This is a genomic window from Streptomyces clavuligerus, from assembly GCF_005519465.1.
Classification (GTDB): Bacteria; Actinomycetota; Actinomycetes; order Streptomycetales; family Streptomycetaceae; genus Streptomyces; species Streptomyces clavuligerus.
This window is the reverse complement of record NZ_CP027858.1, coordinates 5,505,001-5,562,671: the sequence shown is the minus strand read 5'-3', so window position 1 is coordinate 5,562,671 and position 57,671 is coordinate 5,505,001. Positions and strand designations below refer to the sequence as shown.

The 57,671-nt window shown below is 73.4% G+C and carries 45 protein-coding genes, 2 rRNA genes and 1 pseudogene (1 of these 48 running past the window's edge); 10 read left to right on the top strand and 38 right to left on the bottom strand.

The window, feature by feature from the left end; all coding sequences use genetic code 11:
- Window positions 1–213 precede the first annotated feature (213 nt).
- The 5 genes from CRV15_RS23465 to CRV15_RS23450 all read right to left on the bottom strand — a co-directional run bounded on the left by CRV15_RS23465 (window position 214) and on the right by CRV15_RS23450 (window position 5,649).
- Window positions 214–1,083 (bottom strand): DUF1684 domain-containing protein, encoded by an 870-nt coding sequence (locus CRV15_RS23465; protein ID WP_003959924.1) that lies wholly within the window; start codon window positions 1,081–1,083, stop codon window positions 214–216.
- Window positions 1,084–1,087: 4 nt separating this feature from the next.
- Complete coding sequence (locus CRV15_RS23460) at window positions 1,088–2,374, bottom strand: LLM class flavin-dependent oxidoreductase (RefSeq protein WP_003959925.1); 1,287 nt, start codon at window positions 2,372–2,374, stop codon at window positions 1,088–1,090.
- A complete protein-coding gene (locus CRV15_RS23455; protein WP_003959926.1) occupies window positions 2,371–3,477 on the bottom strand; it encodes an LLM class flavin-dependent oxidoreductase in 1,107 nt (368 codons plus the stop codon). Before CRV15_RS23455 ends, CRV15_RS23460 begins: the two co-directional genes overlap by 4 nt.
- A 179-nt stretch (window positions 3,478–3,656) precedes the next feature.
- Entirely contained in the window at window positions 3,657–3,827 is a 171-nt protein-coding gene (locus CRV15_RS36030; protein WP_009995660.1) for a hypothetical protein, read from the bottom strand.
- 583 nt (window positions 3,828–4,410) lie between these two features.
- Complete coding sequence (locus CRV15_RS23450; RefSeq protein ID WP_003959927.1) at window positions 4,411–5,649, bottom strand: DUF5685 family protein; 1,239 nt, start codon at window positions 5,647–5,649, stop codon at window positions 4,411–4,413.
- 329 nt (window positions 5,650–5,978) lie between these two features.
- On the opposite strand from CRV15_RS23450, the gene CRV15_RS23445 reads away from it, so the two are divergent.
- Window positions 5,979–6,419, top strand: coding sequence for a cell division protein SepF (locus tag CRV15_RS23445; RefSeq protein ID WP_029182863.1), 441 nt, complete (start codon window positions 5,979–5,981; stop codon window positions 6,417–6,419).
- 90 nt (window positions 6,420–6,509) lie between these two features.
- On the opposite strand, the gene CRV15_RS23440 is transcribed toward CRV15_RS23445, so the two are convergent.
- Both CRV15_RS23440 and CRV15_RS23435 read right to left on the bottom strand, forming a co-directional pair.
- Complete coding sequence (locus CRV15_RS23440) at window positions 6,510–7,703, bottom strand: acyl-CoA dehydrogenase family protein (RefSeq protein WP_003959929.1); 1,194 nt, start codon at window positions 7,701–7,703, stop codon at window positions 6,510–6,512.
- A 65-nt stretch (window positions 7,704–7,768) separates the two neighbouring features.
- Window positions 7,769–9,475 (bottom strand): MFS transporter, encoded by a 1,707-nt coding sequence (locus tag CRV15_RS23435; protein ID WP_003959930.1) that lies wholly within the window; start codon window positions 9,473–9,475, stop codon window positions 7,769–7,771.
- Window positions 9,476–9,945: 470 nt separating this feature from the next.
- On the opposite strand from CRV15_RS23435, the gene CRV15_RS23430 reads away from it, so the two are divergent.
- Window positions 9,946–10,986 (top strand): phosphatase PAP2 family protein, encoded by a 1,041-nt coding sequence (locus CRV15_RS23430; RefSeq protein ID WP_009995663.1) that lies wholly within the window; start codon window positions 9,946–9,948, stop codon window positions 10,984–10,986.
- Window positions 10,987–11,158: 172 nt separating this feature from the next.
- Here CRV15_RS23430 and CRV15_RS23425 read toward each other — a convergent pair whose 3' ends face one another.
- A complete protein-coding gene (locus CRV15_RS23425) occupies window positions 11,159–11,374 on the bottom strand; it encodes an I78 family peptidase inhibitor (protein WP_003959933.1) in 216 nt (71 codons plus the stop codon).
- A 298-nt stretch (window positions 11,375–11,672) separates the two neighbouring features.
- Here CRV15_RS23425 and ctaD point away from each other — a divergent pair.
- A pseudogene (gene ctaD, locus CRV15_RS23420) lies at window positions 11,673–13,343 on the top strand (aa3-type cytochrome oxidase subunit I); the annotation flags it as partial.
- Here ctaD and CRV15_RS23415 read toward each other — a convergent pair.
- From CRV15_RS23415 to CRV15_RS23405, 3 genes are all read right to left on the bottom strand, one after another.
- On the bottom strand, window positions 13,255–14,298 hold the full coding sequence (locus CRV15_RS23415; protein WP_009995666.1) for a helix-turn-helix transcriptional regulator: 1,044 nt from the start codon (window positions 14,296–14,298) through the stop codon (window positions 13,255–13,257). The pseudogene ctaD and the gene CRV15_RS23415 sit on opposite strands and share 89 nt — an antisense overlap.
- A 730-nt stretch (window positions 14,299–15,028) precedes the next feature.
- Window positions 15,029–16,300, bottom strand: a complete 1,272-nt coding sequence (locus tag CRV15_RS23410) for a glycosyltransferase (RefSeq protein WP_003958403.1) — start codon at window positions 16,298–16,300, stop codon at window positions 15,029–15,031.
- Window positions 16,301–16,460: 160 nt separating this feature from the next.
- On the bottom strand, window positions 16,461–17,189 hold the full coding sequence (locus CRV15_RS23405) for a transglycosylase family protein (protein WP_003959936.1): 729 nt from the start codon (window positions 17,187–17,189) through the stop codon (window positions 16,461–16,463).
- Window positions 17,190–17,723: 534 nt separating this feature from the next.
- On the opposite strand from CRV15_RS23405, the gene CRV15_RS23400 reads away from it, so the two are divergent.
- Complete coding sequence (locus CRV15_RS23400) at window positions 17,724–18,569, top strand: hypothetical protein (RefSeq protein WP_029182864.1); 846 nt, start codon at window positions 17,724–17,726, stop codon at window positions 18,567–18,569.
- Between the two features lie 194 nt (window positions 18,570–18,763).
- On the top strand, window positions 18,764–19,144 hold the full coding sequence (locus CRV15_RS23395; protein ID WP_009995667.1) for a hypothetical protein: 381 nt from the start codon (window positions 18,764–18,766) through the stop codon (window positions 19,142–19,144).
- An 87-nt stretch (window positions 19,145–19,231) separates the two neighbouring features.
- On the opposite strand, the gene der is transcribed toward CRV15_RS23395, so the two are convergent.
- The 5 genes from der to aroH all read right to left on the bottom strand — a co-directional run bounded on the left by der (window position 19,232) and on the right by aroH (window position 24,360).
- On the bottom strand, window positions 19,232–20,680 hold the full coding sequence (gene der / locus CRV15_RS23390; protein WP_009995668.1) for a ribosome biogenesis GTPase Der: 1,449 nt from the start codon (window positions 20,678–20,680) through the stop codon (window positions 19,232–19,234).
- Between the two features lie 59 nt (window positions 20,681–20,739).
- On the bottom strand, window positions 20,740–21,333 hold the full coding sequence (locus CRV15_RS23385) for a lysophospholipid acyltransferase family protein (protein ID WP_230864209.1): 594 nt from the start codon (window positions 21,331–21,333) through the stop codon (window positions 20,740–20,742).
- Between the two features lie 104 nt (window positions 21,334–21,437).
- Window positions 21,438–22,124 carry a (d)CMP kinase gene (cmk, locus tag CRV15_RS23380; RefSeq protein WP_003958407.1) on the bottom strand — a complete coding sequence of 229 codons (687 nt, stop codon included), beginning with the start codon at window positions 22,122–22,124 and terminating at the stop codon, window positions 21,438–21,440.
- Between the two features lie 791 nt (window positions 22,125–22,915).
- Window positions 22,916–24,001, bottom strand: coding sequence for a prephenate dehydrogenase (locus tag CRV15_RS23375; RefSeq protein WP_003958408.1), 1,086 nt, complete (start codon window positions 23,999–24,001; stop codon window positions 22,916–22,918).
- The gene (gene aroH, locus CRV15_RS23370; protein ID WP_003958409.1) at window positions 23,998–24,360 is read right to left on the bottom strand and encodes a chorismate mutase; all 363 of its coding nucleotides are present in this window, start codon (window positions 24,358–24,360) and stop codon (window positions 23,998–24,000) included. The genes CRV15_RS23375 and aroH overlap by 4 nt, the downstream gene beginning before the upstream one ends.
- Window positions 24,361–24,552: 192 nt before the next feature.
- Here aroH and CRV15_RS23365 point away from each other — a divergent pair, with 192 nt between their 5' ends.
- A complete protein-coding gene (locus tag CRV15_RS23365) occupies window positions 24,553–25,245 on the top strand; it encodes a nucleotidyltransferase domain-containing protein (protein ID WP_003959940.1) in 693 nt (230 codons plus the stop codon).
- A gap of 44 nt (window positions 25,246–25,289) precedes the next feature.
- Here CRV15_RS23365 and CRV15_RS23360 read toward each other — a convergent pair whose 3' ends face one another.
- The 11 genes from CRV15_RS23360 to pyrG form a co-directional block, all read right to left on the bottom strand.
- Window positions 25,290–26,324 carry an ADP-ribosylglycohydrolase family protein gene (locus CRV15_RS23360; RefSeq protein ID WP_003959941.1) on the bottom strand — a complete coding sequence of 345 codons (1,035 nt, stop codon included), beginning with the start codon at window positions 26,322–26,324 and terminating at the stop codon, window positions 25,290–25,292.
- Window positions 26,321–27,136, bottom strand: a complete 816-nt coding sequence (locus tag CRV15_RS23355) for an NUDIX hydrolase (RefSeq protein WP_003958412.1) — start codon at window positions 27,134–27,136, stop codon at window positions 26,321–26,323. The genes CRV15_RS23360 and CRV15_RS23355 overlap by 4 nt, the downstream gene beginning before the upstream one ends.
- A gap of 205 nt (window positions 27,137–27,341) precedes the next feature.
- A complete protein-coding gene (locus tag CRV15_RS23350; protein WP_003958413.1) occupies window positions 27,342–28,472 on the bottom strand; it encodes a pseudouridine synthase in 1,131 nt (376 codons plus the stop codon).
- Between the two features lie 38 nt (window positions 28,473–28,510).
- A complete protein-coding gene (scpB, locus tag CRV15_RS23345) occupies window positions 28,511–29,131 on the bottom strand; it encodes an SMC-Scp complex subunit ScpB (RefSeq protein ID WP_230864210.1) in 621 nt (206 codons plus the stop codon).
- 32 nt (window positions 29,132–29,163) lie between these two features.
- Window positions 29,164–30,375 (bottom strand): segregation and condensation protein A, encoded by a 1,212-nt coding sequence (locus CRV15_RS23340; protein WP_003959943.1) that lies wholly within the window; start codon window positions 30,373–30,375, stop codon window positions 29,164–29,166.
- Window positions 30,376–30,477: 102 nt separating this feature from the next.
- Window positions 30,478–31,032 carry a hypothetical protein gene (locus CRV15_RS23335; RefSeq protein ID WP_003959944.1) on the bottom strand — a complete coding sequence of 185 codons (555 nt, stop codon included), beginning with the start codon at window positions 31,030–31,032 and terminating at the stop codon, window positions 30,478–30,480.
- Window positions 31,029–32,168 (bottom strand): ParA family protein, encoded by a 1,140-nt coding sequence (locus CRV15_RS23330; RefSeq protein ID WP_003959945.1) that lies wholly within the window; start codon window positions 32,166–32,168, stop codon window positions 31,029–31,031. Before CRV15_RS23330 ends, CRV15_RS23335 begins: the two co-directional genes overlap by 4 nt.
- A 401-nt stretch (window positions 32,169–32,569) precedes the next feature.
- Window positions 32,570–33,685 (bottom strand): alanine dehydrogenase, encoded by a 1,116-nt coding sequence (ald, locus tag CRV15_RS23325; protein ID WP_009995670.1) that lies wholly within the window; start codon window positions 33,683–33,685, stop codon window positions 32,570–32,572.
- A gap of 168 nt (window positions 33,686–33,853) precedes the next feature.
- Window positions 33,854–36,079, bottom strand: a complete 2,226-nt coding sequence (locus CRV15_RS23320; RefSeq protein ID WP_003959947.1) for a tetratricopeptide repeat protein — start codon at window positions 36,077–36,079, stop codon at window positions 33,854–33,856.
- A 396-nt stretch (window positions 36,080–36,475) separates the two neighbouring features.
- The gene (locus tag CRV15_RS23315) at window positions 36,476–37,114 is read right to left on the bottom strand and encodes an NUDIX domain-containing protein (protein WP_009995672.1); all 639 of its coding nucleotides are present in this window, start codon (window positions 37,112–37,114) and stop codon (window positions 36,476–36,478) included.
- 187 nt (window positions 37,115–37,301) lie between these two features.
- Window positions 37,302–38,957, bottom strand: coding sequence for a CTP synthase (pyrG, locus tag CRV15_RS23310; RefSeq protein ID WP_009995673.1), 1,656 nt, complete (start codon window positions 38,955–38,957; stop codon window positions 37,302–37,304).
- A 482-nt stretch (window positions 38,958–39,439) separates the two neighbouring features.
- Between pyrG and CRV15_RS23305 the strand changes: the two genes are divergently transcribed.
- Both CRV15_RS23305 and CRV15_RS23300 read left to right on the top strand, forming a co-directional pair.
- Complete coding sequence (locus tag CRV15_RS23305) at window positions 39,440–41,242, top strand: glycoside hydrolase family 15 protein (protein WP_009995674.1); 1,803 nt, start codon at window positions 39,440–39,442, stop codon at window positions 41,240–41,242.
- A 216-nt stretch (window positions 41,243–41,458) separates the two neighbouring features.
- Window positions 41,459–43,096: a PucR family transcriptional regulator gene (locus tag CRV15_RS23300; protein ID WP_003959951.1), complete on the top strand. Its 1,638-nt coding sequence runs from the start codon at window positions 41,459–41,461 to the stop codon at window positions 43,094–43,096.
- A gap of 25 nt (window positions 43,097–43,121) precedes the next feature.
- Here CRV15_RS23300 and CRV15_RS23295 read toward each other — a convergent pair whose 3' ends face one another.
- The 5 genes from CRV15_RS23295 to CRV15_RS23275 all read right to left on the bottom strand — a co-directional run bounded on the left by CRV15_RS23295 (window position 43,122) and on the right by CRV15_RS23275 (window position 49,471).
- Window positions 43,122–44,183 carry a glycosyltransferase family 4 protein gene (locus tag CRV15_RS23295; RefSeq protein ID WP_029182865.1) on the bottom strand — a complete coding sequence of 354 codons (1,062 nt, stop codon included), beginning with the start codon at window positions 44,181–44,183 and terminating at the stop codon, window positions 43,122–43,124.
- 1,233 nt (window positions 44,184–45,416) lie between these two features.
- Entirely contained in the window at window positions 45,417–47,159 is a 1,743-nt protein-coding gene (gene recN / locus CRV15_RS23290) for a DNA repair protein RecN (RefSeq protein WP_003959953.1), read from the bottom strand.
- 227 nt (window positions 47,160–47,386) lie between these two features.
- On the bottom strand, window positions 47,387–48,301 hold the full coding sequence (locus tag CRV15_RS23285) for an NAD kinase (RefSeq protein WP_003959955.1): 915 nt from the start codon (window positions 48,299–48,301) through the stop codon (window positions 47,387–47,389).
- Complete coding sequence (locus CRV15_RS23280; RefSeq protein WP_003959956.1) at window positions 48,298–49,113, bottom strand: TlyA family RNA methyltransferase; 816 nt, start codon at window positions 49,111–49,113, stop codon at window positions 48,298–48,300. Before CRV15_RS23280 ends, CRV15_RS23285 begins: the two co-directional genes overlap by 4 nt.
- Before the next feature lie 7 nt (window positions 49,114–49,120).
- Complete coding sequence (locus CRV15_RS23275) at window positions 49,121–49,471, bottom strand: hypothetical protein (RefSeq protein WP_003959957.1); 351 nt, start codon at window positions 49,469–49,471, stop codon at window positions 49,121–49,123.
- 42 nt (window positions 49,472–49,513) lie between these two features.
- Between CRV15_RS23275 and CRV15_RS23270 the strand changes: the two genes are divergently transcribed.
- Window positions 49,514–49,861, top strand: a complete 348-nt coding sequence (locus tag CRV15_RS23270) for an SCP2 sterol-binding domain-containing protein (RefSeq protein WP_003959958.1) — start codon at window positions 49,514–49,516, stop codon at window positions 49,859–49,861.
- Between the two features lie 37 nt (window positions 49,862–49,898).
- Here CRV15_RS23270 and CRV15_RS23265 read toward each other — a convergent pair whose 3' ends face one another.
- Window positions 49,899–50,738: an ABC transporter ATP-binding protein gene (locus CRV15_RS23265; protein WP_003957876.1), complete on the bottom strand. Its 840-nt coding sequence runs from the start codon at window positions 50,736–50,738 to the stop codon at window positions 49,899–49,901.
- 174 nt (window positions 50,739–50,912) lie between these two features.
- A complete protein-coding gene (locus tag CRV15_RS23260) occupies window positions 50,913–51,962 on the bottom strand; it encodes an HAD hydrolase-like protein (protein WP_003957877.1) in 1,050 nt (349 codons plus the stop codon).
- 78 nt (window positions 51,963–52,040) lie between these two features.
- Here CRV15_RS23260 and CRV15_RS23255 point away from each other — a divergent pair, with 78 nt between their 5' ends.
- A complete protein-coding gene (locus CRV15_RS23255) occupies window positions 52,041–53,321 on the top strand; it encodes a DUF1015 family protein (protein WP_003957878.1) in 1,281 nt (426 codons plus the stop codon).
- Between the two features lie 69 nt (window positions 53,322–53,390).
- Here CRV15_RS23255 and CRV15_RS23250 read toward each other — a convergent pair whose 3' ends face one another.
- The 4 genes from CRV15_RS23250 to CRV15_RS23235 form a co-directional block, all read right to left on the bottom strand.
- Complete coding sequence (locus tag CRV15_RS23250; protein WP_003957879.1) at window positions 53,391–54,233, bottom strand: tetratricopeptide repeat protein; 843 nt, start codon at window positions 54,231–54,233, stop codon at window positions 53,391–53,393.
- On the bottom strand, window positions 54,155–55,519 hold the full coding sequence (locus CRV15_RS36025) for a hypothetical protein (protein WP_009995680.1): 1,365 nt from the start codon (window positions 55,517–55,519) through the stop codon (window positions 54,155–54,157). Before CRV15_RS36025 ends, CRV15_RS23250 begins: the two co-directional genes overlap by 79 nt.
- Window positions 55,520–55,707: 188 nt before the next feature.
- Window positions 55,708–55,824, bottom strand: a 5S ribosomal RNA gene (gene rrf / locus CRV15_RS23240).
- Between the two features lie 104 nt (window positions 55,825–55,928).
- Window positions 55,929–57,671: ribosomal RNA gene (locus CRV15_RS23235) — 23S ribosomal RNA — on the bottom strand (it continues 1,383 nt past the right edge of the window).

Below are 57,671 nucleotides of genomic sequence, written 5' to 3'. Positions count from 1 at the left end.
CGTGGTCGACACCGTCCCGTTCCCGGCTGCCGCATGCCCTGACAGGCGCCGTTGGGAGTATTCGGCGGGCGGGTCCGGCCCCGCAAGGGGGCGTTCGGCCCGCCGCGCGCCCCCGCCCCGCCCCCCGCTCCCGAGGTCCGGGGCCCGGCACACCGGGTCCCGGACACCCGCCGGGTCCCCGGCACGCCGGGCGGGGGCGGGGCCGCCCGGGGGTCAGCGCGACCGGACGGCGCGCTCCCCCGTTGCCACCGCGAACGGAAGGGTGTTCCCCGGGGGCGGGAAGGGACAGATGAAGTGGTCCGCGAAGGCGCACGGGGGAAGCAGCGCGCGGTTGAGGTCGACGGGGACCGTGCCGTCGGGCGCCGGGGCCGGGGGACGGAGGAAGCGGAAACGGTAACTCCCGTTCCCGCTGCTCGCATCGGCGAACACGGCCCAGAGCGAGCCGTCCTCCTCGACCGCCACCTGAAGGGTGTGTTCCGTTCCGTCCGCGGTGAAGACGAGGTCACCGGCGAGGCCGAGCCCGCGCTCCCGTCCGTCGGCGTTCCCCACCCGGACGCTGCGGTGCTCCGGGTAGGCGCGGAAGCGCCCCGCCAGCACCCGCGCGGGGTCGTACGCGCCGACCTCGATCCCGGGGAACTCCGTGCGCGCCGGAGCGGCGGGGTCGAAGGCGCGAACGGCCCACAGCCCCTCGCGCCGCAGGATCACCAGCCGGCGTTCCCCGTGGGCGAGGGGCGCGTCGGGGACGGGCCCGTGGTACGCGGTGAGCCGGGCCTCCCCGGCGGCGGGGGTGCCGTCGAGGGTGATGCCGTCCCCGGGCCGGGCGGTGAGGACCACCGCGTCGCCGTCCGCGCGCCAGTGGCCGGGGATGCCGGGCAGCAGCCCGTCGGGGTGGTCGTCCAGCCAGTGGGTCCCGGTCAGCGAGAGCGGCCCGTACGGCGCGGAGATGGTCCGCGCCCGCCGCTCCTTCCAGGTCAGCCACTCCTGGGGCGGCTCTGCCGGGGCTGCCCCGCCGTCCGTCGCCCGCGGGTTCGCCCGTGGGCCCGTGCCGGTGTCCGTGTCCGTGTGCCGTGCGTCCGTGCTCATACCGTCAACCCTTCCACACCGGCGCGGCCAGGCCGAGGTGGGAGCGGAGCGTGGGGCCCTCGTAGGCCGTACGGAAGACCCCGCGCTCCTGGAGCAGCGGAACCACACGGTCCACGAAGTCGTCGAGTCCGCCCGCCGCGGGATGGGGGACGAGGACGAAACCGTCGGCCACGCCCTCCCGTACGAGGGTGTCCATCCGCCCGGCGACGTCCTGCGGGGTACCGGCGAGCGGCGGCGGGGCGGTGGCCCGGGCCACCGTCCGCCGGATGGAGAGTCCCCCGTCCGCCGCGAGGGCGCGCCAGCGGGCGGCCGTCCGCAGCCGTTCGTCGGCGGGGGCCCGCCCCGGTCCCGGCGGCCCGGGGTCCGGGTCGAGGCCGGGCAGCGGACCGTCGGGGTCGTACCCGGACAGGTCGCGGCCCCAGATCCGGCCCAGGGCCCGCAGCGCGTGCCCCGGCGGGACCCGGAGCCGGTCCAGTTCACCGGCCCGCTCCCGGGCCTCGGCCGCGGTGTCCCCGAGGACGACGGTGACCTCCGGCATGACCCTGAGGTCGCCGGGGGCCCGGCCGTGGGCGGCGAGCCGGGCCGTGATGTCCGCCGCGACCCCCCGGGCGGCCCGCGCCGAGTGCTGCCGGACGACGAGCACATCGGCGGTCCGCGCGGCCAGGTCGCGGCCCTCGGTACGGCCGTCCTCCTGGATGACCACGGGGTGCCCCTGCGGGGAGCGCGGAACGGTGAACTCCCCCTCGACGGTGAAGTGCCGCCCCCGGTGGACGACGGAACGCTGCTGCCCGCAGGGGCTCCAGGAGTCCCACAGCTCCCGAGCGGTCCGCAGGAACTCCGCGACCCGGACGCCGTGTCCGGCGTTGTCGGGCGCGGTCTCCAGATGGCAGGCGGCGCGACCGCCGCTGAGGTGGTCGAGGGAGGCCAGTCGGCGGGCCGGGGCGTAGGGCTCGTCGTGGAGGGGGTCGACCCCGGCGGCGAGGCCGAGCCGGTCGGTGACGGCGGCCAGCGCGCCGAGCACGGTCAGCGGCTCGGGGCGGCAGCCCGCGCCGGGGCCGGTGGCCGGGCCGTCCCGGTGCGCCCGGTCCCCGGTGAGGAGAAGGAAGTCGAAGAGTCCGCGTTCGGCGGTCCGGGCCAGCCGTTCGCAGGAGGAGAAGGAAGAGAAGGGGGAGAAGGAGGAGAAGGAGGGGACGGGGGGCGGCGGGGGTCCGGGGGCGGCGGCCCCGTCCTCGGCGGGGGCGCCGTCCGGACCGGGGACCCGGGCGGCGAGCCGGAGCCGGGGCGCGCTCATCGGGCCCTCCCGGCGGCGGCGGGGGCAGGGGCGGCGGCGGTACGGAATCCCGCGCTCCGGGTGAGCCCCAGATGTTCGCGGAGGGTGCCGCCCGGGTGGAAGGCGCGGAAGAGGCTGCGGTGCTGGAGCAGCGCGACCGTGCCGTTGACGATGCGTTCCAGGTCGCGGTGGGGCAGCAGGGGCGCGAGATGGAAGCCGTCCACCACGCCGTCCCGGTGCCAGCGGGCGATCAGCTCGGCGAGTTCGACCGGTCCGCCGCTGAAGTGCGCGGCCCGGACCCGGCGTTGCCGGGAGGGGGCGAGTCCGGGCTGCGGGCAGGGCTCGCCCTCGCCGAGGTCGACGGAGAGCGAGAGCAGTACCCGGAGGGCGGCGGGGTCGCGGCCCAGCGCCGCGGCCTCCGTCAGCAGGACACGGCGCCGCTGTTCGGCCTCCTCGGGCGTCCCGGCGCGGATCAGCACGACGTCGGCGTGGCGGGCGGCGACCCGGCGGCCCGGCTCCCCCGCACCGCCGAGGTCCACGACGACGGGCGGCCGTCGCTGGGGCGGCCGGAACACCGCCGGGCGGCCGGGCGGTCCCGGCTGCCCGTACGGCTCCGGGCGGCCGGAGTGCCGTCCGGTGCCCGCGCCGACCGGGCGTTCCGTGCCCGGGACGGCGTTAGCGGGTCCGGCGTCGGCGGCGGGACCGTCCCAGAGCCGGGTCACGGTGTCGATGATCTCGCCCGCCTCCCGCCACACGGTCCCGGCGGGCGCCGGGCCGCGGCCGAAGAGCCGGGCCTCGGCCCCGCTCGCCGAGGTCCCCACCGTCCAGCCCGCCCGGCCCTGGCTCACCCAGTCGAGGGTGGCGACGGCGGCGGAGACGGCGTACGGCTCGGCGTGGGTCACGGCGACGGTCGGCACCAGGCCGATCCGCCGGGTGAGCGGGGCGACATGGGCGAGGACGGAGAGCGCGTCGGGCCCGGGACGGGTGAGGGGGTCCCCGAGGGTGACGAAGTCGAGGGCGCCCCGTTCGGCCAGCGCGGCGAGGGCGGCGTAGTGCCCGGCGTCGAAGCGGGCCGGGCCGTCGAGCGCGACGGCCAGATGCAGCGGACGGATGGCGGAGGGCATGAGGGCTGCCTTTCCGGAGGGTCGGGTCCTGGGCGGGCGGTACGGCTGGGATCGGGTACGCGCGGCGCCGGCCGGGGCCGCGCGCCGCGGCGGCCCGCCGTCCCCGTGCGCCGGGGGACGTAAGGCGCCCGCGCGGCACGGGGCGGGCCAGGGGCGGTGACGCGCGCCGCCGCCGACCGTCACCACGGCTGCCGGGGCTTCGCGGTTGCGGCCCGGTGGCGCGGACAGTCGTACGAACGGGGGCGCGGACAGGCGCGGTCGCGGCTGCGGTCGGGAACGCCCGCGGGCGCGGAACCGGGGAGCACCAGGGGTGCGGAGAGGTCGGGGGAAGTGCCGGTGGGCACGGCCATACGAGGGCTCCGTGGAAACGGGATCGAGCACGGCCGCCCTCACCGGGGCACCGGTGCTGGTCGTACCGGTGCGTCGCGCGGGGGAACGCGCCCCTCAGCACGACTCCCCGCCCCGAGGCTAGGCGGTGGGCACGGACCGCTGTCAAGGGCGTCCACACTGTGGGCAGCCGTCCCAGAGCCGGTTGACGCGGCATCGGATGGCTGTTCCACTGGGGCCATGTCGTCACAGCAGTCGCTGGTCAAGCGCCCCCACATCGACTTCGGTCGGGTGTGGTCGGCTTCCTGTTGACCCGATGTGACCCGTTGTGACCCGACTGCCGCGGTCGCGGTGGACGGTTCGACGGGCCGACGGCCCGTCCCGGTGACGCTCCGGGTGTCCTGCTGACGCACCCCGGCCGGCACAGCGCACCGCACCGATGTCTCCCGCTGTGATCCCCCTTTTTTCGTTGTCCGTCCATCGCTGTCATGGCTCTGTCCTCACCTCTCGCGAGCACACGCCCCTTCCCCTCATGTCTCCCGCCCACCACCGGCGCCGCGGCGTGCCGTGCCGTGCCCGCGCGCGGCTGTCCGGTGTGACGGGGGGTCAGTTGCAGGGGCAGCAGACGCCTTCGCAGGAGTTCTCCACGCAGTCGTACTGACGGCAGCAGCCCTCGCGCTTCCTGCGGGACCAGGGGCCCTCGTACTCCTGGGCACAGCAGATCCGGCAGGTGCAGAAGAGCCGGGTGAACGCGGCACAGCCGGCGAGGAACCCCCTCGGCTCCGGCTGCCGGGGCGCGGACGCGGCACCACCGGAGCCCCCCGTACCGCCCGTACCGCCGGCGCTGGAGGACCCGCCGCCGGGGACACCGTCCCCGGGGGAGCCGCCCGAGAGGCCCCCGCCGTGGGGGCCGTCGTACGGGTGGCTCCCCTGACCGCTCCCCTGACCGCCGTCCGACATCCGGACGTCCGGTGGGTGGGCGCAGCCCGTCCCGCCGAACGCGCGGCGGACCGACACGGCCGGTTCATGGGCGAGGAGACGGTGGATCAGCCGGTCGTCGATGAAGCGGACGTCGCGCAGCGCGAGCCGGATGCCGTGCACGGCGTCGTCCGCGAGCCGCCGCGCCGCCGCGCGCGAGGTGCCGGTGGCGGTCAGCGGATTCCAGGCCCCGGACCGCGCGTCCGCCCCTTGGTCCTCGACGGCGTCCAGCAGATGGGCGAGCCGTCCGAAGAGCCGTCCCGCCTCGGCCAGCGGGGCCGCGTTCCCGGGACGTCCGGCGAGGACGGCGGTGTGCGCGAAGGCCGCGGCGGTGGCGGTCTCGGTGGGTTCGGTGACGGTCGACAGCGCGGTGCCGGGACCGGCCAGGGCCTCGATGCCGGACTGGCGTCCGACGGCGTCCAGCAGGACGGCGGTGTCGAAGCCCACGCCCGCCCCGGTCCGCGCCCCGGCCCCCGCCCAGCGCTCGGCGACCCGGCGGGCCGCTGTCGCGACCGGTCCGCGCGCCAGGACGCGCGTGTCCCCGTCGGCCAGATGGTCGTGGACCTTCGCCGAGGCCAGCACCAGGGAGACGGCCGCCGCGAGCCGGGCGCCCTCGCCCCGGGCGACGGGTGCCGTGCGCATCGCCCGCAGCGGGCAGGGCCCGGCGGTGCGGCGGTGTGCGGGGGAGCGTTCGGACTGAGCCTCCGTCAGCACGGAGACGATCAGCCCGTCGTAGTTGGTGACCACCCGGGCGAGCTGCCCGTGGTCGGAGCGGAGCGCGAGACAGAGCCCGCAGAGATGGGCCAGCCACTCCGTTCTGAGCCCCTGGGTGAGCCGGTGCGCGCAGGGACGGACCATTCCGAACATCGCATTCCCCCCGTGGATGCGTCCCACGCCGATCAGTCGATCAGCTGTGCGGCAGGCATCGTAGCGGCCGCTCCGCGCCGCCGTGCGCCGCGCGCCTCACCCATCCGGTCACCCATCCGGGCCGACTTTCATATTTTGTGCGGACCATCCACCCCGGAGTGGAAGAAAGCTGACGAAGCACCACATCTTCTGCACCAGTCCCGTCACGAAAAACTGGTGCGGCGGTCAGCGGCGTAGCGACGTGGCACGCGATCCGCATGATGGACGACGATAGGGACAGGAAAAACGAAAGACCGCTCGTAAGCGGACCGCAGTGGAAGGAGGCGTCCATGGGATCTGTGCGCAAGGCGAGCGCCTGGCTGGGTCTCGTCGACAACGACGAGCGCTACTACGCCGACGAGTACGCCGAGTACTCCGAGAGTGGAGAGACGGGTGACGCCTGGGTCACCGACCCCCGGGTGCGGGTCGCCACCGACTCCGCGCAGGAGGAGGGCCGCAGAATCGCGACGGTCTCCCCGACGTGCTTCCGGGACGCCCGGGGGATCGGCGAGCTGTTCCGCGAGGGCGTCCCCGTGATCGTCAACCTCACCTCGCTGGAGTCGGCCGACGCCAAGCGGGTCGTCGACTTCGCCGCCGGGCTGACCTTCGGGCTGCGCGGCTCCATCGAGCGGGTGGCCACCCGGGTCTTCCTGCTCAGCCCGGCCAACACCCAGGTCGTCGGCCAGGAGAGCGCGGGCCGCGCCCAGGACGGCTTCTACAACCAGAGCTGAACGGGCGCGCTCACCACCCCCGCCGCCGTTCGTTTTCCGGTCCTGGCCCCGGACACCCGTCCCCCGCGGGTCCGCGAGGCCACCCCACCGTCACCGGAAGGCGTCCAGGCCCGTGAGCGCCTTCCCCAGCACGAGCTGGTGCATCTCCACGGTGCCCTCGTAGGTGAGCACCGACTCCAGATTCGCCGCGTGCCGCATGACGGGATACTCCAGCGAGATCCCGTTCGCCCCCAGGATCGTGCGCGCGGTGCGGCAGATGTCGATCGCCTCCCGTACATTGTTCAGCTTCCCGAAGCTGACCTGCTCCGGCAGGAGCCGGCCCGCGTCCATCCGGACCCCGAGATGGTGGGCGAGCAGAATCCCCTTGTGCAGCTCCACCGCCATGTCCGCGAGCTTGGCCTGGGTGAGCTGGAAGCCCCCGATGGGACGGCCGAACTGCTCCCGGGTGCGGGCGTACTCCAGCGCCGCTGCGAAAGAGCTGCGGGCGGCGCCCATCGAGCCCCAGACGATCCCGTAGCGGGCGTGGGACAGACAGCTCAGCGGAGCGCGCAGCCCCACGGCGCCGGGGAGCACCGCGTCGGCGGGGAGCCGGACCCCGTCCAGCACCAGTTCGCTCGTGACGCTCGCCCGCAGCGACCACTTGTGCGGGATGTCCACGGCCGAGAAGCCGGGGGTCTCCGTCGGGACGGCGAAGCCGCGGATGCCCTCGTCGGTCCGGGCCCAGATCACGGCGACCCCCGCGACCGAGCCATTGGTGATCCACATCTTGCGGCCGGTGAGCACCCAGTCGGAGCCGTCGCGCCGGGCGTGGGTGCGCATGCCCGCCGGGTCGGAGCCGTGGTCGGGCTCGGTGAGACCGAAGCAGCCGATGACCTCGCCCGCCGCCATCGCGGGCAGCCAGCGCCGCTTCTGCTCCTCGGAGCCGTAGCGGTGGATCGCGTACATGGCGAGCGAGCCCTGCACCGAGACGAGGGAGCGGATGCCGGAGTCGGCGGCCTCCAGCTCCAGACAGACGAGCCCGTACTGGATCTGGGTGGCGCCCGCGCAGCCGTATCCGGTGAGCGACATGCCGAGGGCGCCGAGCCCGCCCAGCTCCCGGGCGAGTTCGCGGACGACGGGCAGCTCGCCCCGTTCGTACCACTCGGTGATGTGCGGGAGCACCCGTTCCCCGGCCCACCCGCGGACGGCGTCCCGGAAGGCCAGGTCCTCGCCGCTGAGCAGCTCGTCGACGCCGAGGGGGTCGCGGGGGTCGAAACGGGCGGGTTTCTGGGGCTCCTCGAACATGCGCGGCCTCCGCTGTCGTCGGGCGTCCTGCTGCGGCGGCTGGCCGCGGGGCCCGACGTTACGGCTCAGTGTGCCGTGCGTCCAGACCCGCCCGCCTCGGCCCTGGCGGCGCCCGCGGGGCCGCTCACCTCGGTGGATTCCCTGCTGTTCGGCACGGTGACGGGGGCGGTACCGGGGCCGGGCGCGGGGGCGGGGGCGGCGGCGGGGGCGGCGGCGGGTTCCGGCACGGCCACCGGTCCGCTCTCCGCGCACCGGGGCAGCCGCAGCGCGGCGAGCGCGCCGAGCAGCAGCAGCCCCGCGCTGACCAGCAGGGTGACATGGAGTCCCGTGACGAAGGAGTGACGGGCGGTGGTGCGCAGCAGCTCCCCCGCGCCGCCGCCGAGCCCGTCGGAGACCTGGTACGCCTCCCCCAGCGAGTGCGCGGCGGCGGCGCGCGCGTCGGCGGGCACCCCGGCGAGCCGGTCGAAGGCCGGGGCGTACGCCGCGTTCATCACACTGCCGAGCAGGGCGATGCCGATGCCCGCGCCGAGCTGGTACGAGGTCTCGCCGATGGCCGCCGCGCCGCCCGCGTACCGGGCCGGGGCCTCGCTGAGCATGGACTCGTACGCCGCGAACAGGGTGGTCTGGAGGCCGAAGCCGAGCAGGACGAAACCGGTGGTGAGCAGCGCGGGCCGGTCCTGCTGGCCCATCGCGGTGAGCAGCAGCACGGCCGCGGCGGTCAGGACGAAGCCCCAGCCGACCATCCGGCGCGGTCCGAGCAGCCTCAGGGTGGCGGAGCCGGTGGCCCCGGCGGCCATCGCGGCGAAGGTGAGGGGCAGCAGCCGCAGTCCGGTCTCCAGCGGGCCGAGCCCGAGGATGAGCTGGAGGTACTGGACGGCGATCAGTTCCAGTCCGACCAGGGCCAGCATGGCGAGGACGATGCAGCCGACGGAGGTGGAGAAGGCGGGTGCGGCGAACATCCGCACATCGATCAGCGGCTGCCTGCGGCTGCGCTGTCTGCGGACGAAGAGCAGGAGCAGGGCGGCCCCGGCGAGCAGCGGTCCGGCGGTGAGGGCGTCGAACGGGGAGTGTCCGACGCCGAGGCGTTTGACCCCGAGGACGAGGCCGAGGATGCCGCCCGCGGCCATGAGGGCGCCGAGGACGTCCCAGGGGCCGTCGAAGCCGCCCCGGCTCTCGGGCAGCAGCCAGCGTCCGAGCGGCAGGATCGCCGCCATCAGCGGGATGTTGATCAGAAAGACGGAACCCCAGTGGAAGTGTTCGACGAGAAAGCCGCCGAGGACCGGTCCGGTGGCGGCGCCGACGGCGGCCACGGCGGTCCAGATACCGATGGCGGTGGCGCGTTCGCGCCGCTCGGGGAAGACCGTCCGCAGGATGGAGAGGGTCGCGGGCATGATCATCGCGCCGCCGACGCCGAGCAGGGCACGGGCCGCGATCAGCACCTCGGGGGTGCGCGCGAAGGCGGCGAGCGCGGAGGCGGCGCCGAAGAGGACATAGCCGATGAGCAGGACCCGGCGGCGGCCGACGCGGTCGCCGAGGGTGCCGAAGAGGATCAGCAGGGAGGCGCAGACCAGCGGATAGGCGTCGACGATCCAGAGCAGTTCGACGCCGCTGGGGCGCAGGTCCTCGGTGACGGCGGGGACGGCGACATGGAGCACGGTGGCGTCGACGGCGACGAGCAGCAGGCTGACACAGAGGACGAGGAGGACGACCCAGCGGTCCTTGCCGCCGCCCGCCGCACGCAGCCGTGCCGCGGCCGTGGTCGTCCCTGACATGCACTTACCTCCAGTGATGGCCCTCGCGCTCGGCGGGGCCGGCCGGGAGAGGGGACGGTCCCTCACGGGTGGTCCGGCGTCGACGGGCGAGAGTGAGCCGTCAGATTACGCGAGTCCTCCCCCCGGTCACGTGGCGCGGGTCTCACCGGTTCCCGCCCGGGCTGTGGTGTGTGCCACGCGGGGTTGCGGCCGGTTGGGGCCGGGGTGCCCGTGATGTTCCTCCGGCGGTACCGCTCCGGCCGCCGTCAAACGTGAGAAAGAATTCATACGGCCGGGTGGAGAACTTCAATTCGCATCACTGAAAGGGGCCTTCCCCGGGGCGCCCCGGGCAATAGGGCCCGACCGGCCCCCGGGATTTCCGAGTTGGCCCCGAATAATCCTCATGGCTGAGACATACTCCACATCACATGGTCATCACAAAGCCGGGGGATCGCCCGGGCCGCACACTCACTCCCTGTAACGTCGATTGGGTGCGTACCGACATCTTTGCCCGCTTGGACCGGGAGCCGGAACCGCCGAAGATAGAGATCCCGCGGATGAGCCGGACGCGGCTCGCCCTCTTCGGCGGGACGTCTGCGTTCTATCTCGCCATCGTCGTGGCCGTGCTGGCGTCGACCTGGCTGGTGATCGTCGACTGGAAGATCATGCTCTTCCGGCCGTATCAGCAGTGGCCCTCGCTCCATCCGTTCCTCGACTGCTTCGTGGTGCTCGGCCAGCGCGGTCCCACGGCCGTGATGGTCGCCGCGTGGCTGGGCTGGCGCTCCTGGCGGCAGCACACCCTGCGGCCCCTGCTGGTGCTCGGCGTGTCGCTCCTGCTGCTCAACGCCACCGTCGGCGCGGTCAAGATCGGCCTCGGCCGGCTCGGCCCCCACTACGCGACGCGGATCGGCTCGCCCGAGCTGTTCGCCGGCGGCGATATATTTCCGTCAGGCCACACCGCCAACGCGGTGGTGACCTGGGGCATCCTGGCCTATCTGGCCACCACGCCGACGACCCGGCGCTATCTGTCGGCGCTCTCGGCGACGGTGTCCCTCGGCGTCGGGCTCACCACGGTCTATCTCGGTACGCACTGGCTGAGCGACGTCCTGCTCGGCTGGGCGGCGGGGCTGCTGATCCTGCTGGCCCTGCCGTGGTGCGAGCCGCTGATCGGACGGACCGAGGCATGGATTCTGGAGCGGCGGGAGCGGTGGCGGGCACGCCGCAGGCTCGCGCCCTCGCTGCCGGTGGCGGCGGGCGGGCCCCGGCCGGCCGCGGGCGCGGCGCTCCGTACCCCGGCCGAGGACGCGGTGGACGGGGTGCGCGAGCCGGTGGGGGCGGTGCCGCCGCCCGCGCAGGGCGGGCCCCGGCCCCCGGCGGCGCGGAAGCAGCCGCAACGGCAGAAGGGCGGGGCGGGGCGCTCCGGGGAGCGGCTCACCCAGACGATTCCGCAGCCGGTGCGCGCGGAGCGGTCCGCGGTCGCTCCGGCCGGTGCCCGTCCGGCCCCGTCCTCCCGGCCGTCGTCGGGCGGCTGAGCCCGTCCCCCGTCCCCCGGGCCCCTCTTCCCCTGGCCCCGGCCGCTCGGCCGGGGCCTTCGCCGTGCCCGGACGGGACAGGACCGGACGGAACGGGGTGGAACGAGGCGGGGCAGGACGGGACGCGGAGGGGTGCGGGGGCGCCCCGGCCGGGTCGGCACAGGGGAGGCGCTCAGCCGGACCAGCAGCGGACGACCTCGCCGCCCCGCACCTCGAAGTTGATCCGCCCCTCCAGATACTCCAGGGTGATGATCGCCCCGGGCGGCAGGGCGCGGACCGTGGTCCAGCCGCGCCGCCGGGCGCGCTGCTCCGCGGTCTCGGCCGACAGGCCCACATAGGCCGAGGTGGCGTCGTCCGGGTGGCCCGGCGGGCGCGGTGCGGTTCCCATGGCCCCACGGTAGGCGGCGGCGGACGGTGACGGAAGCGGGCGGCAGCCGTCCGGTACCCGGCGCAGCTCCCCCAGTGGTCACACTTCTGTCACAGCTCCCCTGCCCGGACGCCTGCGCGAGTCCTCACCCGAACGAGCACTTCGACACCCGCCGCACGGTCATTCCTTGGCGTCCCCCGATCATGCAGAATTCCCGGGGACAATAAGCCGCAAGAACAGCGGAGGGCGAATTGGCGGACCTTTCGGCGGGCCGCTCGGTGAACGCCGCTGAATTCCTTGCGGCCTGGGCGGGGCGACGATGAGCGGAACACGGACCGCGGCCCCGGGCGGGGAGCGCGACGATGTCCGTGAGCTGCGGCTCGTCCGGGTGCTGGTGACATGGCTGACCACGACCGATCACAAGAAGATCGGACATCTCTATCTGATCACGTCGTTCGGTTTCTTTCTGATCGCCGGGCTGCTGGCCCTGCTGATGCGGGCGGAACTGGCCCGGCCCGGTCTGCAACTGATCAGCAATGAACAGTTCAATCAGGCGTTCACCCTGCACGGCACGATCATGCTGCTGCTCTTCGCCACCCCGGCCTTCGCGGGTTTCGCCAACGAGATCATGCCGCTCCAGATCGGCTCCCCCGATGTGGCCTTCCCCCGGCTGAACGCGCTCGCGTACTGGCTCTACCTCTTCGGCGGGCTGATCGTCCTCGGCTCACTGCTGACGCCGGGCGGACCCGCGTCCTTCGGCTGGTTCGCGTACGCCCCGCTCAACTCGGCCACGCACACCCCCGGCGTCGGCGCGGACCTGTGGATCATGGGGCTCGCGCTGTCGGGCTTCGGGACGATCCTGGGGGCGGTCAACTTCATCACCACCGTCGTCGGGCTGCGGGCGCCCGGGATGACGATGTTCCGGCTGCCCGTCTTCACCTGGAACGTGCTCTTCACCTCGATCCTGGTGCTGTTCGCCTTTCCGGTGCTCGCGGCGTCGCTGCTGGTGCTGGAGGCGGACCGGCGGCTGGGCGCGCAGGTCTTCGAACCCGCGAGCGGCGGGGCGCTGCTCTGGCAGCATCTGTTCTGGTTCTTCGGCCACCCCGAGGTCTACATCATCGCGCTGCCGTTCTTCGGGATCGTGACGGAGATCCTGCCGGTCTTCTCCCGGAAGCCGGTCTTCGGCTATCTGACGCTGGTGGGCGCGACGATGGCCATCACAGGGCTCTCCGTGGTGGTGTGGGCCCACCACATGTTCGCCACCGGGGCGGTACTGCTGCCCTTCTTCTCCTTCATGTCGTTTCTGATCGCGGTGCCGACCGGGGTGAAGTTCTTCAACTGGACGGGCACCATGCTGCGCGGCTCGCTCTCCTTCGAGACCCCGATGCTGTGGTCGGTCGGCTTTCTGGTCTCCTTCCTCTTCGGCGGGCTGACCGGGGTGATCCTGGCCTCGCCGCCGCTGGACTTCCAGGTGACGGACTCGTACTTCGTGGTGGGCCACTTCCACTACGTCGTCTTCGGGACGGTGGTCTTCGCGACCTTCGCGGGCTTCCACTTCTGGTGGCCCAAGTTCACCGGGAAGATGCTCGACGAACGCCTCGGCAAGATCCACTTCTGGACGCTCTTCATCGGCTTCCACACCACGTTCCTGGTGCAGCACTGGCTGGGCGCGGAGGGCATGCCCCGGCGGTACGCCGACTATCTGGCGGTCGACGGCTTCACGGCGCTCAACTCCGTCTCCACCGTCGGCGCCTTTCTGCTGGGCCTCTCGACCCTGCCGTTCCTCTACAACGTGTGGCACACGGCGAAGTACGGCGTGAAGGTGGAGGTGGACGACCCCTGGGGATACGGGCGCTCGCTGGAGTGGGCGACCTCCTGCCCGCCGCCCCGGCACAACTTCGTCACCCTGCCGAGAATCCGCTCGGAGTCCCCGGCCTTCGATCTGCACCACCCGGAGTACGCCCCGCTGCGGCTCCCGCCGCTGCCGGCCCCTCCAGTGCCCTCGTCAGAAGATCCCGCGCGGCCCTGAGCCGTTCGTTCAGCTCCGGCGGGTGGACGACCTCGAACTCCAGGCCCAGTAGCAGCACGTGGATCACCAGCACATCCAGGCTGGGGGCGCCGGTGCGCAGCAGACAGGAGTGGTCGTCCACGGGCTCCAGGGTCCCGTCGGACGGGCCGACGACCCGGGCCGCCTCCTCGGCGGGGACCCCCAGCCGCAGGACCGCGTGTTCGGCGTAGGCGGTGGTGGACACGCCCCGGGAGACATACGCGGCCAGGTCTTCGGCGGGCGGGGTGCGCGGGGTGAAGCGGGGGCCGTGCGGCGGGGTGGGGGTGACGCGGTCCACCCGGAAGGTGCGCCAGTCGGCGCGGTCGAGGTCCCAGGCGACCAGGTACCAGCGGCGCTCGGTGCAGACCAGGCGGTGCGGTTCGACGGTGCGGCGGGTCCCGGAGCCGCTGTGGTCGCGGTAGCGGAAGCGCAGCTTCTCGCTGTCCCGGCAGGCGGTCGCCAGCTCCGTCAGGACGGAGGGGTCGACCTGGACCCTCGGGACGCGCAGCATCGGCACGGTGACGGAGTTGAGGGTGCTCACCCGGCGGCGGAGCCGGTCGGGCAGTACCTGCTCCAGCTTGGCGAGGGCGCGCACGGATGTCTCGCCGATGCCTTCGACGCCCTGCCCGGCGGAGGTGCGCAGGCCCACCGCGACGGCCACCGCCTCCTCGTCGTCCAGCAGCAGCGGGGGCAGCCGGGCGCCCGCGCCGAGCCGGTAGCCGCCGCCGGTGCCGGGGCTGGCGTTGACCGGATACCCCAGCGCCCGCAGCCGGTCGGCGTCCCGCCGCACCGTCCGCGCGGTCACCCCGAGCCGTTCGGCCAGTTCGGCGCCCGACCATTCGCGGTGGGCCTGGAGCAGCGAGAGGAGGCGCAGCAGCCGTGCGGAGGTTTCCAGCATGACGCAAGTCTGACACCCCTCGCGGACACTTTCTGTCCGCGATGCCCCTGCGGCCGGGGCCTCGGGGCCCCTGGCCACATCGGGCCCGTTCGGCGCCCGGCACCCGTGCCGCCGTCCGGCGGGCGGCGGGCGGCGGGCCGGTGAGTCCCGCCCGGGGCGGGGACCTGGGCGACGGGGACACGCTGGGCGGCACCCCGGAACCACCCGCTCCAGAAAGCCGGGAGGGCGGAAGCACACCGGGGTCAGCCCATCGGAGCCGCCCGTTCCACCGACCCGGGGCGGCAGAAGCGCACGGGGGCGCTCCCGGAAACACCCGCTCCGCAAACCCGGAGCATCGGAAACACGCCGGGCGACGGCCCCACCGGAGCCAGCCGCCCCAGGAAACCCGGAAGGACCGACACACATCGACCGGCGCCCCCGGAAACACGCACTCCGCAAATACCGGAGCAACGAACACACGCCAGGCGGCCACCCCACCGGAGCCACCCGTTCCAGACCCGGACGACCGACGCGCACGGAACGGCGCCCCCGGAGCCGCCCATTCCAGGCAACGTCCGGCACCGGCGGTCGTGTGTGCCGGAACGGGGTACCACCGCCCGAACCACCGTCCCCGCAGGCCGCCGGAGGCGGACCGGCGGTGGCGGGAGCCGCCCGGGGCGCACCCGGAACGGGCCGGGTCGTTCCGGGCGGCAGGGGCGCGTCCGCGCCGGGTGCTGGGGCGGGCAGCGGGTCAGCCGCGGCGGATGAGGGAGGCCGCGCGGTAGCGGGCCGAGTAGAGGGCGTCGAAGACGGCTCCCTGGGCGCGGAAGGCGGCGTCGCGGGCGGCGCTGCGGGGACGGCCGGTGTCGGCGCGCTCGGACAACTCGGTGAACAGGGCCTCGTGGCGCAGCGCGATCCGGGCCGGGTCGAAGCGCTCGGACGCCGTGAGCGCGGCGGCGCCCGCCCGGCGGCGGGCCTCGTCGTCCTCGATCAGCTCACGCAGCGCCCCGGCGATCGCGTCGATGTCGCCGACCGGCACGAGCCGCCCGTCGACCCCGTCCTCGATGATCTCGCGGGGCCCGTGCGGACAGTCCGTGGAGACGACGGGCAGCCCGCACCGCATCGCCTCGACGATCGTCATCCCGAAGGACTCCCGGGCCGAGGTGACGGCGGCGATGGAGCCCTTGACCCACTCGTCCTCCAGCGGGTCGGCGTTGCCCATCAGCGCGACGGTGCCGGTCAGTCCGAGCTTCTCGATCTGCGCGGCCAGGTCGTCGCGCTCGTTGCCCGTCCTGTCGCCGCTGCCGTAGATCCGCAGCTTCCAGTCCGGGTGTGCGGCGGCCACCTTCGCGAAGGCGGCGACGAGGTCGTCGTACCGCTTGACCCGGGTGAGCCGCCCGGCGGCGACGACATACTTCGCGGAGGTGTCGGCGGGGCCGACCGACGGCGCGGGCACGCTGTTGGGCACGGCCTCGATCCGCAGCCCGGGCAGACCGAGCGCGCGGTAGGCGTCGGCGTCCGCCTCGGTGACGGTGGTGACGGCGTCGAGCAGCGGGTAGCGGTAGCCGATCTCCCGCCGCAGCCGGTAGCCGTGGCCGTCCAGCGTCAGATGCTCCTGGCCGATCCGCAGCGGGCCGGGGCGGGTCTGCCGGGCGATGTGCATATTGAGGCCGGGGCGGGTGCCGATGACGACATCGGCCTCGACGGCGGCGAGGTGCGCCGCGATCCGCTCGTCGGTGAGCCTGCTGTACTGCTTGTGCCGTCCGTCGCCGCGCGGGAAGACCTTCGCGGGACGCCGGTGGTCGGGGTGGTCGCCGTCGTAGCCGGGGCTGTTCTTCCGCAGGTCGACGAGGTGCCGCAGGGTGACGCCCGTGGGCGAGCCCATGAGCGGGTTCTCGCGGTGCCGGAAGACGGAGACGATCTCCACCTCGTGCCGTTCGGCGAGTTCCCGGGCGAGGTTGAAGGTCGTACGGATCGTGCCACCGATCCCGTAGGCGTTGTGGAGCAGGAATGAGATGCGCATGCCGGTGGCGTCCGTTCCCCCTGGGGCGACAGTGTGGTCAGCAAGGGACCCTACGCCCCGGGCGGAGCGGAACGCTCCCCGGGTGGAACGGCGTCGCGCCCGGAGGCGCGGGCCCCGGACGGCCCGGCGGGTGGGACCGGGCGGCCCGGGGCGCCGGAGGTCAGAGCGTCAGCCGCTGACCGGGCACGATGAGATCGGGGTCGGCGCCGACGACCTGCCGGTTGGCCGTGTGGAGCGTGCGCCAGTCGGTGCCGTGGGCCTGCGCGATCGAGCTGAGCGTGTCCCCGGCGCGGACGGTGTACGCGGTGCCGCGGGCCCGCTCGCCGGAGCGGCTGGTGTGGCCCGTGGCCCGCTGGGGCACGGCGCGCGTCCGGTTCCGGTCCGCGGCCGGGGCCTGCCGGACCGCCGGGCTCCGGGGCGCGGTCGCGGGCCGCCGCTCGGGTGCCGCCGCGACCGAGGGGGCGCTGCCGTGCGCCCCGGCCCGCGCCGAGCAGGTCGGCCAGGCGCCCCAGCCCTGGGCGCGCTGCACCCGGACCGCGACGGCGATCTGCTGGGACCTGCTCGCCCGGTCGGCGGTGGGGGCGTAGGCGGTCCCGCCGTGGGCCCGCCAGGTGGAGGGGGCGAACTGGAGCCCGCCGTAGTAGCCGTTACCGGTGTTGATGTGCCAGTTTCCACCGCTCTCGCACCGGGCGATGCGGTCCCACACCCCGGCGTCGGCCGCCCGGGCGGTGCCCGTGCCCGCGCCGAGGACGACCAGCGGTGCGATCAGGGCGGCTCCGGCCAGGGCGAGCGTGCCGGGCCGACCGGCCCCGCGGGAGCCTCTGGCACCGGCCCGGGCTCCGGGGACGGGCGCCGGTGAGCCGGAGGTGGAACGGGAACTCGTGACCATCGAATCCCTCTCAACGGACCCCGGGACCCTCAGGAACCGGCGGCCGGGACGCGTCGGGCGTCCGAAGCCGCCGGGACCGGCCCGCCGGAGAGGCGGTGCGGGGTGGTGCTCCGCCGCGCACGGGCCGTGGGGACGGGCCGTACGGGCGGGGCGGGCTGCCCGGGGCGGTGCTCTCTGCACTCGGCCGAGGAATCTAGGGAGGGCGGGGGCTGCGCGGCAACAACTCAACTTTCATGCCAGCTCAGTTGAGGATTACCGCCGGTAGCGGCGCTTTCCGGACACCCCTTTGATTCACTGATTTCCGGATTTATAGACCAGCCCACCGCTAAACCTGTGAGGCTGTTCACTCCGTCAACCCGTGATCACTCAGCGTTTCATGACAGGGAGTGACGAAGAGGGGCCCCGCCCTCACCCCTCGCGTCGGATGGTTGGATTCCGCTGCCCTGGAAGCGTGACTCCCGCCACAGAGACCCGTTGAACCCTGGAGGAGCCGGGACCGACCCGGCGCACAGGAACAAGTCCGAGGAGCCACCCGTGCCGCGCATGCTCGACGTCAGCGAGGACGTACGCGCCGAGATCGGTGATCAGGAAGCCGACCGGCTGCTCGCCGGCGAGTCCGCCCCGAGCGGCTATGACTGCACCTCCTGCCGCACCCCGGGCGACACCGAGCAGGAGCGCACCAGCACGGTGCTGTTCGTGGGCGAGGAGACCGCCGTTCTCGCCTTCGCCCATGCGAGCTGCATCCCCTCCCAGGTGGTCCGGGTCGCCGAGGACCAGCTCCAGGGCGCGGTGCGGTCGATCACCGGCGAGCAGCGGTCCGCCGCCGCTCCCCCCGTCCCGGCCCCGGTGCCCGGTGCCGCCCCGGACCGGACGCCGCCGCCGGAGCCCGCGCCCGGGCAGGCGGTCCTCGGCATCACCAGCGGTCTGATCCTGGTCTCGGGGGCGCTCCATCCCGCCCTGGTGGTGGAGCCCACCGGTCCGATCGCCCGCCCGGGGACGGACGGCTCGTCGGGGGATGTCTTCCTGCCCCTCCTGATCGAGCAGGGCTTCGCCCCGGTGCACGATGTGGACCGGGCGCCCGTGCCGCTCTCCGGCTGGTCGGTGCTGCTGGCCATGGGGCAGCTCCACGCCGTGCTCCAGCCGGGTCCCGCCGGGGGCAGCCCGGTCGCCTGGTGGCAGGCGCACCAGCCGCTCCAGGTCACGGAGGACTGGCGCACCACCGCCAACAAGACCCACACGGTGCTGGTGTACGCGGCGCCCGCCGGGTCGATCGGCCAGCAGCCGCGCGAGGACCTGATGCGGGACGCGCTGGAGAAGGCGGCGGCGGGCGGGCGGCTGGTGGCCGCCGCGATGCCGCTGGCGGGCACCGGCTCCTCCTGAGCCCCTCCGGCTCCCCGCGAACCGCCCCCGTTACACCCTGTACGTCCCTCTTCTCATAACTCGCACCCTTACGTCCCGTTCGTCTCCGTACATCCGCACCAGGAACGACCGGCTCCGGGAACAACCGCTCCCGGGGCCGGTTTCCGGTGCGGGCGGGCAGTGACGGGCCGGGGGCGTGCGTCGTTCTCAGGTACGTGCACTCATACGACCCCAGCCGCCATCCGTACGGTCAGATCCCCGCGATGCGGCCCGCGCGCGAGACCCCGCACGACTACCCCTCCGCGCCCCCGGTGACCCCGCTGTCCACCGGGTCCTCCACGCCGATCTACGAGGCTCTGTGCGCCGAGTTCCGGCGGGCCTTCCGGACCCTGCCAGGGGACCGCAGCGGCGAGGAGGACCTGGTGTTCCGGTCGTTCGGCACCGGCCAGTACCCCGGCCACCACCCCGGCCGCGGCTTCGGGTCCGGTGCCCCCGCGCCGTACCCCGGCACGGGCTGGCAGCCCTTTCCCGGGCCCCTGGCCCCCGTCGGCCACTACCCCGCCGCGCTGCCGCCCGCCCCCCGCCGGGGCCTGTGAGCGGCCGGGTCCCCGGGGGCACCGCGCGCCGCTGCCCCGGACGGGCGGACCGTCCGGGGCAGCGGCGAACGCGGCGGGGAGCCGGGACTACTTCTTGCGTCCGCGCTTCTCCCGCACCCGCACCGAGATCTGGATCGGGGTGCCCTCGAAGCCGAACTCCTCCCGCAGCCTGCGCTCGACGAAGCGGCGGTAGCCGTGCTCCAGGAAGCCGGAGGAGAAGAGGACGAACCGCGGCGGCTTGGTGCCCGCCTGGGTGCCGAAGAGGATGCGCGGCTGCTTGCCGCCCCGGATCGGGTGCGGATGGGCGGCGACCAGCTCGCCCAGGAAGGCGTTGAGGCGGCCGGTGGGCACCCGGGTCTCCCAGCCCGCGAGCGCGGTCTCGATCGCCGGGACCAGCTTCTCCATATGGCGGCCGGTGCGCGCCGAGACATTGACCCGGGGGGCCCAGGCGATCTGCCCCAGCTCGGTCTCGATCTCGCGCTCCAGGTAGTAGCGGCGCTCCTCGTCGAGGGTGTCCCACTTGTTGAACGCGATCACCATCGCCCGTCCGGCCTCGACGGCCATGGTGACGATCCGCTGGTCCTGGACGCTGATGTTCTCACTGGCGTCGATCAGGACGACGGCGACCTCGGCCTTCTCCACGGCCGCCGCGGTGCGCAGCGAGGCGTAGTAGTCGGCGCCCTCCTGGAGGTGGACCCGGCGGCGGATACCGGCGGTGTCGACGAACTTCCAGGTCACGCCGCCCAGCTCGATCAGCTCGTCGACGGGGTCGCGGGTGGTGCCGGCCAGCTCGTTGACGACGACCCGCTCCTCCCGCGCCACCTTGTTCAGGAGGGAGGACTTGCCGACGTTGGGACGGCCGATGAGGGCGATCCGGCGGGGGCCGCCGACGGCCGTGCCGAAGGACTGCGCCGGGGCCTCGGGCAGCGCCTCCAGGACCGCGTCGAGCATGTCGCCGGTGCCGCGCCCGTGGAGCGCGGAGACCGGGTGGGGCTCGCCGAGGCCGAGCGACCAGAGCGCGGCGGCGTCCGCCTCGCCGCTGGGGCCGTCGACCTTGTTGGCGCAGAGCACCACGGGCTTTCCGGCGCGGCGCAGCAGCCGGACGACGGCCTCGTCGGTGTCGGTGGCGCCGACGGAGGCGTCCACGACGAAGACGACCGCGTCGGCGGCCTCGATGGCGTACTCGGCCTGGGCGGCGACGGAGGCGTCGATGCCGAGGACGTCCTGCTCCCAGCCGCCCGTGTCGACGACCTTGAAGCGGCGGCCCGCCCATTCGGCCTCGTAGGTGACGCGGTCGCGGGTGACGCCCGGCTTGTCCTCCACCACGGCCTCACGGCGGCCGATGATGCGGTTCACCAGGGTCGACTTGCCGACATTGGGACGGCCGACGACGGCGAGGACGGGCAGCGGGCCGTGGCCCGCCTCGTCGATCGCCTCCTCGACGGCCTCCAGGTCGAAGCCCTCTTCCGCGGCAAGCTCCATGAACTCCGCGTACTCGGCGTCGCCGAGCGCTCCGTGGTCGTGCTGGTCGTTCATGAAGTCCGTTCCTCGTGTGGTCAACCGGATCGCCTTCGGGGCGATCCACAGCTCAAGTCTTACCCGGCGCGGCCGGTCAGGCGCCTGGCGTTTTCCAGATGGGCGCGCAGCCGCCGCTGGAGCCCGGCGGTGGCCTCGTCCAGTGCGGCGCGGGTCCGGCGGCCACTGCCGTCCCCGGCGTGGAAGGCGTCCCCGAAGATGACGTCCACCCGGCTGCCGAGCGCGGGAAGCGCCTTCACCAGCCGTCCGGGCCGTTCGTCGCCGCCCAGGACCGCGACCGGGACGACGGGGGCCCCGGAGCGCACGGCGAAGTAGGTGAGCCCGCCGCGCAGCGAGGCGAAGTCGCCCTCGCCCCGGGTGCCCTCGGGGAAGATCCCGAGGACTCCGCCCTGCTCCAGCACGGCGAGCGCCCCGGTGACGGCCGAGCGGTCGGCCCCCGAGCGGTCCACCTTCAGCTGGCCGATGCCCCGCAGGAAGGGGTCGAGCGGGCCGATGAACGCCTCTTTTTTGATCAGGAAGTGTACCGGCCGCGGCGCGGTGCCCATCAGCATCGGGCCGTCCACGAAGTGGGTGTGGTTCACGGCCAGGATCACCGGTCCGGTGGCCGGGACCCGCCAGGCGCCGAGAATCCGGGGCCGCCAGAACCCGTTCATCAGGCCGATGCCGATGCCCCGGCCGACGGCGGCGCCCCGGGCCGAGGGGGCGGCCCCGGTACGGCCGGAGCCGCCCGGTGCCGGGGGCGCGCCGACGGCCCGGGTCACCGCGTTGCCTGCTGCTTCTCGCGGACCAGGGTCACGACGCACTCGATGACCTGCTGGAGGGTGAGGTCGGTGGTGTCGACCTCGACGGCGTCGTCCGCCTTGGCCAGCGGGGAGGTCTTGCGGCTGGAGTCGGCCGCGTCCCGCTTGATCAGCGCCTCCTTGGTGGCGGCGAGGTCGGCGCCCTTCAGCTCGCCGGTGCGGCGGGCGGCGCGGGCCTCGGCGGAGGCGGTCAGGAAGATCTTGAGGTCGGCGTCCGGGAGGACGGTGGTGCCGATGTCCCGGCCCTCGACCACGATGCCCGCCGGGGCGGCGGCGGCGATGGCGCGCTGGAGCTCGGTGATCCGGGTCCGCACCTCGGGGACCGCGCTGACCGCGCTGACCTTGGAGCTGACCTCCTGGGTGCGGATGGGTCCGGCGGCGTCCGCGCCGTCGACGGTGATGGTCGGCCCGTCCGGGTCGGTGCCGGAGACGATGGCGGGCTTCTCGGCGGCGGAGGCGATCGCGGCCGGGTCGGCGACGTCGACACCGTTGTTGATCATCCACCAGGTGATCGCCCGGTACTGCGCGCCCGTGTCCAGGTAGCTCAGCCCCAGCTCGGCGGCCACGGCCCTGGACGTGCTCGACTTGCCCGTGCCGGCGGGGCCGTCGATGGCGACGATCACGGATTCCACGGTGTCGGACACCTTTCCTGAGGTGGGGAGAGAGGCCGGCGGAAGTGCGGTGGGCCCCGAACAAGGTTACCGAGTGCCACGGGCTCGCAGGCACACCCGTACGTCCGTACCCCCGCGCGCCCGTGCGGACGGGGGTGTCGGCGGGTCGCCGGGGGGTGTGCGCGGCCGTACGGCGCCCCGGCGTGGCGGGCCGACGGGCGGGCCGCCACGCGGGGCGCGGCACCGGGCAGGGCACTCCCCCGTGCCCGGCGGCACCCCCGGCGCGGGGCCCCGGGCGGACGACACCATGGGGTCGGCACACCTGGTGCCGGAGGGACCGGCCACGCTCGCGCGGGGACTCCGCCGCCGCCGGTTCCACCATGAGCCGCACCGGGCCCGCCCGCTGCCCGCTGGCGTGCCCGATGCACGTCCTCGATACCGACGGCGGCCCGGCCCGACGGCGCACGGGACCGGTCGGGCCGGGTCGGACCGGCGCCGCCCCTCCGGCACAGCACTCCCCCGTGCCCGGCGGCACGGGCGGCGGCACCCCCGGCACAACGGCACACGGGACCGGGCGGGTCCGGGCCGTGCCGGCGCCGCCCCGTCCCTCCGGCACGGCACTGCCTGGGACCCGGCGGCACAGGGCCCCGGGCACAGCCCACCGCCCCTGCCCGGCCCGGGTGGAGGCTTCCTCCCCGCCGTGCGGCACCCCCGCGAGCGGGAGGCACACGTGGCCCGCTTCCGCGGCGCCGTCTTCGTCCTGCGTACGGCACTCCCGCGAGCGGGAGGCACCCCGGGCGGACGACGCCCTGGGCACGGCACTCCTAGTGGCGGATGGACCAGCCGCGCTCACGCAGGGTCGCCGAGAGCACCGCCGCCGCCGCGGGTTCCACCATGAGCTGCACCAGGCCCGCCTGCTGCCCGGTGGCGTGCTCGATCCGCACGTCCTCGATGTTGACGGCGGCCCGGCCCGCGTCGGCGAAGATCCGCGCCAGCTCGCCCGGCTCGTCGCTGATGAGGACCGCGACGATCTCGTACGCGGCGGGGGCGGCGCCGTGCTTGCCCGGGACCCGGGAGCGGCCCGCGTTGCCGCGCCGCAGCACGTCCTCGATGGCGCCGACCCCGTCCTCCCGCTTCGCCGGGTCCGCGGACGCGAGCGCGCGCAGCGCCGCCACCGTCCCGTCCAGGTCGGCGGCGATCCCGGAGAGCACGTCGGCCACCGGGCCGGGGTTGGCGGAGAGGATGTCGACCCACATCCGGGGGTCGGACGCGGCGATCCGGGTGACATCGCGGATGCCCTGGCCGCACAGGCGCACGGCCGTCTCGTCGGCCTCCCGCAGCCGCGCCGCGACCATGGAGGAGACGAGCTGCGGGGTGTGCGAGACGAGCGCCACGGCCCGGTCGTGGGCGTCGGCGTCCATCACGACGGGGACGGCCCGGCAGAGCGCCACCAGCTCCAGCGCCAGATTGAGCACCTCGGTGTCCGTCACCGGGGTGGGCGTCAGCACCCAGGGCCGCCCCTCGAAGAGGTCGGCGGTGGCCGCGAGCGGCCCGGAGCGCTCCTTGCCGGACATGGGGTGGGTGCCGATGTACGAGGAGAGGTCCAGCGACAGGGCCTCCAGCTCGCGCCGGGGGCCGCCCTTGACGCTGGCGACGTCGAGGTAGCCGCGGGCGATCCCGGCGCGCATGGCGTCGGCGAGCGCGGTCGCGGTGAGCGCCGGGGGGACGGCGACGACCGCGAGGTCCACCGGCCCCTCCAGCGGGTCGTCCGTGCCCGCGCCGAGGGCGGCGGCGGTACGGGCCCGCTCGGGGTCGTGGTCGATGAGGTGGACGGTGACACCCCGGCCGGACAGGGCCAGGGCGGCGGACGTGCCGATCAGTCCGGTTCCGATGACGGCTGCGGTTCTCACTGGGCGATGTCCTTGCGGAGAGCGGCGGCGGCACCGAGGTACACATGGGTGATCTCGGACCGTTCCAGGCCGGAGTCGACATGGGCGAGTATCCGGACGACCCGGGGCATGGCGCTGGCGACGTCCATCTCCTGGGCGCAGATCAACGGGACGTCGACGATGCCCAGGCCGCGGGCCGCGGCGGCGGGGAAGCCGCTGCGCAGATCGGGTGTGGCGGTGAACCAGACGCTGATCAGGTCGTCCTCGTCGATGCCGTTCCGCTCCAGGATGGCGGTGAGCAGGGCGCTGACCCGCTCGTCCATGTGCCCGGCCTCGTCGCGTTCCAGTTGGACGGCCCCTCGGACCGCGCGTACCGCCACCGTCTGCTCCCTGCCCGTGCTCGTCCGGCCCGTCGTGCCGGTCCGCTGCCCCGGCGCTTCCGGATGCTCCGTTCAGCCTATTCGGCGAGGGGTGCCCGGCGCCCCCGCACCCCTTCGCCGCAGCGCCGGGCCACCCCCTCACCTCAGGGAAAAAGCGCAGCTCAGCGGGGAGAAGGGACCTACGGTGAGGGCGTGACCCCGGAAGAGCTGATACACGAGCACACGATCTATTCCTGCGTCATGGGTTCGCGGGCCTTCGGGCTCGCGACCGACGGCAGCGACATCGACCGGCGGGGTGTCTTCCTCGCGCCCACCGCGCTGTACTGGCGGTTCGAGAAGCCGCCCCGCCATGTGGAGGGGCCCGCCGAGGAGCAGTTCTCCTGGGAGCTGGAACGCTTCTGCGAGCTGGCGCTGCGGGCGAACCCGAACATCCTGGAGTGTCTGCACTCCCCGCTCGTGGAACGGATCGACGCCACCGGACGGGAGCTGCGGGAGCTGCGCGGGGCCTTTCTCTCCCGGCAGGTCCACGAGACGTTCACCGGCTACGCCCTGGGGCAGCGGCGGCGGCTGGAGGGGCAGCTCCGGGAGGGGGGCGTGCCGCGCTGGAAGCACGCCATGCATCTGCTGCGGCTGCTGGCCTCCTGCCGGGAGCTGCTGCGCACGGGCGAGCTGGTCCTCGACGTCGGCGCGGAGCGCGAACGGCTGCTCGCGGTCAAGCGGGGCGAGGTGGGCTGGCCCGAGGTCGAGTCCTGGATGCACCGCACGGCGGACGAGGTGGAGCGGGCGGTGGCCCGCTCCCCGCTGCCCGCCGCGCCGGACCGCGCCCGGGTCGAGGACTTCCTGGTGCGGACGCGCCGGGCGTCGGCGCTCGGGCGGCCCGGCTGAGGCTCCGGCGGAGCTTCCCCCGGGGGCACGGCCGGGCAGCGGCGTCAGGCGTCCCAGAGCGCTCCCAGGGAGAGCAGGTCGCTGCGGTACTCGATCCGCTCGGCCCACTCCTTGGGCCAGGCGTCGGCGCCCAGGTGGGCCCCGGCGAGCGCCCCGGTGATCGCGGCGATGGAGTCGGAGTCGCCCCGGGTGCAGGCCGCGCGGCGCAGCGCGGCGACCGGCTCCCCGGGGAGGAGCAGGAAGCAGTGGAGGGCGCTCGCCAGGGCCTCCTCGGCGATCCAGCCGTCCCCGGTGGTCCGGCAGGGGTCGGCCTCCGGGTCCGGGGCGGCGAGCGCGTCCGTGAGCCGGTCCAGCGCGGTCAGGCACTCGTCCCAGCCCCGGGCGATGAACGCCTCCGGGCTCGGGTCGGGCGCGAGCGTCCACAGCGCGCCGAGCCAGTGCTCGTGGTAGCGGGTGCGGTTCTCGTACGCGTACGACCGCAGCCGTCCCACGAGCTGCTCCGGCTGGGCGCCCCTGACCAGCAGATGGATGGCGCGGGCGGTGAGGTCGGCGGCGGCGAGCGCCGTGGGGTGGCCGTGGGTGAGCGCGGACTGGAGCTGGGCGGCCCCGGCGCGCTGCTGGTCGCTGAGGCCGGGGACGAGCCCGATGGGCGCGACCCGCATATTGGCGCCGCAGCCCTTGGAGCCGATCTGGGTGGCCCGGAGCCAGGGCAGCCGTCCGTCGGCGAGCTGTTCGCAGGCGACCATGCAGGTGTGGCCGGGCATGCGGTTGTTCTCCGGGGAGCGGGACCAGGCGATGTACTCGTCGCGCAGCGGTCCGGTCAGCCGGGGACCGGTGAGCAGTCCCCGGTCCATGGCGGTGCGCACGGCACGGCCCACGGCCAGGGTCATCTGGGTGTCGTCGCTGACGAAGGCGGGCCGGGGCAGGTCCATGCCGCGCCAGGGCCCGGCCTTGGCCAGGATGGCGGGGACGTCGTTGAACTCGGTGGGGAAGCCGAGGGCGTCCCCGAGGGCGAGACCGATCAGCGAGCCGGTGGCGGCCTGCCGGGTGACGGTCCTGGCGGTCCAGAGGGTGGTCATGGCTGCGGGCGTCCTTCCGGTCGCAGGAGCGGAGGGTGCAGCGCGGACGCGGGGCCCGCGCGGTAGAGCGCGGCCGGTTTGCCCCGGCCGCCGGTGCGGCGCGGCGGGCCCTCGACGGCTTCCACGAAGCCGGGTGTGGCGAGGACCTTCCGCCGGAAGTTGGGACGGTCGAGCGGGACGCCCCAGACCGTCTCGTACACCTGCTGGAGCTCCCCGAGGGTGAACTCGGGGGGACAGAAGCCGGTGGCGAGACAGGTGTATTCGAGCTTGGCCCGGATGCGGTCGTGGGCGTCGGCCAGAATCCGGTCGTGGTCGAAGGCGAGCGGGCCGGTCCGGTCGCGCGGCACCCACTGGGCGTGGGCCGCGTCCCCGCCGCCGCGCGGTTCGGGCAGATCGGGCAGGAGGGCGGTGTAGGCGACGGAGACGACCCGCATCCTGGGGTCGCGGCCGGGGTCGCTGTAGGTGCGGAGCTGTTCGAGGTGGAGGCCGTGGACGGTGTCGTGGCCGAGGCCGGTCTCCTCCGCCAGCTCCCGGCGCGCGGCCGATCCGGCGGACTCCTCGGGCCGGACGAAGCCGCCGGGGAGGGCCCAGGCGCCCCGGTAGGGGGACTCGCCGCGCCGGACCAGCAGGACCTGGAGGCGGGAGTCACGGACGGTGAGGACGGCGAGGTCGACGGTGACCGCGAAGGGCGGGAAGGCGCGCGGGTCGTAGGGCTGCCCGTCCTGCCCTTCCTGGTCGTCCTCCTCGTCGTCCCGCGCGGCGGCGGCCCGTCCGTCCGCCTCCCGTACGCCCTGGCGCTGATGGGTGGTCATCGGCCACGCTCCCCCGGGCCGGAGCGTCAGCTTCCGGCCACTTCAGTGGTCAACTCGACCAAAAAGAATGGTCAGGGTGACTATAAACAGGCCGGAAGAGTCGGCACAAGACACGGGAAGCCCGCGACCCGGTCGGGTCGCGGGCTTCTCCGGGTCGCCCGCCGGTCACGGGCGGACGGCGCCCCGGTACGGGGCCGGGCCGGTATTACAGGCCGACTTCCTTCATCAGCATGCCGACCTCGGTGTTGCTGAGCCGGCGCAGCCAGCCGGACTTCTGGTCGCCGAGCCCGATCGGCCCGAAGGCCGTGCGCACCAGCCGGTCGACCGGGAAGCCCGCCTCGGCCAGCATCCGGCGCACGATGTGCTTCCGGCCCTCGTGCAGGGTGACCTCGACCAGGTAGTTCTTGCCGGTGTTCTCGACCACCCGGAAGTGGTCGGCGCGGGCGTACCCGTCCTCCAGCGCGATGCCGTCCTTCAGCCGCTTGCCCAGCTCGCGCGGGAGCGGCCCCTGGATCGCGGCGAGATAGGTCTTCTTCACGCCGTAACGGGGGTGGGTCAGCCGGTGCGCCAGCTCGCCGTGGTTGGTGAGCAGGATGATGCCCTCGGTCTCCGTGTCGAGCCTGCCGACGTGGAAGAGCCGGGTCTCACGGTTGGTGACGTAGTCGCCGAGGCACTGCCGTCCGTCGGGGTCCTCCATCGTGGAGACGACACCGGCGGGCTTGTTCAGCGCGAAGAACAGATACGACTGGGTCGCCACGGTCAGCCCGTCGACCTTGATCTCGTCGTTCTCCGGGTCGACACGCACCCCCTGCTCGATCACGATCGAGCCGTTGACCTCGACCCGTCCGGCCTCGATCAGCTCCTCACAGGCGCGGCGGGAGCCGACACCGGCCCGCGCGAGCACCTTCTGGAGCCGCTCGCCCTCCTGCTCCCCGAAGGTCTTCGGGGTCTTGATCTCCGGCCGGTTCGCGTACCGCTCCCGGTTGCGCTCCTCGGCCCGCGCATCGTACTCGCGGGAGCGCGCCGGGGCCGTGCGTCCGCCGCGCCCGCGCTGGGGCGACTGGGACTGCTTGGGGCCGCCCTTGGCGCCGCCGCGGGCCGCCGTGCCGCGGCCCTTCCGCTCGCCGCCGCCCCCGTCCCCGCCGGGACCGCCGGAGAATCCGCCCACGTCGTAGCGGCGCTCCTCGGGACGGGGCCGGCCGGTGCGCTTCTGCTGCTTGTCGTCACGGCCGTTCCCGGCGCCCCGGTAGTTGCCGCGCCCGGCGCCCGTGCCTCCGCTGCCGCCCCGGTCGCCCCGGCCGCCGCTGTTCCCGCTGTTCCTGCCGCTGCTTCGCATCAAAGTTCCGTCGTTGGATTGTCTGGATGTCGGTCGTGTCAGTCGTGCCGGTCGTGCTGGTCGTCCCGGCCGTCCTCGTCGGCCGTGCCGCCCAGGACCCCCATGCCCTCCTCGGCGTGGTCGTCCGGAGCGTCCGGATCGAACGACGGTACGCCTTCCGCCGTCTCGGCCTCGACCGCGTCGGCCTCGGGGAGGAAGGGCGCCAGCTCCGGCAGCTCGTCCAGGCCGCGCAGGCCCATCCGCTCCAGGAAGTGGTTCGTCGTCCTGTACAGGATCGCACCTGTTTCGGGTTCCGTGCCCGCCTCCTCGACCAGACCGCGCTGGAGCAGCGTCCGCAGCACGCCGTCGCAGTTCACACCGCGCACCGCGGAGACCCTGGAGCGGCTGACCGGCTGGCGGTAGGCGACGACCGCGAGGGTCTCCAGGGCCGCCTGGGTGAGCCGGGCCTGCTGGCCGTCGAGGACGAAGCGCTCCACGGCGGCGGAGTGCTCGGGACGGGAGTAGAAGCGCCAGCCGCCCGCGACGAGCCGCAGCTCGAAACCCCGCCCCTGGACGGTGTACTCGTCGGCCAGCTCGCGCAGCGCGTCGGCGACGGCCCTGCGGGGGTGTTCGAGGATCTTGGCGAGGTGCTCCTCGGTGGCGGGTTCGTCCACCACCATCAGCACGGCCTCCAGGGCGGGCTTGAGATCGCTCACGCCGGGTCCTTCCCCTTCTCCGCTGCCTCGGCCTGCTCGGCCTGCTCGGTTCCCGTGTCCGCCGTCCGCCCCGCCGCCGGGTCCCGGGGGCTGTCGGGGGGACGGTCGAACTCGTCCGTGACGGTCGCCGCGCCGTCCCCGCCGGTCCAGGTGACGATCAGCTCGCCGAGGGCGTCCTCCTGCTCCAGCGCGACCGCCCGGTCCCGGTACAGCTCCAGCAGGGCGAGGAAGCGGGCGACGACGGTGAGGGTGTCCTCGGTGCCCTCGGCCAGCTCGCGGAAGGTGGCCCGGCCCCGTTCCCGCAGCAGCGCGACCACGATCCGGGCCTGCTCGCGCACGCTGACCAGGGGGGCGTGGATGTGGTCGACATAGAGCTGCGGCCGGGGCCGGGGCCGGGCCGCCTTGGCCGCGAGCCTCGCGAACCCCTCGGCGCCGATGCTGATGACCACCTCGGGCAGCAGATCGGCGTGGTGCGGCTCCAGCCCGACGGTCCGGGGGAAACGGCGGCCCTCGGCGTCCAGGCGATCGGCGAGGATTCCGGCGATCTGCTTGTACGCGCGGTACTGGAGCAGCCGGGCGAAGAGCAGGTCCCGGGCCTCCAGCAGGGCGAGGTCGGCCTCGTCCTCGACCTCGGCGGCGGGCAGCAGCCGGGCCGCCTTGAGGTCGAGCAGGGTCGCGGCGACCACCAGGAACTCGGTGGTCTGGTCGAGGTCCCAGTCGTCGCCCAGGGCCCGGATGTACGTCATGAACTCGTCGGTGACCCTGGAGAGGGCGACCTCCGTCACATCCAGCTTGTGCTTGGAGATGAGCTGGAGGAGGAGGTCGAAGGGCCCCTCGAAGTTGGCGAGCCGCACCGTGAACCGGCGGTCCTCCCCGGGCGCGCCCTCCGCCGCCCCGTTCGCCCCATCCGATTCGTCCGCCCAGCCCGGTTCACCCGTTTCACCCGTGCCGTCGCTGTCGTCGCTGTCGTCGGCGGGGACGTCGTCGGCAGGGGCGTCGTCGGCAGGGGTGTCCCGCACCGGCCCACGCGGTACGGGACCGTCCTGCACGGGAATGTCCTGCACGGGGATGTCCGGTACGGGGTCCGCTGCCGGGCACTCCGGGGGCTCCGGGGGCGCGCAGGACTCGTCCCGTTCCGTCTCCGGGGCCGCCCCGGGACCCCGGCCCAGGGTGCGACGCGGGGGTCGGGGCAGGTCGGTCGGGGGCATCGACGGTCCAAACGCGGGGAAGGGCGAGGGAGCGGGCGGCCCACCGCGGCGGCCGGTCCGCCGGACGGCGGGCCGGTGCGAGGGGCCAGCGCGAGGCTACCCTCAGCGCCCCCGCAGCCGACGGACGAGAATGCTCGCGTCGCCGCGCTGTTCCAGATCGGCGAGGACCACGGCCACGGCCTCGCGCACGATCCGCCCGCGGTCCACCGCGAGTCCGTGCTCACCGCGCAGCACCAGCCGCGCGTGTTCGAGGTCCATCAGCTCCTCGGCCGAGACATAGACCGTGATCTTCTCGTCATGGCGTTCCCGCCCGCTGGGGCGGCGGTTCGCCCGGCCCCGGGGGGCGCGGCGCGCCGGGGCGGCGGCGCTTTCCTGCGCGGGCTGGGCGGTCTGCGGGCGGCGCCCCCTGGCCGCGGCGGACGCGGGCTGCGCCGGGGCCTCCTCGGCCCGGCCGCGGCCCTCACCGCCGCCGCCGGACCCGGATGCCGGGTGCTCCTGGGCACCGGGCCCCGCCGCCGGGGTCTCCAGCGGGTCGCTCTCCCCCGCCGGGGCGGGCACCCTCGGCTCGCCCGCCGTCGGCCTGGTGCGCGGCGACGACGGCTGGAGGGCCGTCCCCCCGGTGGTGCGGAACAGCTCGTCGGCGCCGGGCAGACTCACTCGGCGTGACACCGGGCGAGCACCTCCCTGGCGAGCTGGCGGTACGCTGCGGCGCCGACCGAGTTCGACGCGTAGGTGGTGATGGGCTCACCGGCCACGGTGGTCTCCGGGAAACGCACGGTGCGCCCGATGACGGTGTGGTAGACGTGGTCGCCGAACGCCTCGACCACCCGGGCCAGCACCTCACGGCTGTGCACGGTGCGCGAGTCGTACATCGTGGCGAGGATGCCGTCCAGCTCCAGTTCGGGGTTGAGCCGCTCCTGGACCTTCTCGATGGTCTCGGTGAGCAGTGCCACCCCGCGCAGCGCGAAGAACTCGCACTCCAGCGGGACGATCACCTTGTGGGCCGCCGTCAGGGCGTTGACCGTGAGCAGACCGAGGGACGGCTGACAGTCGATCACGATGTAGTCGTAGTCCGACATCAGGGGCTTGAGCGCCCGCTGAAGGGTCGACTCGCGCGCGACCTCGCTCACGAGCTGGACCTCGGCGGCCGACAGGTCGATGTTGCTCGGCAGCAGGTCCATATTGGGCACGGCCGTCTTGAGCAGTACCTCGTCCGCCGACATGCCCCGCTCCATGAGCAGGTTGTAGACGGTCAGGTCCAGTTCCATCGGGTTGACGCCGAGACCGACGGAGAGGGCGCCCTGCGGGTCGAAGTCGACCAGCAGGACCCGCCGTCCGTACTCCGCGAGCGCGGCACCCAGGTTGATGGTCGACGTGGTCTTGCCCACGCCGCCCTTCTGGTTGCACATCGCGATGATCTTCGCGGGTCCGTGGTCGGTCAGCGGGCCCGGGATCGGGAAGTACGGCAGGGGCCGCCCGGTGGGACCGATCCGCTCACGGCGCTGGCGCGCGGCGTCGGGCGCGAGGGTGGCCGCGTACTCGGGGTCGGGCTCGTATTCGGCGTCGGGGTCGTAGAAGTGCCCCTCGGGGAGTTCCTCGTAGGCGGCGAAGTGGGTGGACTCTCGGCCACTCTCGTTGCCGGCCGTGGCGTTCACGTGTAGGCCGTCCATCATCTTCATCGTGTGGGCTGTCGTCATGCGCGGGGTGTCCTGGCGGGTCGCGAGGGATGCGCGGGAACGGACCGCCGCGGAGCCGACAGCGCCCGGTCCGGACGCCGGGTGCACTCCCCTCATGGGCGTGACCGCGTGACCGCCTCCGGGAGTAAATGTCGACTCATTCACAAGTCGTCTTGCCTCCTTTGGACGTGACCAGGACTTTATCGATAGGTCAGCGTGGCACCATGCCGACGGTTGGCGACTCTATGGCGTGTCACCGCTCCGCAGCAACACAATCCGCCGGAAGCGGCCCGATGTGTCGGCAACGGAACACCGTTCTGTCAAGGGTGCGGGACCATCCGGACACCGTGTGTCGCGGGGCTTCGCGAGGGGTGCGAATCGGCTGAAGGGTTGCGTACGCGGCGAGTTGGGGCCGCCCGCCGGGGTCCGGACACACCTCCGGCCGGACCTCAGGGGGCAAGGTCCGGCCGGGGGAGTGATGTTGACGGCTCGGGTTGACCGGCCGGGGCGGCGCCGCGTCAGCCGATGAGCGTGCGCAGCTCGGTGCGGGGCAGCCCGTGGGCCTCGGCCACCGGGCCGTAGACGACCTGTCCGTCATGGGTGTTGAGGCCCAGCGCCAGCGCCGGGTCCCGGCGCAGCGCCTCGGCCCAGCCCCGGTTGGCCAGCTCGACGATGTACGGCAGCGTCGCGTTGGTGAGCGCGTACGTCGAGGTGTTCGGGACCGCGCCGGGCATGTTGGCGACGCAGTAGAAGACCGAGTTGTGGACGGTGAAGGTCGGCTCGGCGTGGGTGGTGGGACGCGAGTCCTCGAAGCAGCCGCCCTGGTCGATCGCGATGTCGACAAGGACACTTCCGGGCTTCATCTTGGCGACGAGCTCGTTGGTGACCAGCTTGGGGGCCTTGGCGCCGGGGATGAGCACCGCGCCGATGACGAGGTCGGCCTGGACGACGGCCTGCTCCAGCTCATAGGCGTTGGAGACGATCGTCTGGACCTTGGTGCCGAAGACCTTGTCGGCCTCGCGGAGCTTGTTGATGTCCTTGTCGAGCAGGGTGACATGGAAGCCCATGCCCACGGCTATCTGGGTGGCGCTCCAGCCGGAGACACCGGCGCCGATGACGACGGCGCGGCCCGCGTGGGTGCCCGGGACACCGCCCGGCAGGATGCCCCGGCCACCGGCCGAGCGCATCAGGTGGTAGGCGCCGACCTGCGGCGAGAGGCGGCCCGCGACCTCGGACATCGGGGCGAGCAGCGGCAGGGCGCGGCTCGCGGTCTCGACCGTCTCGTAGGCGATCGCGGTGGTGCCGGAGGCCAGCAGCGCGTCGGTGCACTCGCGGGAGGCGGCGAGGTGGAGATAGGTGAAGAGGGTCTGGTCCTTGCGGAGGCGGTGGTACTCCTCCGCGATCGGCTCCTTGACCTTCAGCAGCAGGTCGGCGGTGGCCCACACCTCGTCGGCCGTGGGCAGGATGCGGGCACCGGCGGCAAGGTACTCGTCGTCCGTGATGGAGGAGCCGACACCGGCGTTCTGCTCGACGAGGACCTCGTGGCCGTGGCGCACCAGCTCGTGCACACCGGCGGGGGTGATCGCCACCCGGAACTCGTTGTTCTTGACCTCGCGGGGGATGCCGACCTTCACGTCGATCACGGTCCTTGGCTCAGGGGGATACAGGGAACACAGGGGGTAACCCAGGGGGGGTAATTCCATACATACCCGGGCGCAAGGCACGCACCGGGAGACACCACGGAAAAGACGCGGTGGAGCCAGTTTAATGAAGGAAGACTCGGTGTCTAGCCTTACAAACCACTAATCTTCGACGAAGGCGCTACGGATTTCGCAGGCAGAACCCCCTCTTCTCCCTTCTGTAGATCTTTGCTGGCCGCCCTGATCCCCCCGTTCCCCTTGATTCCCTTGATTCCCCTGCTCCACCCGCCCCTCCCGCTCCCCGGCCGACTCCCCGCGCGCCTGCCGCTCCCGCTCCGCGCCCCTGTCACCCTTGTCACGTGTCCGGGCCCCGTCCGGCTCAGCCTCCGCGCCGCCGGGGCCGTCGAGCCGTTCGAGCAGGCGCTCCGCCGCGCCCCGGTGCAACCGGGCACCGGCCGGATCGCCCAGATGCTCCCGGGTATCTGCCAGACGGAGCTGTAGCGCGGCTTGAAGCCGCAGGTCACCGGCTTGACGGGCCCACTCGACCGCTTCCTGGCAGGTGCGCAGCGACTCCTGGGGGCGGCCCGCGTACTCCTGCACCCGGGCGACCTCGCTCAGGGCCCGCGCCTGGGAGGGGAGATCGCCCACCCTGCGGTACCCGGCGACGGACGCGCGCCAGTGGCGCAGGGCCTCGCCGTAGCGGCCCGCGTAGGTGTGGACGGTGGCGAGCCGCCCGTACAGCCGGGCCTCGTCGGCGCGCTCGCCCCGGGACTGGCGTTCCACCAGGGCCCTGCCGTACCAGTCGGCGGCCCGGTTCCAGTCCCCCAGCTCCTGGTGGGCGCCGCCTACGGATTCCATCGCGCGGCCGATCGCATAGGGGTCCCGCGCGGCCCGTCCGGCGTCCAGCGCGGCCCGATAGCGGGCGAGCGCCTCCTCGGTCCGTCCGGTCGCGGCGTCCAGGTCGGCCAGGTTGAGCAGGGCGGCGGCCCGCTCGCGGTGCAGCCCCCGGCGCTCGGCGACGGAGAGCACCAGCCGGTGCAGGGCGTACAGCTCGGGGGCGGCGGCCTCGGTGCCCCGGTGCGCGGCCAGCGCCCGGACCAGCGCGGAGACCAGCCGTCGCGCGAGGGTGTCCAGCTCGCCGTCGGCCACGGCGACCCGGGCCGCCGCCAGCAGCGCGCCCTGCCGCAGCCGCAGCCACTCCGCGGCGGCGGCCGGGTGCGGGAACCGCAGCCCGGCGGGCATCCTGGCGACCGCCTCCCGGGCCGCCGCGTCCTCCGGTTCGGTGACCGCGCGGCAGGCGTGGAGCTGCCGTACGGTCCGCTCCAGCATCCGGGCCCGGGCCAGGTGCACCTCCTCGGGCTTGTCGGTGCTGCCGGTCAGCGCGATCAGCAGCGGGGCCAGCGCGCCCGGCACCCGGTAGCGCTCCCCGGCGCGGTGCAGCAGCCCGAGGGCCGTGAGACCGTCCAGCGCCTCCTGGGCCTGGGTGAGCGAGCAGCCGCCGAGCGAGGACGCCGTGTGCGCGTCGGCGAGCCCGGCGGGGGCGAGGTGGAGCAGCCGCAGCATCCGGGCGGTGGGCCGCGGCAGCGACGCGTACGCCAGCCGGAAGGCGCGGACCAGCGGGCGGGCGACACCGGGCGGGCCCTCGCCCTCGTCGGGCAGCGCGCGCAGCTGCCGGGTGGCGTCGGCGACGGAGAGGGAGGGGCGGGCGGCGAGCCAGCCGCCGACCAGGACCAGGGCGGCGGGCTGTCCGCCGCACTCCTCGGCGACGGACTCGGCGGCCTGCGGGTCGACGGTGACCCGTACGGACCCGGCGTACCCGGTGAGCAGTTCGATGGCCGCCTTGGGGTCCAGGCCGCCGACGGTGCAGGGCCGCACTCCGGGGATGCCGGTGAGGGGGCCGTCCGAGACGGCGACGACGAGGCAGGCGGAGACATCGGGGAGCAGGGGGTCGACCTGTTCGGCGTCGGCCGCGTCATCGAGCAGGATCACACCCCGGCGGCCCGCGGCCTCCTGCCGGAAGAGGTGCGACAGCTCGTCCCCGTCCGCGCCGGGAGGGCCCTGGACCCCGAGGGCGTCGAGCAGTTCGCGGGCGGTCTCCTCGGTGGGGACCCGGCGTCCGCCGGGTTCGGTGAGCCGGGCCCGCAGCACCCCGTCGGGGTAGTCGGCGGCGACCGTGGCGATCAGTCGCTCGGCGAGCGCGGTCCGCCCGGAGCCGGGCCGTCCGGCGATCAGGAGCACCCGTGCGCGCGGGGCGCCGCGGCCCGCGATGGTGTCCAGGCCCGCCCGCTGGATGTCGGCCCGCAGGGAGGCCAACTCCCGCTGCCGGCCGCAGAACTGACCCCGGGACGCGTCGGCCCGGCCGCCCGAGTCCACCGCTTGATCCGTCACGGGCCACGCTCCCGTTCAGTCCGTGCGTCTGTCGGCCCGCGGGGAATCCACGCGGGCTCCGACGAGCGTAGTTCACTCTCTGCGACGGATCGGAAGGAGCGTGTCCGTCATATCACCTGATCGGATCAGCAGATGGAACGATGATCCGACCGGTAGCGCCGGATGGACCTGTCCGGGCCGCTTCCGGGGGCCGGGCGCGGCGGACGCCCCGAGCCCCGGAAGCGGCCGGGGACAGCGGGGCCGCCCGGACCCCGCTGCGCCCCGCACGTCCCCGCACGTCCCCGCACGTCCCCGGGCACTGTCGGACGCCCTCGGCGGAGTCGTCGGTGGAGTCGTCGGAAGTCCTCGGGCGTTCTCAGGTGTTCTTCGGGCGTTCTCGGGTGTTCTCGGGTGTTCTCAGGCGTCGAAGGGGCGGGCCGGCCAGGGGGCGTCCGCCGGGCGCAGGGCGTCGAATCCCTCGCCCGCGAGCGCGGTGGCCGCCGCGAGCACCCCCACCACCAGGCAGTTGTTGTGCAGCTCCCCCGCGAGCGCCCCGCGCACCAGATCGGTCAGCGGCACCCGCGCCAGCTCCATGTCGGCCTCCTCCTCGGAGACGTCGAAGCGCTCGCCCTCGGCGTCCGACAGCTCCCGGGCGAGGAAGATCCGTACGGCCTCGTCGCAGCCGCCGGGCGTGGTGTAGACGTCGATCAGCACCCGCCAGTCCTCGGCCTTGACATGGGTCTCCTCGTACAGCTCGCGCTGTGCCGCGTGGAGCGGGTTCTCCCCGGGTACGTCGAGCAGCCCGGCCGGGATCTCCCACAGCTTCTGGCGCACGGGGTGCCGATACTGGCGGAGCACCACGACGCGGCCGTCCCCGTCGAGGGCGAGCACGGCGACCGAGCCCGGGTGGACCTGGTAGTCGCGGCGTACCACCGAGCCGTCGGGCATGACCACGTCGTCCGTGCGGACGCTGGTCTTGTTGCCCCGGAACGGGGTCGCGGTCGCGGTGACGCGCCACTCCTCGGGGGTGTCCTCGATGATCGCGGGCCTGTCCATGTGCGCTGTCCTCCCGTAGACGTACGCGGTTCTCCCCTGGAACACGTCGACCGGGGTACATGTCTCAGTGACGACATGTACCCCGGTCAACGGTAACGCCTGGTCGGCGGGTGCCCGGCGGGGCGCGGTGCCCGCCGGGCGGCCGGTCGCGCGGCGGGGCCGGTCCGGGCCCGCCGCGCGTCGCGCCCTACTCGCCCTGGGCCGACTGGCGCTCGACGGCCGCCTTCACCAGACCGGCGAAGAGCGGGTGCGGACGGGTCGGGCGGGAGCGCAGCTCCGGGTGGGCCTGGGTGGCGACGAGGTAGGGGTGCACCTCGCGCGGGTACTCCACGTACTCGACCAGCTTGTTGTCGGGGCTGGTGCCGGAGAAGAGGATGCCCGCCTTCTTCTCCAGCTCGGCGCGGTAGGCGTTGTTCACCTCGTAGCGGTGGCGGTGGCGCTCCTCCACATAGGGCTCCTCGCCGTAGACCTCGCGGACGATGGAGCCCTCGGCCAGCTTGGCCGGGTAGAGGCCGAGCCGCATGGTGCCGCCGAGGTCGCCCGCGCCCTCGACGTACGCGAGCTGCTCCTCCATGGTGGAGATCACCGGGTGGGCGGTGGTCGCGTCGAACTCGGTGGAGTTCGCCTCGGTGATCCCGGCGAGGTTGCGGGCCGCCTCGATCACGATGCACTGGAGGCCCAGACAGAGGCCGAGCAGCGGGATCTTGTTCTCGCGGGCGTACTGGATCGCGCCGACCTTGCCGCTGACACCGCGGTCGCCGAAGCCGCCGGGGATGCAGATGCCGTCCACGTCGGAGAGCTGGCGGGCCGCGCCCGAGGCCGTCCGGCAGTCGTCGGACGTGACCCACTTGATCTTGACGCGGGCGCGGTTGGCGAAGCCGCCCGCGCGCAGCGCCTCGGTGACGGAGAGATACGCGTCGGGCAGGTCGATGTACTTGCCGACGAGCGCGACGGTGACCTCGTGGTCGGGGTTGTGCACCCGGTCCAGCAGGTCGTCCCAGGTGGACCAGTCCACATCGCGGAAGGGCAGGTCCAGCTTGCGGACGACATAGGCGTCCAGGCCCTCGGTGTGGAGCACCTTGGGGATGTCGTAGATCGACTTGGCGTCGATGGCCGCGACCACGGCGGCCTCGTCCACGTCGCACATCAGGGAGATCTTGCGCTTGATCGCGACGGGGACGTCACGGTCGGCGCGCAGCACGATGGCGTCCGGCTGGATGCCGATGTTGCGCAGGGCGGCGACGGAGTGCTGGGTGGGCTTGGTCTTCAGCTCGCCGGAGGGGCCGATGTACGGCAGCAGCGAGATGTGCACGACGAAGACGTTGTCCCGGCCGACCTCGTGGCGGACCTGGCGGACGGTCTCCAGGAACGGCAGCGACTCGATGTCGCCGACGGTGCCGCCGACCTCGGTGATCACGACGTCGACGTCGTCGGTGGCCATCCGGCGGATGCGGTGCTTGATCTCGTTGGTGATGTGCGGGATGACCTGCACGGTGTCACCCAGGTACTCACCGCGCCGCTCCTTGGCAATCACCTGGGAATAGACCTGCCCGGTGGTGACATTCGCGGAGCCGTCGAGGTCGACGTCGAGGAAGCGCTCGTAGTGGCCGATGTCCAGGTCGGTCTCGGCGCCGTCGTTGGTGACGAACACCTCGCCGTGCTGGAAGGGGTTCATCGTGCCCGGGTCGACGTTCAGATACGGGTCGAGCTTCTGCATCGTGACCTTGAGCCCCCGCGCCTTGAGCAGAGCGCCCAGGCTGGAGGCCGTCAGGCCCTTGCCGAGGGAGGAGGCGACACCCCCGGTGACGAAGATGTGCTTGGTCGTCATGGATTTGGGCGGCATCGCCAAAGGGGGGCTCCCGTGGTCGCGAGGGTGAGGGGCTGCGGGCCGGCGGACCTCCCCGGTCGTCCAGGGGGTGCCGTCGCTGCGGTTGCGGGGCCCCTGCTTGAGCACAGGACGGTCCCGGTCCACGGGGTACCAGGGTATCAGCGACCGGGAGGGACCGCTTCCGGCCACGCCCCCATCGACGGCTTTGCCTGCCCCCGACGGCTCTCACCTGGGCATCACCCTTGGCTCACCCGTTCGGAGCAGACCGGTTGTCGAGACCGCCACGCGGAAGGGTCCGGTGCGTCGTATCCTGCGGACACTCGCTTTGCCGAGAAACGCGCAGGGGCGCGCTCATCTGAGCAGGGTGGTGGCGGGGCAACGGGTGGAATAGGCCAAAAGCGACATCCCCGAGGTGAAACCGTGACCCAAGGCTCGTCGGCGACCCTTCGCAGTAAGCGCCCCGAGGGGCGGACGTGGCTGTTCGACTGGAGATGCACGTGGCCGGGCGCATCGAGGATTACGCACTCATCGGAGACATGCAGACCGCCGCACTGGTCTGCCGGGACGGCACCGCCGACTGGCTGTGCCTGCCGCGCTTCGACTCGCATGCCGTCTTTGCCGGGCTGCTCGGCACCGAGGAGCACGGATTCTGGAGGGTGGGCCCCGCCCACCCCGAGCACACCGAGCCGCCGGCGGCCGACCGCCGGCGCTATCGCGGGGACTCCCTGATCCTGGAGTCGGAGTGGGACACCCCGCGCGGCACGGTCCGGGTGACGGACTTCATGCCCCCGCGCGACGGGGCGCCGCAGCTCATCCGGATCGTGGAGGGCGTCAGCGGGCGGGTGCCCGTGCGTTCCTCGCTGCGGATGCGTTTCAGCTACGGCCGGATCGTGCCCTGGGTGCACAAGGTCGACGGGCGCACCGTCGCCGTCGCCGGACCCGACTCGGTCTGGCTGGACACCGGGGCCGAGACCCACGGCGAGGACCTGACCACCTACTCCGACGTCACCGTCGCCCCGGGCGAGCGGGTCGCCTTCACCCTGAGCTGGCAGCCCTCGCACCACCAGCCGCCCGCGCTGCCCGAACCCGAGGCCGCGCTGGAGGCGACCACCGAGTTCTGGCGCGACTGGGTGGAGCAGTGCACGTACCACGGCCCCTACCGCGAGGCCGTGGTCCGCTCGCTGATCACCCTCAAGGCCCTCACCTACGCCCCCACCGGCGGCATCGTCGCCGCGCCCACCACCTCCCTCCCGGAGGAGATCGGCGGCGTACGGAACTGGGACTACCGCTACACCTGGCTGCGCGACGCCGCCATCACCCTCTCCTCGCTGCTGCGCACCGGCTACCGCGACGAGGCCCGCGCCTGGCGCGAGTGGCTGCTGCGGGCCGTCGCGGGCGACCCCGAGAACCTCCAGATCATGTACGGCATCGCCGGGGAACGGGAGCTGGGCGAGGCGGAGCTGGACTGGTTGCCCGGCTATGAGAACTCCCGCCCGGTCCGGGTCGGCAACGGCGCCGCCCACCAGCTCCAGCTCGATGTGTACGGCGAGGTCACCGAGGCCCTGCACCTGGCCCATATGACCGGTCTCGCCCGCAACGACTATGCCTCGCTGCTCCAGCTCAAGCTGATCCAGTACCTGGAGCAGCACTGGATGGAGCCGGACGAGGGCATCTGGGAGGTGCGCGGCCCGCGCCGGCACTTCGTCCACTCCAAGGTGATGGCCTGGGTCGCCGTGGACCGCACCATCCGGCTGATCGAGGCCGGGGACGCCGACGGCCCGCTGGAGCGCTGGCGGGAGCTGCGCGACGACATCCACCGCGATGTCTGCGAGAAGGGGTACGACAAGGAGCGGAACACCTTCACCCAGTCCTACGGCTCCCGGGAGCTGGACGCCTCGCTGCTGCTCATCCCGCAGATGGGCTTTCTGCCGCCCGACGACAAGCGGGTCATCGGCACCATCGAGGCGATCCAGCGGGAGCTGTCCACGGAGGACGGCTTCATCCTGCGCTACCCGACGGCGGGCGAGGACGCCGGGGTGGACGGCCTGGAGGGCGACGAGGGCGCGTTCCTCGCCTGCTCGTTCTGGATGGCCGACGACCTGGCGATGATCGGCCGGGTGGACGAGGCCCGCAAGCTCTTCGAACGGCTGCTGGCGCTCCGCAACGACCTGGGGCTGCTGGCGGAGGAGTGGGACCCGAGGCTCCAGCGGCAGGTGGGGAACTTCCCGCAGGCGTTCAGCCACGTTCCCCTGATCGACACGGCACTGCGGCTGACGGCCTCGGGGGCATACGGCGGCTGACACCCGGCCGGGCCCGCACGGCGGCCGACGACGCCGATCGGCACGGCCCCGAACCGCACGGCCGCCGAACACGTACGCCGAAGGGGCCCCGGTACCCCGGGCCCCGCACCGCCGGAGGCGCTCCCCGTCCACATCCGGGACGGCGGCGCCCGAGCGCACGCTGTAGCGTCCGGACCGACCGGGTCCGGACCGAGGCGAGCGCGAGGCGGCAGTTCAGTGGAGACGCGAGACGAAGCCCAGGGCGGCATCACCGTGCGCAGGGCGCTCGAACTGCCGGGACTCCGCTCCGGGCTGCCGGAAGTCCTCGCCGGGGCCGACCGGCTGGGCCGGACCGTGCGCTGGGTGCACGCCGGCGAGGTCCCCAACATCGCCTCCCTCCTCAAGGGCGGCGAACTGCTGCTCACCACCGGCCTGGGCCTGGGCACCCGCCCCGCCGAACAGCGGACGTTCGTCCGCAGGCTCGCCGAGCGGGGCATCGCCGCGCTGGTGGTGGAGCTGGGCCCGCGCTTCGCCCGGCTGCCGTCGGCGATCGTGGACACGGCCCGCACCACGGGCCTCCCCCTGGTGCAGCTCCACCGCGAGGTGCCCTTCGTCTCCGTGACCGAGGAGATCCACACCGAGATCGTCAACGGTCACTACGGTCTGCTGCGGCGGGCCGAGGAGGTGCACCGGCGCTGCACCGGGGTGCTGCTCGACGGCGGCGGGGTGCCGCAGGTGCTGCGCATCCTCGCCGACTTCACCGGGACCCCGGCCTTCCTGGAGACCCCGGAGGGGCAGTTGCTGTACGCGGCGGGCTGCGCGTCCGCCGCGCCGGGCGCCGACCCGCTCCAGATCTGGGAGGGGCTGCGGGGACAGCGGGCCGCCCGCGAGTCCCCGCCCGCCGGGACCGTCCTCGTCGACCTCCCCGCCGGGGGCCCGGGAACCGCGTCGGTACGGGCCCGGCTGGTGCTGCCCGCCGTCGGCTCCCCGCTGCTGACGGTGCACCGGATGGCCGCCGAACGGGCCGCGGGGCTGCTGGCCGTCGTCCTGATGCAGGCACACCAGGAGGAGGAGTTGGCTGCCCGGGGGCGCGGGGACTTCCTCACCGACCTCGCGGAGGGCCGGATCGCGGCCGACGACGCCCCCGCGCAGGCACGGGTCCTCGGCTTCCGGCCCGGCGAAGGCCCCCTGCTGCCGGTCGTGATGCGGCTGTCGCCCTCGGTGCCGCCGGGCGGCTGGACCCCGCTGGTCCGCGCGACGGCCGACGAACTCTCCGCCGTGGGGGTGCCCGTCCTGCTCGGGGTGCGTCCCGTGGAGGGCCGGGTGCCGCTCCTCGTGGGGCTGCGCGCCGAGACCGAGCGGACCGCCGTCGCCGACCGGGTCGCCGCGGCGCTCCGGGCCGGGGCGGCACGGGCCGGGCTGATCCGGCCGGGCGCCGCCCCACCGGTCGTGGTCGTCGGGATGGCGGGCGGCTGGACGGCGGCCTCCGCCGGGCTGCGGCACGCGGCGGAGGCGGCGACCGCCGCGCAGGGGCTGCCGGACGAGCCCTGGCACGACGCCCGCCGCCTCGACACCGAACTGCTGCTGTGGCGGCTGCGCGACCACCCCGACCTGGCGGCCTTCGTCGACCGGGCGATCGGCCCGCTCCGCGACCACGACGCCGGGGCGCGCCCACCGCTGCTGCCGACGCTGGAGACCTATCTCCGCCACGCGGGCCGCAAGGCGGAGACCGCCCGGGAGCTGCATCTCAACCGGCAGACCCTCTACAACCGGCTGGCCCGGATCTCCGAACTCCTCGGGACCGACCTCGACGACCCGCAGACCGTCCTGGCCCTCACACTGGCGCTGCACGCCCGGCGGCACGTCCCCCGCTGAGCGGCTGCCCGGGGGAGCGGGACGGTCAGCGGGACACCAGTTCGTCGTAGACGCTCAGCACCTGGGCGACGGTCTCGTCCTCCGTCTGCCACCCCGCCGCCTGCGCCCTGCCCCGCCGGGCCAGCTCCGCGCGCCGGGACCGGTTCCCCAGCAGTTCGGCGACGGTGACCGCGAGCGCGCCCCCGTCCCCGTACGGCACCAGCTCCGCGCCGTCGCCGACCAGTTCGGGCACCCCGCCCACGGCCGTCGCGACGAGCGGCACGCCCAGCCGCAGCGACTCCTGCGCCAGCAGGGAGCGCGCCTCCCAGCGGCTCGGCAGCACGGCGATGTCGGTGGCCGTGAGCAGCGCGGTGACGTCCTCGCGCCGCCCCAGCAGCCGCACCGGCAGCCCCTCGGCGGCGATCCTCCGCTCCAGCGCGGCCCGTTCCCGTCCCTCTCCCGCGATCACCACCAGCGGTACAGGGTCCAGCTCGCGCCAGAGCGCCGCCGCGTCGAGCAGCGTCCCATAGCCGCCGTCCGGTGTCAGCGGGCCCACGGCCAGCACCAGAGGCCGTCCCGCAGGGACCGGTCCGACGGCCGGAGCGCGGCGCGGGAGGACCGCCGGGACCGTGAGCGGAGCCAGCCGGGCATCGCGCGCACCGCGCTTGCGGGCCCGGTCGACCAGCTCGGAACAGGTGCCGAGGACGATCGCCGCGGCCCGTGCCGCCCGGCGCTCCAGCAGCCGGAGCACCCGGCCCCGCGCCCCCTCGTCCTGGGCCCGGGTGTGCCAGGTGACGACGAGCGGTATCCGCAGCCCGCTCAGCGCCAGCGCGCTGCGCACCGCCGCGTTCAGACCGTGCGCGTGCACCAGGTCCGCGCTCGCGCAGACCGACCGCAGGGCCCCCACCGCCGCCGGGTCGCCGCGCCGGGGCACGGGGGCGAAGGAGGCGCCCGCCCCCGGGAAGTCATAGACCTGGTCCAGTTCGGCGGGGGCACACACCGTCACCCGCACCCCCCGGGCCACCAGCCCCGCGGCCAGTGACCGGACATGCGCGCTGCTGCCCGCGCTGCCGCCGCCCAGCACCTGGACCGTACGGAGCTGTGTCACCCGCCAAGAATGCCAGCCCGCACGCACGTTCCGACACCGCCTCCGTGCGCGACCTGGGCCTCCGCCCCTCCGGGATCACTCACATGGGTGAGCCACCGCTCTCCCGGCCCCGCGGGACCGGGGACGGGACGACGGACCGTGCGTCCCTCACCCCGCCCCGGCCGGGAGGCGGCACCGGGGCCCACGGGACCCGTCCGGGCGGGGAGCGGCGCGTCGGGATCCTCCGCCCGTCCACACCGGAGCGACGGCACAGACACACCGGCCAGCGCCCCCGCACCACAGCCGTTCGAACGCCGGACCGCCCGGCCCGGAAGCACCGCACGGCCGCGTGGACGCCGGAGCAAACGGGACCCCGTCGCCCCGGGATCGGCCTCCACGATCCCCGACCGGCCCCGCCCGGACCGGCCGCCGGGTCCCGCCGCACAGGGCGGCCTGTGACCGCAGCCGGACCGCCCGCCCGGAAGCCGCCGCGGACCAGACCCGTGGGCACCCGAGGCGCCCAGGACCCCCGGCGGCCCGGGCGGGCGCTCCACGATCCCCCACCGGTCCGCACCGAAACGGCCGCACGAGCACACCGGACGGCACCCGGCCCGAACACGGCCCGCCGGGCCCCGCCACATGACCACAGCCGCTCGAACACCGGAGAACGCGAGAGGACACGGGACGCCCCCGGCGAACAGCACAGGGCCCACAGGACCACAGCGGACGGAAACAGCCGGAGCCACCGGACAGCGGCCCCGGCCCCCGCCCTACCGCAGGGGCGGCCTGTGACCACAGCCGGACAGCCCGCCCGGAAGCCCACCGCATGCCCGCACTGCCCCCGTCGCCCCAGAGGCCGCCTCCGCGACTCCCGACCGGCACCAAGCCGCCGAACAGCCACCGGACCGCCCGGCCACCACAGCCGCTCGGACACCGGACAGCGCACAGGACCGAAGCGGGCGGAAACGGCCAGGGCCACCGGACAACGGCCCCGGCCCCGGTGTACGGGGCGCGTGGTGTCTCCGCCCGGCCGACGGGGCCGGGTCACCCCGTGGGCGCGGCCGGGCCGACGGCAGACGCCCGGACGTGCAGTCCGGCGGAGGGGCCCGCCGGGCCCGGGTACCCCGGCGGCAGGTCGGGGCGGGCCGGTCCGGAGCCCGGACACCGGCGCGGGAGGGCCCGCCCGCAGCCGAGGCAGGCACGGGCGCCCCGGCGCGAGGGCCCCGTCCCCGCCCCGGAGACGGCCCGGTACCCCTACGCGTCCGCGCGGGCCGCCGCCAGGAGTTCTTCGGCGTGGGCGCGCGCGGTCTGCGAGTCCTCCTGTCCGGCGAGCATCCGGGACAGCTCCCGCACCCGGTCCTCGCCCTCCAGGACGGTGACCCCGCTGCGGGTCACCGAACCGTCGTTCGTCTTCTCGACCAGGAGCTGACGGTCGGCGAACGCCGCCACCTGCGGCAGATGCGTCACCACCACCACCTGCGCGGTCTTCGCCAGCTTCGCCAGCCTGCGGCCGATCTCGACGGCCGCCCGGCCGCCGACCCCCGCGTCGACCTCGTCGAACAGATACGTCGGCACCGGATCGGTCCCCGCGAAGACCACCTCCACCGCCAGCATCACCCGCGACAGTTCACCGCCCGACGCGCCCTTCGCGATCGGCCGGGGCGGCGCTCCCGGGTGCGGGGCGAGCAGCAGTTCGACCTCGTCGACGCCCTGCGGACCGTACGCCACGGTCCGGCCGCCGACCTCCACGCCCTCCGGGTCCTCGGTCTGCCGGATCGCGAACGAGACCCGGGCGTGCGGCATCGCCAGCGACGCCAGCTCCCGGGTGACCGCCCCGGCGAACCGCTCCGCCGCCTCCGTCCGCGCGTCCGTCAGCGCCCGCGCCAGCTCCGACAGCTCACCGCGGAGCACATCCCGCTCCTCGGCCAGCTCACCGATGCGGTCGTCGTCGCCGTCCAGCTCGGTCAGCCGGGCCGCACCCTCCTCCGCCCAGGCGAGCACCTGGGTGATGTCCTGCCCGTACTTGCGGGTCAGCCCGGTCAGCGCGGCCCGCCGCTCCTCGACGGCGGCCAGCCGCCGCGGGTCGGCGTCCAGCAGATCCGCGTACCCGGCGAGTTCCCCCGCCACATCGCCGAGCAGGATGGCCAGCTCGCCCACCCGGTCCGCGAGGGAGGCCAGCGCCGGATCGTGGGAACGCACGCTCTCCAGCGCCCGCCCGGCGCCCGCGACCAGCGTCGCCGCGTCGACGTCCGCCGGGTCCTCCGGGTTGCCCGCCAGCGCGACATGGGCGAGCGACGCGGCGGACGCCAGCGCCTCCGCGTGCCCGAGCCGTTCGGCCTCGGCGGCCAGCTCCACGTCCTCCCCGGCCCGGGGCTCGACCGCGGCGATCTCGTCCAGTCCGAAGCGGAGGAGATCCGCCTCCTGGGCCCGCTCCCGGGCGCGCGTGGTCAGCGTCTCCAGCTCCGAGGCGACGGCCCGCAGCCTGCGGTAGGCGGCCGTGTACCGCTCCAGCGGCTTCACGACGGCCTGGCCCGCGTACCGGTCCAGCGCCTCCCGCTGCCGCGCCGGCCGCAGCAGCCCCTGCTGATCGGTCTGCCCATGGACGGCCACCAGCTCGTCGGCGAGTTCGGACAGCACCCCGACCGGGACGGCGCGACCGCCGACATGCGCCCGGGAGCGGCCCTCCGCCGAGACGGTCCTGCTGATCAGCAGGGTGCCGTCCTCGCACTCGGCCCCGGCGTCCTCGGCCCGCAGCGCCGCCGGGGCGCCGGGGGGCACCGCGATCCGCCCCTCCACCACCGCCGACTTGGCGCCGATCCGCACCAGCGCCGGATCGGCCCGGCCGCCGAGCAGCAGCCCCAGGCTGGTGACGACCATGGTCTTGCCGGCGCCCGTCTCACCGGTCACCGCCGTGAAACCGGGGGACAGCTCGACGACAGCGTCGTCGATGACCCCGAGCGACCGTATCCTCATCTCCTCCAACACGGACACGACCATACGAGGTTTCCGCGGCGCGGCGCGACGCAGACCCGCTCCGGCGCGACACGGGACCCGTCCCGTCACACCCCTGGCCCGTTCCCGTACCGCCGGTGGGAGGTGCCGGGCCCCTCGGTCGCGGCACCGATGAGGCACCGGCGGACCCCGGGAGCCACCCCGGGCGCTTCACCCGAAGTGCCGACCCGCACGGCACCGGCGGGGCCGCGCGGGGCACCGCGCGCGGGCCGTCAGCGCGGCGCGCCCCGCCACCCCGACACCGGCAGCGCGAACTTCGCCACCAGCCGGTCGGTGAACGAGGCGTGGTGCAGCCGGGCCAGCCGTACCGGCACCGCGCCCCGGCGCACCTCCACCCGCGCCCCCGGCGGCAGCTCCACGGTCCGGCGCCCGTCGCACCACAGCACCCCGTGCGGGGTGTGCGGCTGCACCTCCACCGCCAGGACCGACGTCGGCGACGTCACCAGCGGCTTGGCGAACAGGGCGTGCGCGCTGATCGGGACCATCAGTAGCGCCTCGACCTCCGGCCACACCACCGGGCCGCCCGCCGAGAACGCGTACGCCGTGGAACCGGTCGGCGTGGCGCAGACGATGCCGTCGCACCCGAACGCCGTCACCGGCCGCCCGTCGACCTCAAGGACCGCCTCCAGCATCCGCTCGGGCGACACCTTCTGCACGGCCGCCTCGTTCAGCGCCCAGTCGCGGTGCACGACATCGCCGTTGCTGCGCACCAGGACGTCGATGGTCATCCGCTCCTCGACCTCGTAGGCGCGGGTCACCACCCGGTCCACGACCTTGTCGAGGTCGTCCCGCTCGGCCTCGGCGAGAAACCCGACCCGCCCCAGGTTGACCCCGAGCATCGGCACCCCGGAGGCCCGCGCGAACGCGGCGCCCCGCAGCAGCGTCCCGTCCCCGCCGAGGACGATCAGCAGCTCACAGCCCTCCAGGACATCGGGTGTCGCCTCGGGCACGGTCTCCACGGACGACGGCAGCGGCAGATCGGCGGCCTCCGAACGCAGCACCCGGACCTTCAGACCGGAGCGCAGCAGCCCCTGGACGACGAGTTCGGCGCTGCGGATCGCGGCCGGCCGCCCGGTGTGCGCGAGAAGGAAGACCCTGCGCTCCGACGTTGTGCCTGATGTGGTCAACGAGGTCCCTCCGCCACTGCTCGGTCGAGATCGGCCGGGTCGAGTTCGGGCCCCCCGGCCCTGAGCCACAGAAAGTATTCGACGTTTCCGGACGGTCCGGGGAGCGGGCTGGCGGTGACTCCCAACACACCGAGCCCCAGCTCCGCCGCGCGCGCGGCCACCGTCCGCACCGCCTCCTTGCGCAGTTCGGCGCTGCGCACCACACCGCCGCTGCCCAGCCGTTCCTTGCCCACCTCGAACTGCGGCTTGACCATCAGCACCAGATCGGCGCCGGGCGCCGAGACGCGGACGAGGGCGGGCAGGACCAGTCCGAGCGGGATGAAGGAGAGGTCCCCGACCACCAGGTCGACCGGCAGGCCGTCGATCGTCTCCAGGGTCAGCTCCCGGACATTGGTCCGGTCCTTGACGGTGACGCGGTCGTCGCTCTGGAGCGACCAGGCGAGCTGGCCGTAGCCGACGTCGACGGCGACGACACGGTCCGCGCCCGCGCGCAGCAGCACATCGGTGAACCCTCCCGTGGACGCGCCCGCGTCCAGCGCCCGCCGCCCCTCGACCCGGAGCCCGAGCGGGACGAACGCCGCCAGCGCCCCGGCCAGCTTGTGACCGCCGCGCGAGACGTAGTCGGGGTCGTCCGCGTCGGCGGAGACGACGATGGCCGCGCTGGTCTCGACCTGGGTGGCCGACTTGGTGGCGACGGCGCCGCCGACGGTCACCCGCCCGGCGGCGATCAGCTGGGCCGCGTGCTCCCGTGAGCGCGCGAGGCTGCGGCGTACCAGTTCGGCGTCGAGACGGCGGCGGGCGGCTCCTGCCACGTGCGGTTCAGCTCCTGAGGTCGTACGGGGGTGAAGGCGTCGGTCCCGCCGGTGCGGGCGCGGGTCCGGGGGGTGCGTCCAGCGCGTCGAGCGCTTCACGCAGTCCCCGGTGTACATCCTCGTACACCTGCGGATGTCCCTCCGCCGGGAGGTGGTCGGCATCGGCCAGCCGTTCCAGGAGGGCGTCGATCCGGGCGTCGCCGGTGGGTGTCCTCCGCACCCCCAGGGGCTCCGGCCCCCAGTGCCCCGGCTCCGGCACCGGCACCGCGGGGACGGCAGCGGCAGAAGGGACCGGGCCCGGATGGACCGGCTCCCCCGCCCCAGGCATCTCCGCCGCCTCTGGCATCACATCGCTCATACCCCGACGCTACCGTGAAGCGCTGCGGTACCGTCGATCACGATGGCGACGATGGACGAGTGCCGCAGCGCACTCCAGCGACTCAGCGACAACCTCACCCGCGCGGACGGAGACGTCCGCAGCGCGACCGCTCTCGACCGGTCGCTCAGCTGCCATGTCCGGGACCTGGACCTCACGTTCACCGGACGGCTGCGGAACGGCTCGATCACCGTGCTCGACACCCAGGCGGGCCCGCCCCGCGAGAAGGCGCAGATCCGGCTCGCGATGACGGGCGACGACCTGGTGGCCCTCGTGGACGGGCGGCTGGACTTCGCGAAGGCGTGGGCCGGTGGCCGGGTCCGGCTGGAGGCCGGTTTCCGCGATCTGCTCCGCCTCAGAACCCTGCTGTAGCGACCGCGTCCCGCACCCGCGGCGGACAGGCCCGCGGCTACGTCGCCACGTCGGCCACCACGTCCGCCGTCACACCCGCCCGCCGCGCACCCGGCTTCCTCCGCGCCACCGGCACCACCAGCGGCGTCCCCGACTCCGGGTCCTCGATGACCTGGCTGCGCACCCCGAAGACCCGCTCCACCAGCTCCGCCGTGACCACCTCCGACGGCGGTCCCTCGGCGACGACAGCGCCCCCGTGCAGCGCGATGAGATGCGTGGCGTACCGGGCGGCCTGGTTGAGGTCGTGCAACACCGCCACCAGGGTCCGCCCCTGGGTCTCGTGCAGTTCCGCGCAGAGGTCCAGCACTTCGAGCTGGTGCTGGATGTCGAGGAAGGTCGTCGGCTCGTCCAGCAGCAGCAGGGGCGTCTGCTGGGCGAGCGCCATCGCGATCCACACCCGCTGCCGCTGCCCGCCCGACAACTCGTCGACATACCGCTCCGCGAGCGGATCGACGCCGGTCGCCTCCATCGACTCCCGGACGATCCGCTCGTCCTCGGGGGACCACTGCCGCAGCAGCCCCTGGTGCGGGAACCGGCCCCGCGCCACCAGATCCGCGACGGTGATCCCGTCGGGCGCGATGGACGACTGGGGCAGCAGGCCCAGCGTCCGCGCGACCTTCTTCGCGGGGAGCGAGTGGATGGCCTGACCGTCCAGCAGCACCCGCCCCTCGGCGGGCTTGAGCATCCGCGACAGCGCCCGCAGCAGGGTCGACTTGCCACAGGCGTTGGGGCCGACGATCACCGTGAACGAGTTGTCGGGTATCTCCACCGACAGATTCTCGGCGATGACGCGCCGGTCATAGCTGAGGGTGACCGATTCCGCGGTGAGGCGCTGCATCGTGGTGGTGCTCCTGGATCGAAGGCCGCGTACCGCGTGCCGCGTTGCCGGGAGGGGCGCGGGGCACGCGGCACGCGGACCGGGGGTCACACGGACTGGGGTCACACGGCCTGGCGCACAGTCGGCCGGTACGAAGTTAGGCTAACCTATCCTTCCCCGGGTCCGGCCGGGCCGTCACCACCCCAGACGGGACAGCGCCTTCGCCGGGTCCAGCCCGCAGACCCCGTCACCCGCGTATGTCCACGCCGCGGCGCACAGCGCCCGGAGCCCGTCCACCGGGTCTCCGTCCCCCTCCAGGACCAGTCCGGCACCGGACCGCTCCGCACCGGCTCCCCGGACGGACGCGGTCCACCCCCCGCACACGAACCCGCCGTCGGCGCCGGAGACCTCGGGCTGGCCCCGCAGCAGCCCCCGGAGATCGGCGTCCACATAGGTCGGCCGGTGCCGGGGCTCCGCGGCCAGCAGCGCGGCCCCGTCCGTCACCCCCGTCATCACCAGCAGCGAATCGACCCCGCCGTTGAACGCCCCCTCGATGTCGGTGTCCAGCCGGTCCCCCACCACCAGCGGGGTACGGGCCCCCGTCCGCAGAATCGTCTCGCGGTGCATCGGCGGCAACGGCTTCCCCGCCACCTGCGGCTCAGCCCCGGTCGCGATCCGCACCACCTCGACGGCCGCACCGTTGCCCGGGACGATGCCCCGCGCGTTCGGGATCGTCAGATCGGTGTTGGACGCGAACCACGGCACCCCCCGCGCGATCGCGAGGCACGCCTCCCCGAACCGGCCCCACGGCAGCTCCGGCCCGCCGTACCCCTGCACCACGGCCGCCGGGTCGTCGTCCGCCGACTCCACCGGTACGAGCCCCCGCTCCCGCAGCGCGACCCGCAGCCCCTCCCCGCCGATCACCAGCACCCGCGAACCCTCCGGCACCTGCTCGGAGATGAGCCGCGCGACCGCCTGCGCGGAGTTGATGACCTCCGCCGCGTCCGCCGCCAGCCCCAGCTCGGTGAGGTGGGCCGCCACCACATCCGGAGGTCGCAGCGCGTTGTTGGTGACATACGCCAGCCGCATCCCGCCGTCCCGCGCCACCAGCAGCGAGTCCACGGCGTGGGCGATCGCCTCGCCCCCCGCGTACACCACACCGTCCAGATCCAGCAGCGCGGTGTCGTACGCCTGGCTCAGCGCCCCCTCACTCGCGCCCGGCCGGGTCCTGATCTCCTGCTGCATCGGCATCGCCTCTCGCCTCTCCCTCGTCTTTCACTTTCCCGATCATCGCCCATGCCCGGTCCCACATACGATGCACGGATGAACTGCGAAGGTCCCGCGGCCGACGACGGCCTGCGACTGAAGCCCTTCCGAGGGCTGCGCTATGTCCCCCAGCGGGTCGGCTCGCTCGCCGCCGTGACCTCACCGCCGTACGACGTCGTCGTCAGGCCCGACGGGCTCGTCCACCTCGAATCGTCGGACCCGCACAACATCGTCCGACTGATCCTCCCCCAGGCGGCCACCCCCGCCGAACGCCACCGCAAAGCGGCCGACACCCTCGCCCGCTGGCTCACCGAAGGCATCCTCGCCCAGGACCCCGAACCCGCCCTGTACGTGTACGAACAGCGCGACGGGGACGCCCTCCAGCGCGGCGTGATCGGCGCGCTCGCCCTCTCCGAACCCGCCGAAGGCATCGTCCTCCCCCACGAGGACGTGATGGCCGAGATCGTCGCCGACCGCGCCGACCTCATGCGCACCACCGCCGCCAACCTGGAACCCCTGCTGCTGACCTACCGGGGCGACGGCCGGACCACCGGCACCGCCGCCGTCGTCGAACGGACCGTGCGGCGGCCCCCGCTGCTCGCCACCACCACCGAGGACGGCGTCAGCCACCGGCTCTGGGCGGTCACGGACCCCCACGACCTCAGCGGGATCGACGCGGACCTCGCCACCCATCAGGCCCTCATCGCCGACGGCCACCACCGCTGGGCGACCTATCTGCGGCTGCGCGCCGAGCACTCCGCGCCCGGCCCCTGGGAGTACGGACTGGTCCTCCTCGTCGACACCGCCCGCTACCCGCTGCGCGTCCGCGCCATCCACCGGCTGCTCCACCGGCTCCCCGTCGCCGACGCCCTCACCGCGCTCGGCGACACCTTCCGCGTCCGGCGGCTCGACACCCCGCTGACCGAGGCCTTGGACGCGCTCGCCGGGGCCGCCGCCGAGGGCAATGCCTTCCTCCTCGCCGGGGACGGCACCTTCCACCTGGTGGACCGCCCCGACCCGGAGCTGCTCGCCCGCACCGTGCCCGGGGACCGGCCCGACGCCTGGCGTGCGCTGGACGCGACCGTCCTCCACTCCACCCTGATCGACCACATCTGGAAGATCCCGGACACCCCGGAGCACATCGCGTACATCCACCACACCGACGCCGTCGTCACCCAGGCCGAACGCCACGGCTCCACGGCGGTCCTGATGCATCCGGTGCGGGAGGAAGTCGTGCGGGAACTGGCCCGGCAGGGGGTCACCATGCCCCGCAAGTCGACCTCGTTCGGCCCGAAGCCCGCGACGGGCCTGGTCCTGAGACGGCTGCCGGGGAACTGACCCGGAAAGGGAAGAGGGCGGCCCGGGAACCCGGACCGCCCTCTCCTCTTCGCTTCCTGTGGGCTCCGCCTACGCGGTCTTGCCGCCCTGCTCGCCCTCGGCGTCGTCGTCAGCCTCGACGGCGGCGTCGGCGGCCTCGACGATGTCCGCGGACAGCTCGTCCGAGATCTCGACCTCCGGGGTCTCCTCGACCGCGGCGGTCACCTCTTCGGCAGCCGCCCCGGTCGCCTCGGCACCGCTGTCGGCGGTGTCTGCGGCCTCGGTGTCCTCGGCCTCCGTGTCGAACGCGTCGACGAACTCGACGCCGTCCAGCTCCGCCAGCCGGTCGGACGCGTCGGTCGACCCGTCCTTGTCCGCCTCCAGCGCCTTGGCGAACCACTCCCGCGCCTGGTCCTCACGGCCGGCGGCCTGGAGGGCGTCGGCGTACGCGTACCGCAGTCGCGCGGTCCACGGCTGCACGGAGTGGGAGGCCAGCTCCGGGCTCTGGAGCGTCACGATCGCGGCGTCGAGCTGCCCCATGTCGCGCCGGGCCCCGGCGGCGACCAGCCGCATCTCGACCTGTCCGGCCTTGTCCAGCTTCTGCACCTCGGCCTCACCGGCCATCGCGAGCGCCCGCTCGGGCCGTCCGAGCCCGCGCTCGCAGTCGGCCATGACGGGCCACAGCTCCACGCCACCGGTCATCCGGCGCGCCGCGCGGAACTCGGCGAGCGCCTCGGTGTACCGCTGCGTCGCGTACGCCGCGAAGCCCGCCGCCTCACGGACGGCGGCGACACGGGACGCGAGCCGCAGCGCGACCCGGGAGTAGCCGTACGCCTCCTCGGGCTCCTCGTCGATCAGCCGCGCGACCATGACCAGGTTGCGGGCGACATCCTCGGCGAGCCCCTTCGGCAGGCTCTGGAGCTCCTGGCGCACATCCTGGTCGATCTCGTCACCGGTGACGTCGTCCGGGATCGGCAGCCGCTTGACCGGCTCGCGGTCCGGACGGTCGCGGTCGTCACGACGCCCGTACCCGCCCCGGTCGTCGCGGGAGCCACGGTAGCCGCCGCCCTGCCGGTCGTCCCGGCGCCCATAGCCGCCACCGCCGGTGGGCCGACCACCGCGGTCGTCACGGGACCCACGGTAACCACCACGGTCATCATCACGACGGAACGAGGGCCGGTCGTCGTCACGGCGCGGACCACGGTCACGGTCGTCGCGGCGGAAACCGCCACCCTGACGGTCATCACGCCGGTCATCCCGACGCGGACCACGGTCGTCATCACGACGGAACGACGGACGATCGTCACGACGCTCATCACGACGGAACCCACCACCGCCCTGACGGTCATCACGACGCCCGTAGCCGCCACCGCCGGTGCCGCCACCAGAGGGCCGGCCGCCACGGTCGTCACGGGACCCACGGTAGCCACCACGGTCATCATCACGACGGAACGAGGGCCGGTCGTCGTCACGGCGCGGACCACGGTCACGGTCGTCCCGGCGGAACCCACCGCCGCCCTGACGGTCGTCGCGGCGGAAACCGCCACCCTGACGGTCATCACGCCGGTCATCCCGACGCGGACCACGGTCGTCATCGCGACGCGGACCACGGTCATCGTCACGACGGAACGACGGCCGGTCGTCACGCCGGTCGTCACGGCGGAAGCCACTGCCGCCCTGGCGGTCGTCGCGGCGGAAACCGCCACCCTGACGGTCATCACGCCGGTCATCCCGACGCGGACCACGGTCATCGTCACGACGGAACGACGGACGATCGTCACGACGCTCATCACGACGGAACCCACCGCCACCCTGACGGTCATCACGACGCCCGTAGCCGCCACCGCCGGTGCCGCCACCAGAGGGCCGGCCGCCACGGTCGTCACGAGACCCACGGTAACCACCACGGTCATCATCACGACGGAACGACGGGCGATCATCATCACGGCGCGGACCACGGTCGTCATCGCGGCGGAACGAGGGACGGTCGTCACGACGGTCGTCCCGGCGGAACCCACCGCCGCCTTGGCGGTCGTCGCGGCGGAAACCGCCACCCTGACGGTCATCACGACGCCCGTAGCCGCCACCGCCGGTGCCGCCACCGCTGGTGGGCCGGCCGCCACGGTCGTCACGAGACCCACGGTAGCCACCACGGTCATCATCACGACGCGGACCACGGTCACGGTCGTCGCGACCACCACGGTATCCGCCCCGGTCACCGCCGTCCCTGCGGCGCGGTTCGCGCTCCGGACGGTCGTCGGGAGAGTTGGTGGGCATCGTGGTGACTCCTGTCTTGAGGTACTGCGGTCATTCTCGCGCAGCCGGCCCCCGGACGCGCTTCGAGAAAAGCAAATAAAAAAGGACCCGTGGTCCAGCGTGAACGCTGGACCACGGGTCCTGAAATATTGTTCGGCGGCGTCCTACTCTCCCACAGGGTCCCCCCTGCAGTACCATCGGCGCTGAAAGGCTTAGCTTCCGGGTTCGGAATGTAACCGGGCGTTTCCCTAACGCTATAACCACCGAAACCCTATCGGTTTCGAGCGAACAAGCACACTCTTCAATTAAGTGGTTCTACTGAAACCGGCAACAGTCGTTGCCTCAGAACTAACACAGTGGACGCGAGCAACTGAGGACAAGCCCTCGGCCTATTAGTACCAGTCAACTCCACCGGTCACCCGGCTTCCATATCTGGCCTATCAACCCAGTCGTCTACTGGGAGCCTTACCCCATCAAGTGGGTGGGAGTCCTCATCTCGAAGCAGGCTTCCCGCTTAGATGCTTTCAGCGGTTATCCCTCCCGAACGTAGCCAACCAGCCATGCCCTTGGCAGGACAACTGGCACACCAGAGGTTCGTCCGTCCCGGTCCTCTCGTACTAGGGACAGCCCTTCTCAAGACTCCTGCGCGCACAGCGGATAGGGACCGAACTGTCTCACGACGTTCTAAACCCAGCTCGCGTACCGCTTTAATGGGCGAACAGCCCAACCCTTGGGACCGACTCCAGCCCCAGGATGCGACGAGCCGACATCGAGGTGCCAAACCATCCCGTCGATATGGACTCTTGGGGAAGATCAGCCTGTTATCCCCGGGGTACCTTTTATCCGTTGAGCGACGGCGCTTCCACAAGCCACCGCCGGATCACTAGTCCCGACTTTCGTCCCTGCTCGACCCGTCGGTCTCACAGTCAAGCTCCCTTGTGCACTTACACTCAACACCTGATTGCCAACCAGGCTGAGGGAACCTTTGGGCGCCTCCGTTACTCTTTAGGAGGCAACCGCCCCAGTTAAACTACCCATCAGACACTGTCCCTGATCCGGATCACGGACCCAGGTTAGACATCCAGCACGACCAGAGTGGTATTTCAACAGCGACTCCACGAACACTGGCGTGCCCGTATCACAGTCTCCCACCTATCCTACACAAGCCGAACCGAACACCAATATCAAACTGTAGTAAAGGTCCCGGGGTCTTTCCGTCCTGCTGCGCGAAACGAGCATCTTTACTCGTAGTGCAATTTCACCGGGCCTATGGTTGAGACAGTCGAGAAGTCGTTACGCCATTCGTGCAGGTCGGAACTTACCCGACAAGGAATTTCGCTACCTTAGGATGGTTATAGTTACCACCGCCGTTTACTGGCGCTTAAGTTCTCAGCTTCGCCAGAACGAATCCTGGCTAACCGGTCCCCTTAACGTTCCAGCACCGGGCAGGCGTCAGTCCGTATACATCGCCTTACGGCTTCGCACGGACCTGTGTTTTTAGTAAACAGTCGCTTCTCGCTGGTCTCTGCGGCCACACCCAGCTCACCAAGCACGTTGGATCACCAGACATGGCCCCCCTTCTCCCGAAGTTACGGGGGCATTTTGCCGAGTTCCTTAACCATAGTTCACCCGAACGCCTCGGTATTCTCTACCTGACCACCTGAGTCGGTTTAGGGTACGGGCCGCCATGAAACTCGCTAGAGGCTTTTCTCGACAGCATAGGATCATCCACTTCACCACAATCGGCTCGGCATCAGGTCTCAGCCTTAATGTGTGACGGATTTGCCTATCACACGGCCTACACCCTTACCCCGGGACAACCACCGCCCGGGCTGGACTACCTTCCTGCGTCACCCCATCGCTTACCTACTACCACCTCGGGTCGTCGGCTCCACCACTCCCCCTCACTCCGAAGAGATCAAGGGCGGCTTCACGGACTTAGCATCAGAGGATTCGATATTGGGCGTTTCAAAGCGGGTACCGGAATATCAACCGGTTGTCCATCGACTACGCCTGTCGGCCTCGCCTTAGGTCCCGACTTACCCTGGGCAGATCAGCTTGACCCAGGAACCCTTAGTCAATCGGCGCACACGTTTCCCACGTGTGTATCGCTAC

Bases quoted from the DNA above. Each gene is read 5' to 3' on its own strand.
- CRV15_RS23465 (WP_003959924.1), bottom strand. From the start codon at position 1,083: ATGAGCACGGACGCACGGCACACGGACACGGACACCGGCACGGGCCCA.
- CRV15_RS23460 (WP_003959925.1), bottom strand. From the start codon at position 2,374: ATGAGCGCGCCCCGGCTCCGGCTCGCCGCCCGGGTCCCCGGTCCGGAC.
- CRV15_RS23455 (WP_003959926.1), bottom strand. From the start codon at position 3,477: ATGCCCTCCGCCATCCGTCCGCTGCATCTGGCCGTCGCGCTCGACGGC.
- CRV15_RS36030 (WP_009995660.1), bottom strand. From the start codon at position 3,827: ATGGCCGTGCCCACCGGCACTTCCCCCGACCTCTCCGCACCCCTGGTG.
- CRV15_RS23450 (WP_003959927.1), bottom strand. From the start codon at position 5,649: ATGTTCGGAATGGTCCGTCCCTGCGCGCACCGGCTCACCCAGGGGCTC.
- CRV15_RS23445 (WP_029182863.1), top strand. From the start codon at position 5,979: ATGGGATCTGTGCGCAAGGCGAGCGCCTGGCTGGGTCTCGTCGACAAC.
- CRV15_RS23440 (WP_003959929.1), bottom strand. From the start codon at position 7,703: ATGTTCGAGGAGCCCCAGAAACCCGCCCGTTTCGACCCCCGCGACCCC.
- CRV15_RS23435 (WP_003959930.1), bottom strand. From the start codon at position 9,475: ATGTCAGGGACGACCACGGCCGCGGCACGGCTGCGTGCGGCGGGCGGC.
- CRV15_RS23425 (WP_003959933.1), bottom strand. From the start codon at position 11,374: ATGGGAACCGCACCGCGCCCGCCGGGCCACCCGGACGACGCCACCTCG.
- CRV15_RS23415 (WP_009995666.1), bottom strand. From the start codon at position 14,298: ATGCTGGAAACCTCCGCACGGCTGCTGCGCCTCCTCTCGCTGCTCCAG.
- CRV15_RS23410 (WP_003958403.1), bottom strand. From the start codon at position 16,300: ATGCGCATCTCATTCCTGCTCCACAACGCCTACGGGATCGGTGGCACG.
- CRV15_RS23405 (WP_003959936.1), bottom strand. From the start codon at position 17,189: ATGGTCACGAGTTCCCGTTCCACCTCCGGCTCACCGGCGCCCGTCCCC.
- der (WP_009995668.1), bottom strand. From the start codon at position 20,680: ATGAACGACCAGCACGACCACGGAGCGCTCGGCGACGCCGAGTACGCG.
- CRV15_RS23385 (WP_230864209.1), bottom strand. From the start codon at position 21,333: ATGAACGGGTTCTGGCGGCCCCGGATTCTCGGCGCCTGGCGGGTCCCG.
- CRV15_RS23360 (WP_003959941.1), bottom strand. From the start codon at position 26,324: ATGACCACCCTCTGGACCGCCAGGACCGTCACCCGGCAGGCCGCCACC.
- CRV15_RS23355 (WP_003958412.1), bottom strand. From the start codon at position 27,136: ATGACCACCCATCAGCGCCAGGGCGTACGGGAGGCGGACGGACGGGCC.
- CRV15_RS23350 (WP_003958413.1), bottom strand. From the start codon at position 28,472: ATGCGAAGCAGCGGCAGGAACAGCGGGAACAGCGGCGGCCGGGGCGAC.
- scpB (WP_230864210.1), bottom strand. From the start codon at position 29,131: ATGGTGGTGGACGAACCCGCCACCGAGGAGCACCTCGCCAAGATCCTC.
- CRV15_RS23340 (WP_003959943.1), bottom strand. From the start codon at position 30,375: ATGCCCCCGACCGACCTGCCCCGACCCCCGCGTCGCACCCTGGGCCGG.
- CRV15_RS23330 (WP_003959945.1), bottom strand. From the start codon at position 32,168: ATGAGGGGAGTGCACCCGGCGTCCGGACCGGGCGCTGTCGGCTCCGCG.
- CRV15_RS23315 (WP_009995672.1), bottom strand. From the start codon at position 37,114: ATGGACAGGCCCGCGATCATCGAGGACACCCCCGAGGAGTGGCGCGTC.
- pyrG (WP_009995673.1), bottom strand. From the start codon at position 38,957: ATGCCGCCCAAATCCATGACGACCAAGCACATCTTCGTCACCGGGGGT.
- recN (WP_003959953.1), bottom strand. From the start codon at position 47,159: ATGGTCGTGTCCGTGTTGGAGGAGATGAGGATACGGTCGCTCGGGGTC.
- CRV15_RS23275 (WP_003959957.1), bottom strand. From the start codon at position 49,471: ATGAGCGATGTGATGCCAGAGGCGGCGGAGATGCCTGGGGCGGGGGAG.
- CRV15_RS23270 (WP_003959958.1), top strand. From the start codon at position 49,514: ATGGCGACGATGGACGAGTGCCGCAGCGCACTCCAGCGACTCAGCGAC.
- CRV15_RS23265 (WP_003957876.1), bottom strand. From the start codon at position 50,738: ATGCAGCGCCTCACCGCGGAATCGGTCACCCTCAGCTATGACCGGCGC.
- CRV15_RS23260 (WP_003957877.1), bottom strand. From the start codon at position 51,962: ATGCAGCAGGAGATCAGGACCCGGCCGGGCGCGAGTGAGGGGGCGCTG.
- CRV15_RS23255 (WP_003957878.1), top strand. From the start codon at position 52,041: ATGAACTGCGAAGGTCCCGCGGCCGACGACGGCCTGCGACTGAAGCCC.